General features: G+C 73.2%; 52 protein-coding genes and 1 pseudogene (2 of these 53 running past the window's edge). 29 read left to right on the top strand and 24 right to left on the bottom strand.

The genetic code is table 11. The annotated features are described in order from the left end of the window. On the top strand, positions 1-381 hold the final stretch of the coding sequence (locus CCO04_RS15740; protein WP_215815087.1) for a DUF3068 domain-containing protein. It extends 600 nt beyond the left edge of the window; 381 of the gene's 981 nt are visible here — the last part of the coding sequence; the start codon falls outside the window, past its left edge; its stop codon occupies positions 379-381. A gap of 25 nt (positions 382-406) precedes the next feature. Here CCO04_RS15740 and CCO04_RS15735 read toward each other — a convergent pair whose 3' ends face one another. Genes CCO04_RS15735 through CCO04_RS15725 form a run of 3 tightly spaced genes read right to left on the bottom strand, consistent with a single transcriptional unit; the run spans position 407 to position 2,979 of the window. Then, a complete protein-coding gene (locus CCO04_RS15735) occupies positions 407-1,444 on the bottom strand; it encodes a hypothetical protein (protein WP_215815086.1) in 1,038 nt (345 codons plus the stop codon). Further along, on the bottom strand, positions 1,441-2,139 hold the full coding sequence (locus tag CCO04_RS15730) for a class I SAM-dependent methyltransferase (protein WP_215815085.1): 699 nt from the start codon (positions 2,137-2,139) through the stop codon (positions 1,441-1,443). The genes CCO04_RS15735 and CCO04_RS15730 overlap by 4 nt, the downstream gene beginning before the upstream one ends. Before the next feature lie 9 nt (positions 2,140-2,148). Continuing rightward, the gene (locus CCO04_RS15725) at positions 2,149-2,979 is read right to left on the bottom strand and encodes a class I SAM-dependent methyltransferase (RefSeq protein ID WP_257750573.1); all 831 of its coding nucleotides are present in this window, start codon (positions 2,977-2,979) and stop codon (positions 2,149-2,151) included. Between the two features lie 146 nt (positions 2,980-3,125). Between CCO04_RS15725 and rpsA the strand changes: the two genes are divergently transcribed. Continuing rightward, on the top strand, positions 3,126-4,598 hold the full coding sequence (gene rpsA, locus CCO04_RS15720) for a 30S ribosomal protein S1 (RefSeq protein WP_215815083.1): 1,473 nt from the start codon (positions 3,126-3,128) through the stop codon (positions 4,596-4,598). Positions 4,599-4,924: 326 nt separating this feature from the next. Here the strand turns inward: rpsA and CCO04_RS15715 are convergent, their stop codons facing one another. After that, positions 4,925-5,248 carry a hypothetical protein gene (locus tag CCO04_RS15715; RefSeq protein ID WP_215815082.1) on the bottom strand — a complete coding sequence of 108 codons (324 nt, stop codon included), beginning with the start codon at positions 5,246-5,248 and terminating at the stop codon, positions 4,925-4,927. A 94-nt stretch (positions 5,249-5,342) separates the two neighbouring features. Here CCO04_RS15715 and CCO04_RS15710 point away from each other — a divergent pair, with 94 nt between their 5' ends. The 4 genes from CCO04_RS15710 to CCO04_RS15695 all read left to right on the top strand — a co-directional run bounded on the left by CCO04_RS15710 (position 5,343) and on the right by CCO04_RS15695 (position 10,096). Then, positions 5,343-6,287 carry a helix-turn-helix domain-containing protein gene (locus CCO04_RS15710; protein WP_308281258.1) on the top strand — a complete coding sequence of 315 codons (945 nt, stop codon included), beginning with the start codon at positions 5,343-5,345 and terminating at the stop codon, positions 6,285-6,287. A gap of 130 nt (positions 6,288-6,417) precedes the next feature. After that, positions 6,418-7,737, top strand: a complete 1,320-nt coding sequence (locus CCO04_RS15705) for an NAD(P)/FAD-dependent oxidoreductase (protein WP_215815081.1) — start codon at positions 6,418-6,420, stop codon at positions 7,735-7,737. Continuing rightward, on the top strand, positions 7,734-8,672 hold the full coding sequence (gene speB, locus CCO04_RS15700) for an agmatinase (RefSeq protein WP_215815080.1): 939 nt from the start codon (positions 7,734-7,736) through the stop codon (positions 8,670-8,672). Before CCO04_RS15705 ends, speB begins: the two co-directional genes overlap by 4 nt. After that, positions 8,672-10,096 (top strand): aminobutyraldehyde dehydrogenase, encoded by a 1,425-nt coding sequence (locus CCO04_RS15695; RefSeq protein WP_215815079.1) that lies wholly within the window; start codon positions 8,672-8,674, stop codon positions 10,094-10,096. Before speB ends, CCO04_RS15695 begins: the two co-directional genes overlap by 1 nt. A gap of 32 nt (positions 10,097-10,128) precedes the next feature. On the opposite strand, the gene CCO04_RS15690 is transcribed toward CCO04_RS15695, so the two are convergent. Continuing rightward, positions 10,129-10,743 carry a hypothetical protein gene (locus CCO04_RS15690; RefSeq protein WP_215815078.1) on the bottom strand — a complete coding sequence of 205 codons (615 nt, stop codon included), beginning with the start codon at positions 10,741-10,743 and terminating at the stop codon, positions 10,129-10,131. Next, positions 10,740-11,936 carry a phosphoglycerate dehydrogenase gene (serA, locus tag CCO04_RS15685; protein WP_215815077.1) on the bottom strand — a complete coding sequence of 399 codons (1,197 nt, stop codon included), beginning with the start codon at positions 11,934-11,936 and terminating at the stop codon, positions 10,740-10,742. Before serA ends, CCO04_RS15690 begins: the two co-directional genes overlap by 4 nt. Positions 11,937-12,385: 449 nt before the next feature. On the opposite strand from serA, the pseudogene CCO04_RS30090 reads away from it, so the two are divergent. After that, positions 12,386-12,475, top strand: a pseudogene (locus tag CCO04_RS30090) (sigma factor); the annotation flags it as partial. A gap of 153 nt (positions 12,476-12,628) precedes the next feature. Then, positions 12,629-13,018 (top strand): VOC family protein, encoded by a 390-nt coding sequence (locus tag CCO04_RS15675; protein ID WP_215815624.1) that lies wholly within the window; start codon positions 12,629-12,631, stop codon positions 13,016-13,018. A gap of 68 nt (positions 13,019-13,086) precedes the next feature. On the opposite strand, the gene CCO04_RS15670 is transcribed toward CCO04_RS15675, so the two are convergent. The 3 genes from CCO04_RS15670 to gabT are packed head-to-tail and all read right to left on the bottom strand — an operon-like array spanning position 13,087 to position 17,114. Beyond that, a complete protein-coding gene (locus CCO04_RS15670; RefSeq protein WP_215815076.1) occupies positions 13,087-14,472 on the bottom strand; it encodes an NAD-dependent succinate-semialdehyde dehydrogenase in 1,386 nt (461 codons plus the stop codon). A gap of 24 nt (positions 14,473-14,496) precedes the next feature. Then, positions 14,497-15,771: a Glu/Leu/Phe/Val dehydrogenase gene (locus tag CCO04_RS15665; protein WP_215815075.1), complete on the bottom strand. Its 1,275-nt coding sequence runs from the start codon at positions 15,769-15,771 to the stop codon at positions 14,497-14,499. Beyond that, entirely contained in the window at positions 15,771-17,114 is a 1,344-nt protein-coding gene (gabT, locus tag CCO04_RS15660; RefSeq protein ID WP_215815074.1) for a 4-aminobutyrate--2-oxoglutarate transaminase, read from the bottom strand. Before gabT ends, CCO04_RS15665 begins: the two co-directional genes overlap by 1 nt. Before the next feature lie 149 nt (positions 17,115-17,263). On the opposite strand from gabT, the gene CCO04_RS15655 reads away from it, so the two are divergent. Together CCO04_RS15655 and CCO04_RS15650 are read left to right on the top strand one after the other, a co-directional pair. Then, positions 17,264-18,745, top strand: a complete 1,482-nt coding sequence (locus CCO04_RS15655; RefSeq protein WP_215815073.1) for a PucR family transcriptional regulator — start codon at positions 17,264-17,266, stop codon at positions 18,743-18,745. A gap of 37 nt (positions 18,746-18,782) precedes the next feature. Further along, positions 18,783-20,147: a GDSL-type esterase/lipase family protein gene (locus CCO04_RS15650; protein ID WP_215815072.1), complete on the top strand. Its 1,365-nt coding sequence runs from the start codon at positions 18,783-18,785 to the stop codon at positions 20,145-20,147. Here the strand turns inward: CCO04_RS15650 and CCO04_RS15645 are convergent. Further along, positions 20,107-21,342, bottom strand: coding sequence for a class I adenylate-forming enzyme family protein (locus tag CCO04_RS15645; protein WP_308281257.1), 1,236 nt, complete (start codon positions 21,340-21,342; stop codon positions 20,107-20,109). The two genes, CCO04_RS15650 and CCO04_RS15645, sit on opposite strands and share 41 nt — an antisense overlap. A gap of 22 nt (positions 21,343-21,364) precedes the next feature. Here CCO04_RS15645 and coaE point away from each other — a divergent pair, with 22 nt between their 5' ends. Beyond that, complete coding sequence (gene coaE / locus CCO04_RS15640; RefSeq protein ID WP_215815070.1) at positions 21,365-21,958, top strand: dephospho-CoA kinase; 594 nt, start codon at positions 21,365-21,367, stop codon at positions 21,956-21,958. Between the two features lie 4 nt (positions 21,959-21,962). Here the strand turns inward: coaE and CCO04_RS15635 are convergent, their stop codons facing one another. The 3 genes from CCO04_RS15635 to CCO04_RS15625 all read right to left on the bottom strand — a co-directional run bounded on the left by CCO04_RS15635 (position 21,963) and on the right by CCO04_RS15625 (position 26,669). Continuing rightward, positions 21,963-22,952, bottom strand: coding sequence for an RNA polymerase sigma factor RpoD/SigA (locus CCO04_RS15635; RefSeq protein WP_252373347.1), 990 nt, complete (start codon positions 22,950-22,952; stop codon positions 21,963-21,965). 182 nt (positions 22,953-23,134) lie between these two features. Then, complete coding sequence (locus tag CCO04_RS15630; RefSeq protein WP_215815069.1) at positions 23,135-25,291, bottom strand: S9 family peptidase; 2,157 nt, start codon at positions 25,289-25,291, stop codon at positions 23,135-23,137. A gap of 10 nt (positions 25,292-25,301) precedes the next feature. After that, positions 25,302-26,669, bottom strand: coding sequence for a DNA polymerase IV (locus CCO04_RS15625; RefSeq protein WP_215815068.1), 1,368 nt, complete (start codon positions 26,667-26,669; stop codon positions 25,302-25,304). A 132-nt stretch (positions 26,670-26,801) separates the two neighbouring features. Here CCO04_RS15625 and CCO04_RS15620 point away from each other — a divergent pair, with 132 nt between their 5' ends. Both CCO04_RS15620 and CCO04_RS15615 read left to right on the top strand, forming a co-directional pair. Beyond that, entirely contained in the window at positions 26,802-27,827 is a 1,026-nt protein-coding gene (locus tag CCO04_RS15620) for a DUF4192 domain-containing protein (protein ID WP_215815067.1), read from the top strand. A gap of 212 nt (positions 27,828-28,039) precedes the next feature. Further along, positions 28,040-29,500 (top strand): glutamate-cysteine ligase family protein, encoded by a 1,461-nt coding sequence (locus CCO04_RS15615; RefSeq protein WP_215815066.1) that lies wholly within the window; start codon positions 28,040-28,042, stop codon positions 29,498-29,500. 18 nt (positions 29,501-29,518) lie between these two features. Here the strand turns inward: CCO04_RS15615 and CCO04_RS15610 are convergent, their stop codons facing one another. Next, a complete protein-coding gene (locus CCO04_RS15610) occupies positions 29,519-29,971 on the bottom strand; it encodes a hypothetical protein (protein WP_215815065.1) in 453 nt (150 codons plus the stop codon). 107 nt (positions 29,972-30,078) lie between these two features. Here CCO04_RS15610 and CCO04_RS15605 point away from each other — a divergent pair, with 107 nt between their 5' ends. After that, positions 30,079-30,990, top strand: coding sequence for a sulfurtransferase (locus tag CCO04_RS15605; RefSeq protein WP_215815064.1), 912 nt, complete (start codon positions 30,079-30,081; stop codon positions 30,988-30,990). 25 nt (positions 30,991-31,015) lie between these two features. On the opposite strand, the gene CCO04_RS15600 is transcribed toward CCO04_RS15605, so the two are convergent. From CCO04_RS15600 to CCO04_RS15580, 5 genes are all read right to left on the bottom strand, one after another. Then, a complete protein-coding gene (locus CCO04_RS15600) occupies positions 31,016-33,061 on the bottom strand; it encodes an SDR family oxidoreductase (protein WP_215815063.1) in 2,046 nt (681 codons plus the stop codon). A 46-nt stretch (positions 33,062-33,107) separates the two neighbouring features. Further along, positions 33,108-34,076 (bottom strand): septation protein SepH, encoded by a 969-nt coding sequence (gene sepH, locus CCO04_RS15595; RefSeq protein WP_215815062.1) that lies wholly within the window; start codon positions 34,074-34,076, stop codon positions 33,108-33,110. Between the two features lie 122 nt (positions 34,077-34,198). Beyond that, on the bottom strand, positions 34,199-34,630 hold the full coding sequence (locus CCO04_RS15590) for a YchJ family protein (RefSeq protein WP_215815061.1): 432 nt from the start codon (positions 34,628-34,630) through the stop codon (positions 34,199-34,201). Further along, on the bottom strand, positions 34,623-35,942 hold the full coding sequence (locus tag CCO04_RS15585) for a D-arabinono-1,4-lactone oxidase (RefSeq protein WP_215815060.1): 1,320 nt from the start codon (positions 35,940-35,942) through the stop codon (positions 34,623-34,625). The genes CCO04_RS15590 and CCO04_RS15585 overlap by 8 nt, the downstream gene beginning before the upstream one ends. Further along, positions 35,911-37,137, bottom strand: a complete 1,227-nt coding sequence (locus tag CCO04_RS15580; RefSeq protein ID WP_215815059.1) for an MFS transporter — start codon at positions 37,135-37,137, stop codon at positions 35,911-35,913. Before CCO04_RS15580 ends, CCO04_RS15585 begins: the two co-directional genes overlap by 32 nt. Before the next feature lie 32 nt (positions 37,138-37,169). Here CCO04_RS15580 and CCO04_RS15575 point away from each other — a divergent pair, with 32 nt between their 5' ends. The 3 genes from CCO04_RS15575 to CCO04_RS15565 all read left to right on the top strand — a co-directional run bounded on the left by CCO04_RS15575 (position 37,170) and on the right by CCO04_RS15565 (position 39,452). Beyond that, positions 37,170-38,237 (top strand): ferrochelatase, encoded by a 1,068-nt coding sequence (locus CCO04_RS15575; RefSeq protein ID WP_308281256.1) that lies wholly within the window; start codon positions 37,170-37,172, stop codon positions 38,235-38,237. Then, positions 38,234-39,025, top strand: coding sequence for an inositol monophosphatase family protein (locus tag CCO04_RS15570; protein ID WP_215815058.1), 792 nt, complete (start codon positions 38,234-38,236; stop codon positions 39,023-39,025). Before CCO04_RS15575 ends, CCO04_RS15570 begins: the two co-directional genes overlap by 4 nt. A gap of 136 nt (positions 39,026-39,161) precedes the next feature. After that, positions 39,162-39,452 carry a DUF4193 domain-containing protein gene (locus CCO04_RS15565; protein ID WP_215815057.1) on the top strand — a complete coding sequence of 97 codons (291 nt, stop codon included), beginning with the start codon at positions 39,162-39,164 and terminating at the stop codon, positions 39,450-39,452. A gap of 60 nt (positions 39,453-39,512) precedes the next feature. Here CCO04_RS15565 and CCO04_RS15560 read toward each other — a convergent pair whose 3' ends face one another. Beyond that, entirely contained in the window at positions 39,513-39,803 is a 291-nt protein-coding gene (locus CCO04_RS15560) for a DUF4235 domain-containing protein (RefSeq protein ID WP_215815056.1), read from the bottom strand. Positions 39,804-39,812: 9 nt separating this feature from the next. Then, positions 39,813-40,292: a DUF3093 domain-containing protein gene (locus CCO04_RS15555; protein ID WP_215815055.1), complete on the bottom strand. Its 480-nt coding sequence runs from the start codon at positions 40,290-40,292 to the stop codon at positions 39,813-39,815. 51 nt (positions 40,293-40,343) lie between these two features. On the opposite strand from CCO04_RS15555, the gene dut reads away from it, so the two are divergent. The 4 genes from dut to CCO04_RS15535 are packed head-to-tail and all read left to right on the top strand — an operon-like array spanning position 40,344 to position 42,626. Beyond that, the gene (gene dut / locus CCO04_RS15550; RefSeq protein WP_215815054.1) at positions 40,344-40,826 is read left to right on the top strand and encodes a dUTP diphosphatase; all 483 of its coding nucleotides are present in this window, start codon (positions 40,344-40,346) and stop codon (positions 40,824-40,826) included. Further along, complete coding sequence (locus CCO04_RS15545; RefSeq protein ID WP_257750598.1) at positions 40,823-41,473, top strand: DUF3710 domain-containing protein; 651 nt, start codon at positions 40,823-40,825, stop codon at positions 41,471-41,473. Before dut ends, CCO04_RS15545 begins: the two co-directional genes overlap by 4 nt. A 14-nt stretch (positions 41,474-41,487) precedes the next feature. Next, entirely contained in the window at positions 41,488-41,847 is a 360-nt protein-coding gene (locus CCO04_RS15540) for an OB-fold nucleic acid binding domain-containing protein (protein ID WP_038678514.1), read from the top strand. After that, entirely contained in the window at positions 41,844-42,626 is a 783-nt protein-coding gene (locus CCO04_RS15535) for a DUF3159 domain-containing protein (RefSeq protein ID WP_308281255.1), read from the top strand. The genes CCO04_RS15540 and CCO04_RS15535 overlap by 4 nt, the downstream gene beginning before the upstream one ends. Positions 42,627-42,646: 20 nt before the next feature. Here CCO04_RS15535 and CCO04_RS15530 read toward each other — a convergent pair whose 3' ends face one another. Then, entirely contained in the window at positions 42,647-43,348 is a 702-nt protein-coding gene (locus CCO04_RS15530) for a TrkA family potassium uptake protein (RefSeq protein WP_215815053.1), read from the bottom strand. Between the two features lie 11 nt (positions 43,349-43,359). Then, entirely contained in the window at positions 43,360-44,025 is a 666-nt protein-coding gene (locus tag CCO04_RS15525; RefSeq protein ID WP_215815619.1) for a TrkA family potassium uptake protein, read from the bottom strand. A gap of 44 nt (positions 44,026-44,069) precedes the next feature. Between CCO04_RS15525 and CCO04_RS15520 the strand changes: the two genes are divergently transcribed. The 5 genes from CCO04_RS15520 to CCO04_RS15500 all read left to right on the top strand — a co-directional run bounded on the left by CCO04_RS15520 (position 44,070) and on the right by CCO04_RS15500 (position 50,453). Then, the gene (locus CCO04_RS15520; protein WP_215815052.1) at positions 44,070-46,124 is read left to right on the top strand and encodes an APC family permease; all 2,055 of its coding nucleotides are present in this window, start codon (positions 44,070-44,072) and stop codon (positions 46,122-46,124) included. Between the two features lie 231 nt (positions 46,125-46,355). After that, positions 46,356-46,550, top strand: a complete 195-nt coding sequence (locus tag CCO04_RS15515) for a hypothetical protein (RefSeq protein ID WP_215815051.1) — start codon at positions 46,356-46,358, stop codon at positions 46,548-46,550. A gap of 43 nt (positions 46,551-46,593) precedes the next feature. Beyond that, a complete protein-coding gene (locus CCO04_RS15510; protein ID WP_215815050.1) occupies positions 46,594-47,715 on the top strand; it encodes a class I SAM-dependent RNA methyltransferase in 1,122 nt (373 codons plus the stop codon). Between the two features lie 75 nt (positions 47,716-47,790). Then, a complete protein-coding gene (locus tag CCO04_RS15505; RefSeq protein WP_215815049.1) occupies positions 47,791-48,519 on the top strand; it encodes a hypothetical protein in 729 nt (242 codons plus the stop codon). Continuing rightward, on the top strand, positions 48,516-50,453 hold the full coding sequence (locus tag CCO04_RS15500; RefSeq protein WP_215815048.1) for a YhgE/Pip domain-containing protein: 1,938 nt from the start codon (positions 48,516-48,518) through the stop codon (positions 50,451-50,453). Before CCO04_RS15505 ends, CCO04_RS15500 begins: the two co-directional genes overlap by 4 nt. A 19-nt stretch (positions 50,454-50,472) precedes the next feature. Here the strand turns inward: CCO04_RS15500 and CCO04_RS15495 are convergent, their stop codons facing one another. Further along, positions 50,473-51,048: a dihydrofolate reductase family protein gene (locus CCO04_RS15495; RefSeq protein ID WP_215815047.1), complete on the bottom strand. Its 576-nt coding sequence runs from the start codon at positions 51,046-51,048 to the stop codon at positions 50,473-50,475. 130 nt (positions 51,049-51,178) lie between these two features. On the opposite strand from CCO04_RS15495, the gene CCO04_RS15490 reads away from it, so the two are divergent. From CCO04_RS15490 to CCO04_RS15480, 3 genes are all read left to right on the top strand, one after another. After that, entirely contained in the window at positions 51,179-53,071 is a 1,893-nt protein-coding gene (locus CCO04_RS15490; protein ID WP_215815046.1) for an ABC transporter ATP-binding protein, read from the top strand. A gap of 131 nt (positions 53,072-53,202) precedes the next feature. After that, positions 53,203-55,950 carry an aconitate hydratase AcnA gene (gene acnA, locus CCO04_RS15485; RefSeq protein ID WP_215815045.1) on the top strand — a complete coding sequence of 916 codons (2,748 nt, stop codon included), beginning with the start codon at positions 53,203-53,205 and terminating at the stop codon, positions 55,948-55,950. Positions 55,951-56,039: 89 nt separating this feature from the next. Next, positions 56,040-56,417 carry the beginning of a nucleotidyltransferase domain-containing protein gene (locus tag CCO04_RS15480; RefSeq protein ID WP_215815044.1) on the top strand. 426 nt of this gene lie beyond the right edge of the window, so the window shows 378 of its 804 coding nt (coding positions 1-378); its start codon is at positions 56,040-56,042; its stop codon lies off the right edge, out of view.

Here is a 56,417-nt window from a genome sequence, read left to right as displayed (position 1 = left end):
GTGCCCGGCAAGGTCTTCGGCTCCACCGAGCCCAACGTCGAGGCCGAGATGTGGTACCAGATGACCCGCACCTTCTACGTCGAGCCGACCACCGGCTCGCCGGTCAACCGGGTCGAGAACCGGGTCCAGGAGCTGCGCTACGACGGCGTGGCGGTGCCCGCGTTCACCGGCACGGTCCAGTACACCAAGGCCCAGGTCGACGACCTGGTCAGCGACGCCAAGGGCAACGCCCGGCTGCTCGGCGGCATGAAGCTGCTCTTCCCCGGGCTGCTGCTCCTGCTGGGCCTCGGCCTGACCGCGGGCGGCGTGCTGCTCGGCCGCTCGGGCAAGGGCGGCGACAACGGAGCCAGCCACCGGGACAAGGCGATGGCGGGGGTCTGACCCGCACCGCCCCACCGGCTCCTCTCTAGAGGAGGGAGATGACGGCCTCGAGCAGCTGCTCGAGGCCGTTGTCGTTCCACGCCGCGGCGCGCCCGCGCAGGGTCAGCACGGTGTGCCCGTCGAGGCCGACCGCGCCGAGGGAGAGACCGGTGCCGCCCGCTGTGACCGGGTAGAACGCCAGGCCCTCGACCGCCGGGGCACGCACCTCGCCGAGGTGCGAGACCAGCAGCGTCGAGCCCAGCCGCGGCCCGAGCACCCGCAGGCCGGTCGTCATCGCGCGATCCACGACGGGACTCCAGGGGCGCGGCTCGGCCGGCGCGGGCGGCGTCTGCACGGGCGCGGTGCGCACGGCCTCGCGGATGCCGTCGAGGTCGAGGCGCTCGACGTCGCGCAGCCGCAGCAGGACGCTGCGGTCGGCGATCCGGCCGTCCTGGTCGCCGGCCGCGGGCTCGCGCGCCGCGCCGATCGCGATCGCCACGTGCCGCGCGCGCCGGCCCCGCTCCGCCTGGTGCCGGACGACGGCGCGGGTCGCCGCGTGGACCAGCTCGGCGGTGCGGTGGCTGCCCGGCACGGTCGCGCTGACGAGCGCGTCGCCGTGGTCGGGGACCGGCCGGTCCGGGGGGACGACGCCGGACGGCGGTCGCAGCGCGACCTCGCCGAGCCGGCGGGCCACGGTGCGCGCCGTCCCGCCGGTCGTCGTACGGGTGCCGACGCCGCGGGCCGACGAGGTCGCCGGGCCGAGACCGAGCCGGTCCAGGACGGTGAGCAGGCCGAGGCCGTCGACCGCGCTGTGGTGGGCCGACAGCACGACGTCGCGCCCGTCGACGCCGACCAGCAGCGGCGCGGGGGAGTCGGCGAGCAGGGCCCGGGCACCGGCCGCGGTGGGCGCGGCGTAGGTCCAGCCCTGGGCCGCGCAGAGCGTGGCCAGGGGAGTGGCGAGCGCGTCCGGCGCGGCCGGGGCGGGCAGGGTCGCGGTCAGCAGGATCCGCCAGCCGATCCGCGGATCGGCCACCCAGCGCTGCGGCTCGGGCTGCGGCTGCGGCTCGGGCACCTGGGCGCTCACGGCTTGTGCGCGAGGCAGACCAGGCTGACGCCGGGCAGTCGCTTGAGGGGGAGCACCCGCTCCATCCCGACGGCCGCGCGCAGGCCGGCGTTGAGCACCGGGTGGACGGCCTCCATCTCGCTCTGGGGCACATCCTTGTTGCGCCGCCGGGCGCGGACCACCGGGCGCAGGAGCACGTTCCACGACCAGAGGTCGTCGATGACCAGCCCGGACTCCGTCACCAGGTCGGCGAGCTGCTGGCGCTCGTAGCGCCGGACGTGGCCCAGGGCGACGTCGTGCCCGCTCCACAGCGCCATCCCGGCCGGGACGGCGACCAGGGCGCGTCCGCCGGGGCGCAGCACCCGGAAGGTCTCGCGGGCGACGGCGACGTCGTCGTCGATGTGCTCCCAGGCGTCGGTGGACATGACGAGGTCGACCGAGGCGTCGGCGACCGGGAGCCGGCGGCCGTCGCCGCGCAGCACCGGGATCCCGCGCGAGGCCGCGATCTCGGCGCCGGTGGCGGTGTACTCGACGCCGACCGCGCGCCAGCCGAGCTCACGCAGCACGGCGGTGTTGCCGCCCATCCCGCAGCCGACGTCAATCGCGCGCCCGGCCGGCCAGCCGCCGACGGTACGACGCACCAGGGCCCGGCGGGCGGCGTACCACCAGTGCCGGTGCTCGAGCGCGGCCGACTTGGCGATCTCCTCCGCATCCACAGGTGCAGCCTAGGAGAGGTCGGCGCCGAAGATGGCGGTGCCCGGCGTCAGCGTGCCGCGCACCCGCGACCAGCCGCCCCAGAGCCGCTCGTTCCCCTCGGGCCACTCCGGCTCCAGGAGCGTGGTCAGCCGGAAGCCGGCGCCCGCCAGCAGCCCGATCCAGTCACCGAGCGTGCGGTGGTGCTCGGCGTACGACGTCGCGCCGGTCTCGTCGTCGACCTCGACGTAGGGCGTGCGGTCCCAGTAGGACTGCGAGGCGACCAGCCCGTCCTCGGTGGGGTCGTCGGGGAACATCCACCGGGTCGGGTGGGTGATCGAGAAGGCGAAGCGCCCGCCCGGGCGCAGCACCCGGGCCGTCTCGGCGACCGCGAGGTCGATGTCGGCGACGAACTGGAGCGCGCCGAAGGAGGAGAAGACGACGTCGAAGGAGCCGTCGGCGAACGGCAGGTGGGTCGCCGTACCGCGCACGCAGGGCACGACCAGGCCGGTCGCGTCGTCGATGCGCAGCGAGTGCTGGAGCTGGCGGTGGGACAGGTCGAGCCCGACCGCGCGCCCGCCCTGGCTGCGCACCCAGCGCGAGCACTGCCCGGCGCCGGAGCCGACCTCGAGCACGTCGCGGTCGCGCACCTCGCCCAGGATCCGGGCCTCGGCCTCGGTCAGTCCCTCGGGTCCCCAGAGGAATCCGACGTCGCCGAGGTAGCCCCCGTGGGTGGCCTGGTACTCGTCGGCGTACCGGTCCCAGTCGGCGCCGTTGGCCAGCCGGGACTCCTCCTCGGAGACCGACCGCCGGTGGGCGGTGACAGGGGGATGGGGCCAATGAGCTTGAACAGCCTGCTCCACGGGGAGGAGTCTATCGCTCGCGAGTTGGACTCCGGCACCGCCTCGCGCGTACCCTGGAGTGTCTGTGCCTTCTTGATCCCTCCGGGATCGTTCGGCGCGGGACTCCATTCCGACTACTTCTGCCCACCCAAGGACCTATCCTCCACATGACGAGCACCCTCTCGACCCCGCTGTCCGGTCAGTACGATGACAACGCGCCCCAGGTGGCGATCAACGACATCGGCTCCGAGGCGGACTTCCTGGCCGCCATCGACCAGACCATCAAGTACTTCAACGACGGCGACATCGTCGACGGCACCATCGTGAAGGTCGACCGTGACGAGGTCCTCCTCGACATCGGTTACAAGACCGAGGGCGTCATCCCCTCGCGCGAGCTGTCGATCAAGCACGACGTCGACCCGTCCGAGGTCGTCCAGGTGGGCGACAAGGTCGAGGCTCTCGTCCTCCAGAAGGAGGACAAGGAGGGTCGCCTGATCCTGTCCAAGAAGCGCGCCCAGTACGAGCGCGCCTGGGGCACGATCGAGGAGATCAAGGAGGCCGACGGCGTCGTCGAGGGCACCGTCATCGAGGTCGTCAAGGGCGGCCTCATCATCGACATCGGCCTGCGCGGCTTCCTGCCCGCCTCGCTGGTCGAGATGCGCCGGGTCCGCGACCTGCAGCCCTATGTGGGTCAGACCCTCGAGGCCAAGATCATCGAGCTCGACAAGAACCGCAACAACGTGGTCCTGTCGCGCCGTGCCTGGCTCGAGCAGACCCAGTCCGAGGTCCGCCACGGCTTCCTCACCCAGCTCCAGAAGGGCCAGATCCGCAAGGGCGTCGTGTCCTCGATCGTCAACTTCGGTGCGTTCGTGGACCTCGGCGGCGTCGACGGTCTCGTCCACGTCTCGGAGCTGTCCTGGAAGCACATCGACCACCCGTCCGAGGTCGTCACCGTGGGCGACGAGGTCACCGTCGAGGTCCTCGACGTCGACATGGACCGCGAGCGCGTCTCCCTGTCGCTCAAGGCGACCCAGGAGGACCCGTGGCAGCACTTCGCCCGGACCCACCAGATCGGTCAGATCGTCCCGGGCAAGGTCACCAAGCTCGTCCCCTTCGGCTCGTTCGTGCGGGTCGAGGAGGGCATCGAGGGCCTGGTCCACATCTCCGAGCTGGCCGAGCGCCACGTCGAGATCCCCGAGCAGGTCGTCCAGGTCAACGACGACGTCATGGTCAAGATCATCGACATCGACCTCGAGCGTCGCCGGATCTCCCTCTCGCTCAAGCAGGCCAACGAGACCACCGCCGCCGCGGACGTCGAGGAGTTCGACCCGACGCTCTACGGCATGGAGGCCACCTACGACGAGCAGGGCAACTACATCTACCCCGAGGGCTTCGACCCCGAGACGGGTGAGTGGCTCGAGGGCTTCGACGAGCAGCGCGCGAAGTGGGAGGAGCAGTACGCCAAGGCGCACGCTCGCTGGGAGGCCCACGTCAAGCAGCAGGCCGAGGCCAAGCAGGCCGAGATCGAGGCCGGCGAGTCCAGCTCCTACTCCTCCGCTCCGGCCGAGGACAACGGCGGCTCGCTCGCTTCGGACGAGGCGCTCCAGGCGCTCCGCGAGAAGCTGACCGGCGGCAACTGATCCGTCGCCCCGTAGCACCACGAAGGCCCCGACCGACAGGTCGGGGCCTTCGGGCTTTTCGGGGCGGTCAGCAGTTCAGCTGTGACGGGGTGCGCTGCGCCCCGGCGGGCGGCTGATGTGGCGCCGGACGGGACCGGCGAGCGGCCGGAGATCGGGAGCTCGCGCCATGACGGCCGCCGGATCCTCCTGGCCTACGAGCCCGGACGGTGCTCAGGCAAAAACGATGCGGGCGGGTGGTGCCTGGCGCACCACCCGCCCGCTCCTGCGGCCGAGCCCGAAAACCCGTCCGGTACGCCGTCCTCCGGGGGAGCGGCGTACCGAGGGCGCTACTTCGTGGCCGGGCGCGAGGTGACCGGCGCGGTCATGGCCGGGGCGTGGCGCACCCGGCTCCGGGAGCCGCGCCGGGCGGTGTCGCCGCGGCGGGTGCGGGTGGTGGCCGTGCGCTCGGAAGCGTCGGAGGCGTCGGAGGCGTCGGAGGTGTCGCGGGCGACGAGCGTGCGGACGTCGGGCTTGCGCTCGCGGTGAGCCGGGCGCCGGTCGCCGTGCAGGTCGCGGCCGGTGCTGAGGTCGTCGCGGCGGACCCAGGTGAGCAGGGCCAGGACGATCATGGCGAGCAGGAGCAGGGACAGGAGGTTGTAGGCCAGGTTCATGGCAGTAATCCTCCTCTGGTAGGGATTACTGCCACCAGTGGCAGCATTGCCGCATTGCGTTGATTTCCTGCCAGTGCGGTGCGATGGTGGTCCGGTGAGCCTGACCAACGTCGCCGTCCTCGCCTTCGACGGGGTCGCGCCCTTCGAGCTCGGCATCCTCTGCGAGGCCTTCGGCATCGACCGCACCGGCGACGGGGTCCCGCCGATCGACTTCGCGGTGTGCGCCGAGGACGACCGGCCGATGTCCACCTCGGCCGGCTTCACGATGCAGGCCGCGCACGGGCTCGACCGGCTCGCGACGGCCGATCTCGTGGGGGTCCCGGCGATGAAGCAGGCCGAGCCGAGCGATGCGGTGATCGAGGCGATCCGGGCCGCGCACGACCGCGGCGCCCGGATCCTGTCGGTGTGCAGCGGGGCGTTCATGCTCGGCCAGGCGGGGCTGCTCGACGGGCGCGAGTGCACGACCCACTGGATGTACACCGAGCGGCTCCAGCGCGAGTTCCCGGCGGCCAAGGTCGTCCCCGAGGTCCTGTACGTCGACGCCGGCCAGGTCGTCACCGGTGCGGGCAGCGCGGCGGGCCTCGACGCGGCGCTGCACATCTGGCGCCAGGAGCACGGCGCCAGCGTCGCCAACATCATCGCCCGGCGCGCCGTCGTACCGCCCTACCGCGACGGGGGGCAGGCGCAGTACATCTCCCGGGCGGTGCCCGACTGCGATGCCGACACCCTCGGCCCGCTGCTCACCTGGATCCTGGAGAACCTCGGCGAGGACCACGGCGTCGAGGCGCTGGCCAAGCGGGCGCTGATGTCGCCGCGCACCTTCGCCCGGCGCTTCCGCGACGAGACCGGGACCACGCCGCACCACTGGGTCACCCGGCAGCGGGTGGCCGCGGCCGAGGAGCTGCTGGAGCGCACCGAGCAGCCGGTGGAGTGGATCGCCGGCGAGGTCGGCTTCGGCAACGCGGCCACGCTGCGCCACCACTTCGTGCGGGTGCGCGGGGTGAGCCCGCAGAGCTACCGGCGGCAGTTCGCCTGCTGAGCCGTACCCTGGGCGCTGGAGGATCATCCAATGGCCTTCGGAGACTTTGGAGGATCTGCCCCTGCCGACCCCCGGTGACCTGGGTCACCCTGAACGGGCAACCAGTTTCTCCGGTGACGAGGAGCCACCCATGGACCATCCGCACTACGACGCCATCGTGATCGGGGCCGGATTCTCCGGCCTGACCGCGGCCCGCGAGCTCGGCGAGGCGGGCAGGAGCGTCCTCGTGCTCGAGGCGCGCGACCGGATCGGCGGCTCGACCTGGTACCGCACCGACCTGCTCGGCGGCGTGGGCCTGGAGATGGGCGGCACCTGGATCGTCCCCCAGCAGACCCACGTCTGGGGCGAGGTCGAGCGCTACGGCGTCCCGATCGAGGACTCCGTGCTCCCGGACCGGATGACCTGGTCGGCGCACGGCAAGGTGCTCGACACCCTGCTGCCCTGCAGCCCCGCCGAGTACGGCGAGCTGGAGCACGCCGTGCGCCAGCTGCTCGCCGCCGGCGACCGCCTCGACTTCACCCGGCGCCTGTCCGAGCAGGACCTCGCCGACCTCGACGTCTCCATCGAGGAGTGGGCCGACAACGCCGGCCTGACCGGTAACGCCCGCGAGCTGCTCATCTCGTGGTTCTGCGGCTGCGCCAACGCCCACGAGTCCATCGGCTCCGCGCTCGACATCATCCGGTGGTGCGCGTCGATGGACAACTCGTTGTGGGGCATGGTCCAGGCCTCGGTGCTGGGCTACACGTTCACCGAGGGCACCAAGTCGCTGGCCGACGCGATCCGCGCCGACCTCGCCGGTGAGCTCCGCCTCTCCTCGCCCGTGCGCAGCGTCGTCCAGGACGACGCCGGCGTCACCGTGACCTACGACGGGGGAGTCGCCACCGCCGATCGGGTGCTCGTCACCGTGCCGATCGGCGTCCTCAAGGACATCACCTGGGAACCGGCGCTGCCCGCCGACAAGCTCGCCGCCTCGCACGAGAACCACGCCGGCCAGGGCCAGAAGGTCTGGGCGCTGGCGACCAACGTGCCCGAGGACATCAGCGGCTACGGCTGGGGCACCGCGTTCGACTACGTCGGCGCCATGCACGAGTCGCCCCAGGGCACCGTGCTCGTCTGCTTCGCCCCCGAGCACGACCGGGTCGACGCGAGCGACCTGGCCGACGTCCAGCGCGCGGTGCGCGAGTACGCGCCCGACGCCGTGGTCGTCGACGCCGCCACCCACGACTGGGTGCACGACGAGTTCTCCTACGGCACCTGGGCGACCTTCCGGGCCGGCCAGTTCGCCAAGTTCGAGCAGGCGCTCGCCCGCCCCGAGGGCCGGGTCCACTTCACCGGCTCGCACACCGCCACCCGCTGGCGCGCGTTCATCGACGGCGCCATCGAGTCCGGCAAGCGAGGAGCCGGCGAGCTCCTCGCCCAGCAGTCCCACACCCCCGGAGGAATCGCATGACCGTCGGACCCGTCGACGCCACCCAGGTCCCGCGCTACGCCGGCGACACCACGTTCGCCCGGCTGCCCCGCCTCACCGACGTCCAGGACGCCGACACCGTCATCTGGGGCGTCCCCTTCGACGGCGGCGTCTCCTACCGGCCCGGCGCGCGGTTCGGCCCGAACCACATCCGCCAGTCCTCGCGCCTGCTGCGCCCCTACAACCCGGCCCAGGACAGCGAGCCCTTCGCGCGCGCCCAGGTCGCCGACGCCGGTGACCTCGGCGTCAACCCGTTCTCGCTCGACGAGGCGATCGCGGCCATCGAGACCGGTGCCCGCGACCTGTCCGGCACCTCGCGCACGCTGCTCACCATCGGCGGCGACCACACGATCGCGCTGCCGCTGCTGCGCGTGCAGCACGAGCGGCACGGGCCCATCGCCGTCCTGCACTTCGACGCCCACCTCGACACCTGGGACACCTACTTCGGCGCGCCCTACACCCACGGGACGCCGTTCCGCCGGGCCTCGGAGGAGGGGCTGATCGACTTCTCCCACGCGATGCACATGGGCATCCGCGGGCCGCTCTACAGCAAGCTCGACCTCGACGAGTCCGAGGAGCTGGGCTTCTCCGCGGTCCACGCGCGCGACTTCGTCCGCTCGCCCATCGACGACATCATCAACCGGATGCGCGATCGCCTCGGCGACCGCCCGGTCTACGTCTCGCTCGACATCGACGTGCTCGACCCGGCGTTCGCCCCCGGCACCGGTACGCCGGAGGCCGGCGGCCTCTCCAGCGCCCAGCTGCTCGAGGTGCTCCGCGGCCTCGACGGGCTCAACGTCGTCGGCGCCGACATCGTCGAGGTCTCCCCGGCCTACGACCACGCCGAGATCACCGGCATCGCCGCGGCCCACGTGGCCTACGAGATGCTCTCCGTGCTGCCGGGCAAGCCCGCCTGATGCGCACGATCCACAACGTCATCGACGGCCAGGTCGTCCCCGCCGCCTCCGGCGCGACCACCGAGCTCGTCGACCCCGCCACCGGCAAGGTGTTCGCGCTGGCCGCGCTCAGCGCCCAGGCCGACGTCGACGCCGCCTGCACGGCCGCCGCCCGGGCCTTCCCGGCCTGGCGCCGGACCACGCCGCGCGAGCGCCAGCGCCTGCTGCTCGACCTCGCCGCCGCCCTCGAGGCGCGCGCCGACGACCTGCTCGCCGCCGAGGTCGAGAACACCGGCAAGCCGGTCGCGCTGTGCCGCACCGAGGAGATCGAGACCGGCATCGACCACCTGCGCTACTTCGCCGGCCTCGCCCGCTCGCTCGAGGGCTCCGGCGCGGCCGAGTTCGTCGAGGGGCACACGTCGTACGTGCGCCGGGAGCCGGTGGGCGTCGTCGGCCAGGTCGCGCCCTGGAACTACCCGTTCCTGATGGCGATCTGGAAGATCGCGCCCGCGCTCGCCGCCGGCAACACCGTCGTCCTCAAGCCCTCGGACACCACGCCCGTGACCGCCGCCCTGGTCGGCCAGATCGCCGCGTCGGTGCTGCCGGCCGGCGTCCTCAACGTCGTCTGCGGCGACCGGACCACCGGCGCTCTCGTGGTCGACCACCCGGCCGTCGCGATGGTGTCGATCACCGGGTCCACCGGCGCGGGCAAGGCCGTCGCTGCCGCGGCGGCCGCCGACGTCAAGCGCGTCCACCTCGAGCTGGGCGGCAAGGCCCCGGCCGTCGTCCTGGCCGACGCCGACCTCGACGCCGCCGTCGAGGGCATCGTGGGCGGCGCCTTCTTCAACGCCGGCCAGGACTGCACCGCCGTCACCCGCATCCTCGTCCACGCGTCGATCGCCGACGAGCTGACCGAGCGCCTCACCGCCGCCGTCGGCGCCCTGCGCGTCGGCCCTCCGGCCGACGAGAGCGCCGACCTCGGCCCGCTCAACAACGCCGACCAGCTCGCCCGGGTCAGCGCCATGGTCGCCGCCGTGCCGTCGTACGGGCGGGTGCTCACGGGCGGCCACCGGGTCGGGACCGACGGCTTCTTCTACGCCCCGACCCTCGTCGCCGGGCTGGGCCAGGACGACGACCTCGTCCAGCACGAGGTCTTCGGCCCCGTCGTCACCCTCCAGACGTTCACCACCGAGGACGAGGCCCTGGCGCTCGCCAACGGCGTCGACTTCGCCCTCGCCTCCAGCGTCTGGACCCGCGACCACGGGACTGCGCTGCGGTTCACCGCCGAGCTCGACTTCGGGTGCGTGTGGGTCAACACCCACATGATCCTGACCGCGGAGATGCCGCACGGCGGGTTCAAGCAGAGCGGCTACGGCAAGGACCTGTCGCACTACGGGTTCGAGGACTACACCCGCGTCAAGCACGTGATGCACGCGCACGGCTGACCCGCGCACCGTGCACACCGCTCCGGTGCGGGCTAGCGCTGAAGCGTCCAGCCCGCGCCGGAGCAGCTCAGCTCGAGCGTCTCGCCGCGGTTGACCGTGACGATCGCCGGCCCGTCGCCGAAGTGGTTGGCGATGATGTCGCCGCCCGCACCGCGGGTGCGCTCCCAGTAGCAGTCCGGCCCGCCCTTGGTCTTGTAGGTGCCGGCCTTGATGTCGACGCCGACCTCGTAGACCCCGTCGCGCAGCGTGCCGCGCTCGATGGTGTTCTCGGTCCGGGTGACGGCGCGCTCGCGCTTCTCGACGTTCTGCTCCAGCGCGGTGACCTCGGCCAGCCGCTCGTCGAGCTCGGCCTCGAAGTCGTCGAGCTCGCGCTTGCGCTCGGAGACCTCCGCGATCGGGCCGCGGACGGCGTCGAGCTCGATGCCGAGCTGCTTGTTCTCCGCGGCGAGGGTGCGGTACTCCGGGGACTGCTCGGGGTCGGCCGCGGGGGACGCGGCGACGCCGATGCCCGTGCCGAGACCGGCCCCCACCACCAGGCCCGCGATCGCGAGCACCCACGACCGGCGCCACCACACGGGCGGTTCGGCGTCCGGCGTGGCGTCCGGCGTGTACGGCGAGTAGCCGCCCGGCGGCGGGGTGGTGCTCACCAGGTGCGCACCCACATGCAGTACTCGGCCTTGCTCAGCGTCTCGATCGCCTCGGCCGAGAGCGGTGCGGCGGCGTCGGTGACGACGTAGCCGAGGCCGTCCTTGGTGGCCAGGTGCTGGTCGACGACGTTGTCGCCGGCCGTGGCGAAGGTGGCGTTGAGCTCGGCGAGGACGCCGGGCAGGTTGCGGTGGAGGAGGCCGATGCGGTGGCCGGCCGGCAGCTCCGGCGGCAGGACGGCGGGCAGGTTGACCGAGAGGGCGGTGCTGCCCTCGAGGGCGAAGCGGGCGAGCTTCTCGGCGACGAACCAGCCGATCTCCTCCTGCGCCTCCTGGGTGGAACCACCGATGTGGGGGGTCAGGATGACGTTGTCGAGGCCGCGCAGGACGGAGTCGAAGGCGTCGCCCTGGGCCTTGGGCTCGGCAGGGAAGACGTCGACGGCGGCACCGGCGATGTGCCCGGAGATCAGGTTGTCGCGCAGGGCCTCGTAGTCGACGACCATGCCGCGCGAGGCGTTGAGGAACAGCGCGCGGGGCTTCATCGCGGCGAACTCGGCGGCGCCGAAGAAGCCGGCGTTGCCGGGGCGTCCGTCGACGTGGAGGCTGACGACGTCGGCGACCGCGAGGAGGTCCTTGAGCGAGCGCATCCGGCGGGCGGTGCCGTGGGCCGGGCGGTCGGCGGTGTCGTAGAAGACGACGTTGAGGCCGAGGGCCTCGGCGACGGTGGAGAGCTGGGTGCCGATGTTGCCGTAGCCGACGATGCCGAGGGTGCGCCCGCGGACCTCGTGGCTGCCCTTGGCGGACTTGTCCCAGGTGCCCTCGTGCATGCGCTGGGTCTTCTCCGGCAGGCGGCGCGCGAGCGCGATGAGCTCAGCGATGACCAGCTCGACCACGCTGCGCGTGTTGGAGTACGGCGCGTTGAACACGCCGACGCCCTTCTCGGCCGCGGTCACGAGGTCGACCTGGTTGGTGCCGATGCAGAAGCAGCCGATCGCCAGCAGGCCGGGGGACTCGTCGAGCACCCGCTTCGTCACGGTCGTGTTGGACCGGATGCCGAGCAGCTGGACGCCCTCGGAGAGGGCCGCGATCAGCTCGTCCTCGGAGAGGGAGCCGGCACGCAGCTCCACGTCGTAGCCGCGAGCCTCGAGGGTCTCGACGGCGGCCGGGTGGATGTTCTCGAGCAGCAGGGCCTTCACATCGGAATCCTACCGGCGCAGCCGGGTCGGGCTCGCCGGGCCCCGCTCTGGTGGACACACCGTGGAGGGAGGTGCTCGACCGCGGCGAGGAGTCGCGCCGGGGCCGGTGAGTGCCGTCTCCGCCGCGAGTAGGTATCGGTGAGTCCGTCCACCGGCCGGGCCTTGGCCGACCACGACGCCGACGCCTTCGTCCGGCACTACGCCGAGGACGCGCCCGCCGTCCTGCCCGGCTCCTTGCGCGCCGGCCGGACCGCCGTCCGGGACGCGATGGGGGCATCCTGCGTGCGGGTGAACGCGAGGTTCCGGAGGACCGGAAGGTCGTCGCCACCTGGGTGCTCGTGCGGCGCGACGGCAGGTGGGTGATCGCGGGGCACCACGACCGCCCGGCCTGAGGAGGCGCGAGAAGGACGGCGCCGACGACCTGCGACGACGCCGGGTTCGCCGCCGCGGTGGAGCCCTTCCGCGGCGACCTGACGGCGCACTGCCAGCGGCTGCTCGGCTCGGTCCACGACGCCGAGGACGTGGTCCAGGAGACCTACCTGCGGGCCTGGCTCTACCGCATCGCCACCCAGGCCGGCCTCACCGCGCTCACGAGCAGGGGGAAGCGTCCTCTGCCCTCGGGACCCGCGCAGCTCGGTCTTCATCGAGGCCGAGGTGCTCGACGCGTTCGGGCTGCCGTCTACCGTGGCGGGATGACGACCGTGCGACAGATCCAGATCACCTTCGACTGCGCGGCACCCGGCCGCGTCGCCCGCTTCTGGTGCGAGGTGCTCGGCTACGTCCCGGGGCCCGGGACCGAGGGCGAGACCGCCTGGTCCGCCTGCGTCGACCCGACGGGCGCGGGACCGCGGTTCTACTTCCAGCGCGTCCCCGAGGGCAAGGTGGCCAAGAACCGGGTGCACGTCGACGTGCGGGCCGGGACGGGACTCGTGGGCGCCGAGCGGCTCGCCGTACTACTGGGGGAGCGGGACCGGCTGGTGGCGCTCGGCGCGACCTGCCTGCAGGTGCTCGAGGCCGACGAGGAGAACGAGTCCTGCATCGTCATGCAGGACGTCGAGGGCAACGAGTTCTGCCTGGACTGAACGCAGAACCGCCCCCCACCGAGGACGAAGGTGGGGGGCGGCTGCCTGAGCTGGGTCTCGTGACTGACTCAGCTCCAGTCGACGCTGTAGTAGCGCGTCTCCTGGTACTCGCGGATGCCCTCGTGGGCACCCTCGCGGCCGATGCCGCTCTGCTTGACCCCGCCGAACGGCGCGGAGGGGTCGGACACGATGCCGCGGTTGATGCCGACCATGCCGGCCTCGACCTGCTCGCCGAGGCGCAGGGCGTCCTGCAGCCGGCCCGCGTAGACGTACGCCGCCAGGCCGAACTCGGTGTCGTTGACCGACGCGATCATCTCGGCCTCGTCGGTCCAGGTCACGATCGGCGCGACCGGCCCGAAGATCTCCTCGGACAGGATCGGGGCGCCGAAGGGCACGTCGACCAGGATCGTCGGCGGGAAGAACCAGCCGGCCTCGGGCACCGCGCCCTGGACGGCGACCCGGGCGCCGTCGGCGACGGCGGCGTCGACCAGCTTGGTGATGCCGGTCAGGGCCTTCTCGCTGATGACCGGGCCGATCTGGTTGCTCGCGTCGGCGGACGGGCCGACCTTGAGCGCCGCGACGGCCGCGCCGAACTTCTCGACGAACTCGGCCGCGACGTCGGCGTGCACGTAGAAGCGGTTGGCCGCGGTGCAGGCCTGGCCGCCGCCGCGGAACTTGGCGATCATCGCGCCGGCCACGGCGGCGTCGATGTCGGCGTCGGCGGTGATCACGAAGGGTGCGTTGCCGCCGAGCTCCATGCTCGTGTTGAGGACCCGGTCCGCGGCCTGGCGCAGCAGGGTGCGGCCGACGCCGGTGGAGCCGGTGAAGCTGACCTTGCGGACCCGCGGGTCCTCCAGCCAGGCGGTGACGACCGACGCGGCGTCCGTCGTCGGGACGACATTGACGACGCCCTCGGGAACGCCGGCCTCGAGCAGGATCTTCGCCACCGCGAGCGCGGTCAGCGGGGTCTCCGCGGCCGGCTTGAGGACGACGGTGCACCCGGCGGCCAGCGCCGGGGCGATCTTGCGGGTCGCCATCGCGGCCGGGAAGTTCCACGGCGTGACGAGGGCGGCCACGCCGACGGGCGCGTGGGTGACCAGCGTGCGGGCGCCGCCGTTGGGCGCGTCGCTGTAGGTGCCCTCGCCGCGCACGGCCTCCTCGGAGAACCAGCGGAAGAACTCCGCGGCGTAGGTGACCTCGGCGCGCGCGTCGGCGACGGACTTGCCGTTCTCGGCGGCGATGAGGCCGGTGAGCAGGTCCGCGTCGCGGATCATCAGGTCGTAGCAGCGGCGCAGGATCTCCGCACGGGCCCGGGTCGGGGTCGCGGCCCAGGCCGGGAAGGCGGCGGCGGCCGCGTCGACGGCGCGGGTCGCGTCCTCGACGGTGCCGTCGGCGATGTTCTCGATGACCAGGCCGGTCGCCGGGTCGTGGACCTCGAAGGTGGTGTCACTCATGGTCGTCTCCAGTCGGTGGGAGGGTCACGGGTAGAGGCCGCGCAGCTGGTGCGCCTGGGCCACGCGCTCGACGGCGAGGCAGGTCGCCGCCGTGCGCAGGGGGACGTCGAGCCGGGTGGCGGCCGCGTTGACCGAGTCCCAGGCGGCGAGCATCCGCTCGGCCAGCCGGGCCTCGACCTCGGTCTCGCTCCACCAGTAGGCCTGGTTGGCCTGGACCCACTCGAAGTAGGACACGATCACGCCGCCGGCGTTGGCCAGGATGTCCGGTACGACGAGCCGCCCGGCCTCCTGCAGGATCCGGTCCGCCTCGGGCGTGGTCGGGCCGTTGGCGCCCTCGACGATCACCTGGGCGCGCACCCGGCCGGCGTTGTCGCCGCGCAGGACGCCCTCGACGGCAGCGGGGACGAGCAGGTCGACCTCGGCCTCCAGGACCGCCTCGGCGGGGACCTCCTCGCCGCCGGCGAAGCCGACGACCGAGCCGGTCGCGTCGACGTGGCGCTCCAGGCCGGGGATGTCGAGGCCGGCCTCGGCCGACACGGCGCCGTACTGGTCGGACACGACGAGGACCCGGGTGCCGGCCTCGGCGAGGAAGCGGGCGGCGTACCGGCCGACCTTGCCGAAGCCCTGGACGGACGCGGTGGCGCCGGCCGGGTCGATGCCGCGCGAGCGCAGCGCGGCGAGCGCCACGTGCACCACGCCCCGCGAGGTCGCGGTGGCCCGGCCGCGGGAGCCGCCGAGGCTGATCGGCTTGCCGGTGGTGACGCCGAGGACGGTGTGACCCTGCTGGACGGAGTAGGTGTCCGTCAGCCACGCCATCGTCTTCTCGTCGGTGCCGATGTCGGGCGCCGGGATGTCCCGCTCGGGACCGATGAGGGGGCTGATCTCGCTGGTGTAGCGGCGCGTGACCCGCTCCAGCTCGGCCTGCGAGTAGTTGCGCGGGTCGATCCGGACCCCGCCCTTGGCGCCGCCGTAGGGGACGTCGAGGAGCGCGCACTTCCAGGTCATCCACATCGCCAGCGCGCGGACCTCGTCGAGGTCGACGTCGGGGGAGTAGCGCAGGCCGCCCTTGGCCGGGCCGCGCGAGAAGTTGTGCTGGACGCGGTGGCCCACGAACAGCTCGGTCGTCCCGTCGTCGCGGCGCAGGGGGATGCTGACCGTCACCTCGCGGCGCGGGGTGGCGAGCATCTGGTGCAGGCCCTCGTCGTACCCGAGGAGGGTGGTGGCCTCGCGCAGCTGCGTGCGGGCGTCGGCCAGCGGCCCGGTCGCCGTGGGGGCGACGGGCTCGTGGAGCGCGGTCATCAGTTCTCCTGGAAGATCTCGGCGAGGAGGTCGAGGGCCTCGGCGAGCAGGTGGTCGGGCATCGACAGCGGCGGCAGGAAGCGCAGCACGTTGCCGTAGGTGCCGCAGGTCAGCACGACCATGCCCTGGGCGTTGGCGGCGGCGGCGACCTTCTTGGTCAGGTCGGCGTCGGGCTCGGTGGTGCCGGCCTTGACCAGCTCGACCGCGATCATCGCGCCGCGGCCGCGGACCTCGCCGATGCGCGGGTCGTTCTCCTGGAGCGCGGAGAGCCGCTCGGTCATCGTCTTGCCGATGGTGCGGGCGCGGTCGACCAGGCCCTCGGCCTCGATCGTCTCGATGACGGCGAGGGCGGCGGCGCAGGCGAGCGGGTTGCCGCCGTACGTGCCGCCGAGGCCGCCGGCGTGTGCGGCGTCCATCAGCTCGGCGCGGCCGGTGACCGCGGCGAGGGGGAGACCGCCGGCGATGCCCTTGGCGGTGACGATCAGGTCGGGGACGACGCCCTCGTGGTCGACCGCGAACAGCTCGCCGGTGCGGGCGAAGCCGGTCTGCACCTCGTCGGCGACGAAGACGACGCCGTTCTCGCGGCACCAGGCGACCAGCGCCGGCAGGAAGCCGTCGGCGGGGACGATGAAGCCGCCCTCGCCCTGGATGGGCTCGATCACGATGGCGGCGAGGTTGTCGGCGCCGACCTGCTTCTCGATGACGTCGATCGCCTTGCGGGCCGCCTCGGCGCCGTCGAGGCCGCCGTCGCGGAAGGGGTAGGACAGCGGGGCGCGGTAGACCTCGGAGGCGAACGGGCCGAAGCCCTTCTTGTACGGCATGTTCTTCGCCGTCATCGCCATCGTGAGGTTGGTCCGGCCGTGGTAGGCGTGGTCGAAGACGACGACCGACTGCTTGCCGGTGGCCGTGCGGGCGATCTTGACCGCGTTCTCGACGGCCTCGGCGCCGGAGTTGAACAGCGCGGAGCGCTTCTCGTGGGAGCCGGGGGTGAGCTCGTTGAGCTTCTCCGCCACGGCGACGTAGCCCTCGTACGGGGTGACCATGAAGCAGGTGTGGGTGAACTCGGCGACCTGGCGGGTGACCGCCTCGACCACGCGCGGGGCGCTGTTGCCGACGGTGGTCACGGCGATGCCGGAGCCGAGGTCGATGAGCTGGTTGCCGTCGGCGTCCACGAGGATGCCGCCGCCGGCCGCCACGACCTGCACCGGCAGGCCGACCGCGACGCCGGAGGCGACGGCCTTGGCCTTGCGCTCGGCGAGCTCGAGCGAGCGCGGGCCGGGGATGGCCGTGACGAGGCGTCGCTCCTGGGTGATGCTGGGGCCGCCGGTGGGCTGCTGGCTCATGGGGTGTCCTCCGTGGGATCCGTGGAAGCGGGGTACCCGGGATCGCCGGGTGCGTCTCTGATGACGGTAGGTCCGCGGCGCGCCGCCCGCCATGACCGTGCTGCACAATCTGGACTTCGTCGTTGTGCAAGTTGTGCGACACTGGCGGCATGGTGACGGTGGCGGACCTGGTCGCGGTCCCCGGACTCGGTCTGCGCCCGGTGCACGAGGCCGGCGGTCCGGCCCTGCGCTGGGTCGCGACGAGCGAGCTGGCCGACCCGACGCCCTTCCTCGAGGGCGGCGAGCTGCTGCTCACCACGGGCCTGGGCACCCGCGGGTGGAGCGACGAGTGGGAGCCGTACGTCGAGCGCCTGGCCGGCGCCGGCGCCGCCGCGCTCGGCATGGGCGTGGGCCTGACCCACGACCGGCTGCCCGACCGCCTCGTCGACGCCTGCCGGGCCCGCGGCCTGACCCTGCTGGAGGTCCCGGCGGCGACCACCTTCGTCGCCGTCTCCCGCGCCGCCGCGGAGCTGCTCCAGGACCAGGAGGCGACCGCGACCCGGCTCGCCCTCGACCTGCAGCGCCGGCTGACCCAGGCCGCGCTCGGTCTCGACCTGCGCCCCCTCCTGGAGCGCCTGGCCCAGCTGCTCGACGGCTCCGTCGCGCTCGTGCACCGCGACGGCGAGCCCGAGGAGGGTCCCTTCGGTGCCCACCCGGACCGGCTCGACCTGGCCCTGGTCCGTACCGAGGTGGCCGGCATCCGCGGCCAGGGCCTGGGCGCGGTCTCCAGCACCGTGTCCACCACCGCCCACGGCCCGGTCGCCACGGTGGTCCGCCCGATCGGCCTGGCCGGACGCCCCGAGCACTACCTCGCGGTCGCCGCCCCGAGCAGCCTCGGCGACCCGCTCCGGGCCGCGATCAGCACGGCCGCCGTCCTGCTCAGCCTCGCCGTCGAGCGCCGCGCCGAGCGCCGGGCCGCCGAGCGGCGGCTCCGGGGCCGCGCACTCGAGCTCCTGGTCGCCGGCGACCGCCGCTCGGCCGACGTACTGCTGGCGGTGGCGGAGGGCGCGCCCCCGGTGCCCGAGCGCCTGCGCGTGCTGCGCGTGGCCGCCCCCGACGAGGTCCGCGACGACGTCCTCGAACGGCTCGAGGACGACGGCCTGCTCGCCGGCCGCGTCGCCGGCGAGCTCACCGCGGCCCTCCCGCCCGGTCAGGTCGCCGCCGTCGTCACCATCCTCACCCAGCACGCCGACGCAGGCCTGCGCGCCGGCATCGGCCGCCTGGTCCCCGCCGCCGACGCCGGCCGCAGCGCCGAGACCGCCGGCCACGCCCTCGACCGCACCACGACCGCCACCCCCGTCCGCCGCTGGGAGGACGTCGCCGACGCCGGCCCCCTCGCCCTCATCCCACCCGCCCTCGGCCACGAGTACGCGGCCTCCCTCCTCGCCCCCCTCGACGCCGACCTCCGCACGACCCTCGCGGCCTTCCTCCGCCACCACGGCTCCCGCGGCGCCGTCGCCGACGACCTCGGCATCCACCGCAACACCGTCCGCAACCGCCTCGCCGAGGTCGAGCGCCTGCTCGGGGTCGACCTGGACGACCCGGCGGCGCGGGTGAGCACGTGGTTGGCGCTCGAATTGATCAACCCGTAGCCCCGATCTGCCCTAGGCTCGCCGCCGGAGGGACGGCATGCACCGATGGGCGCGTGCGGTGCTCGGGGCTGCGCTGGTGGTGGCGTCGCTGGCGATGATGCCGGCGACGGCTTCCGGCGCGCCCTCCGGCGACCCGGTACGCATCATGCTGCTGGGCGACTCGGTGACCCAAGGCTCGTCGGGGGACTGGACGTGGCGCTACCGCCTCTGGCGGCGGCTCGTCACCGCCGGCGTCTCGGCCGACCTGGTCGGCCCGCGCGCCGACCTCTGGGACGCACGCACGGACGGTCCCGGTGCGATCTCGTACGCCGACCCTGCCTTCGACCGCGACCACGCCGCACAGTGGGGGATGTTCGCGGCCCTGCCGGACACAGCGGTGACGTCGCTCGTGTCGACCCACCAGCCGGACGTGCTGGTCGTGATGCTCGGCATCAACGACCTGATCTGGACCACCGAGACTCCGGCGCAGGTCGCGGCCAGCGTCGGCCGTCTCGTCGCCGCGGCCCGCTCGGTGCGACCGGACATCGACGTCGTCGTGAGCGAGGTGACCCAGCACTGGTTCCCGGAGGCGCCCGAGCTCAACGCGGAGCTCGCCGGCCTCGTGTCCTCCCTGACCACCGAGCTGTCGCACGTCGTCCTCGCCGCGACGGCCGCGGGCTACGACCTCGTCCGTGACACCTACGACACCTCGCACCCCAACGCGCGCGGCGAGGTCCGGATCGCGACCGCGGTCGCCGACGCGCTCCACCGCCTCGGGATCGGCCCGGCGGCGCTCCTGCCGGACACGATGCCCGAGGTCGGGCCCCGGACGCCGGCGACGTTGACGGTCGACACGACCGGCGCCCTGTCCTGGACGGCCGGTCCGGGAGCCACGGGTCAGCTGCTCTGGCGCCGCGACGTGACTGCGCGCGAGGCATGGAACCGGCTGCCCGACCTGCTCCCCGCGGACGGACGGCTCGTCCCGGTCGGGCTCCTCCGGCACCACCGCTACGAGTTCCGGCTGCAGCCGGTGCGCGGCGACGACCTGCCCGAGGGCGAGGTCCGCTCGGGGGTGGCCAGCCTGCAACCGGGAGGTCCGCCTCCGGTCGTGGTTCCTCCGGTCGTGGTTCCTCCGGTCGTGGTTCCGTCCGCACCGACCCGGCTGCGGGTGGCCGGCGCCGGTCGTCGCTGTGTGCGCCTGGCCTGGGCGCCGGTCGCCGGGGCGACGTCCTACGCCGTGCAGCGGCGGACGGGGGTCGGCTGGACGGCTCCGGTCCGGACCACCCTTCCCCGCTGGCGGGGCACCCGCCTGCCGCTCGCCCCGCGCTGGCGGTTCCGGGTGCGTGCTGAGCGCCACGGCACCCCGGGCGCACCGACGGCGATCACCGTGGCCCGAGCTCGCTCCGCCGCACCTTGCCGGTGAGCGTCCGCGGCAGCTCGCCCACGAACACGTAGTCCTTGGGCCGCTTCGGCGGCGCCAGGTGCCCCCGCGCGTACGCCGCCAGGTCGGCCGCGCTGACCGAGCCGACCACCGCCGCGCACACCCGCTGCCCCCACGCGGGGTCCGCGACGCCGTACACGGCGATGTCGGTGACACCCGGGCAGGTCCCCAGGACCTGCTCGACCTCGGTCGGGTAGACGTTGACGCCGCCGCTGATGATGAGGTCCTCGCGGCGCCCGTCGAGGTAGAGGTAGCCGTCGGCGTCGATCCGCCCGAGGTCCCCGACCGAGAACGCCGGTCCCTCGGGCGTCTCGCGCCAGGCGGCCGCGGTCTTGTCCGGCGCGCCGAAGTAGCTGAACCGGGCGAACGACGGCACCGTGCACCAGATCGTCCCGTCGGGATCGGTGCTCAGCGTCCGGCCGGGGCGGGCCCGGCCGACGGTGCCGGGGCGGGCGAGCCACTCCTCGCTGCGGCAGGCGGTGAACTGGCCCTCGGTCGAGCCGTAGAACTCCCACGTCGAGCCGTCCGGGAACGCCTCGACCAGGCGGTGCTTGAGGTCGGTCGGACAGGGCGCACCCGCGTGCGCGACGAGCCGGAACGACGACAGGTCGGGCATCCCGTGCTCGTCCCAGTGCGCGAAGAGCCGCTGCAGGTGGGTCGGGACGCAGAACACCGTGGTCGGCCGCTCGGCCTCGATCGCCGCGGTGACCGCGGCCGGGTCGAACGGTCCGGGGATGACGATCCGGCCGCCCGCGAGGATCGTGCCCATCGCGAACCGCAGCGGCGCGGAGTGGTACAGCGGGCTCAGCACGAGGTTGACGTCGTCGGGGGAGAAGCCCCACAGGTCGCGCTCCTCGGCGACCAGCGCCGCGGCGTCGGCAGGCGCCAGAAGACCTGAGAACACCCCCTTCGGTACGCCGGTCGTCCCGCTCGTGCAGTGCATCGGCCGCCCCCGGGGCAGCCCGGCGGGCGGCAGCGTCGCGACGAGCGCCCGCAGCTCGTCGTCGGTGCGCACGACCGCGGTCGGGTCGAGCCCGGCCAGGATCCGCTCCTGCTCGGTCGCGGTCAGCCGCGGGTCGAGGGGGATCGGGAAGACGCCGGCGGTGAGCATGCGCAGCACCGCGTCGACGTAGGCGTGCGAGCCGGGCAGCAGCAGGGCGACCCGGTCGTTCTCCACGGGGCCACAGTAGGGTCCGCATGTGCGCGTCGGACTGACCGGGGGGATCGCCTCGGGGAAGAGCACTGTCTCGTCGATCCTCAGCGAGCTGGGGGCGGTCGTCATCGACGCCGACCTCATCGCCCGCGAGGTCGTGGCCCGGGGAACACCGGGCCTCGCGGCCGTGGTCGAGGCCTTCGGCCCCGAGATGCTGACCGCCGACGGCGACCTGGACCGGCCCCGCATGGGCGCGCTGGTCTTCGCCGACGAGGCGCGCCGCCGGGTGCTCGAGGGCATCGTGCACCCCCTCGTCTTCGAGCGCTACGCCGAGCTCGAGGCGGCCGCCCCCGCCGACGGCATCGTCGTCCACGACATCCCGCTGCTGGTCGAGTCGGGTCGCGCGGGGGAGTTCGACGCGGTCATCGTGGTCGACGCCCCCGAGGAGGTCCAGGTCGAGCGGATGGTCCGCGACCGGGGCTGGACCGAGGAGGACGCGCGGGCCCGGATGGCCGCTCAGGCGACCCGGGAGCAGCGGCGGGCGGTGGCGACGTACCTGATCGAGAACACGGGGACGCGCGAAGGCCTCCGCCAGCGTGTGACGGAGGTCTTCGAGGCGCTGCTCGCGCAGCCGGCCTAGGCGCTCAGGCGGCCGAGCCGGACGCCAGGTCCGGGTCGCCGAGGCGGCGCAGCTTCTGCAGCGCCTCGCGCTCGAGCTGGCGTACCCGCTCGGCGGAGATGCCGTGCTTGACGCCGATGTCGGCGAGCTTGTGCTGGCGGCCGTCGGTGAGGCCGTAGCGGGAGCGGATGATGTCGGCCGCGCGCGGGTCGAGCTGGTCGACGAGGCTGTTGAGCCGGTCGCGGGACTCGACGTCGAGGACGGTCAGGTCGGGGCCCGGCGCGGTCTCCTGGGCCATCAGGTCACCGAGGGAGGTGTCGCCGTCCTCGTCGACCGGGGTGTCGAGGCTCACGTGCTCGCGGCCCCAGGCCATCAGGTCGAGCACCCGCTCGACCTCCATGCCGAGCTCCTGGGCGATCTCGGCGGGCTCGGGGTCGCGGCCCAGCTGGCGCTCGAGGGTACGACGGGCGCCGCCGACCTGGTTGAGCTCCTCGACCACGTGCACCGGCAGCCGTACGACGCGCGCCTGCTGCGCGATGCCGCGGGTGATCGCCTGGCGCACCCACCAGGTGGCGTAGGTGGAGAACTTGTAGCCCTTGGCGTAGTCGAACTTCTCGACCGCGCGGATCAGGCCCGTGTTGCCCTCCTGGATCAGGTCCAGCATCGGCATCTGGGCCCGGCCGTACTTGCGGGCGATGGAGACCACGAGGCGCAGGTTGGCGTTGATGAACTCCGTGACGGCCTTGCGGCCCTCCTCGGCGATCCACTCCAGCTCGGCCTCGGAGGCCTGCTTGGGGGCGCCGCCCTTCTTGCGGCCGACGCGGCCCTGGGCGAGGAGGTGCTCGGCGAACAGGCCGGCCTCGATCGTCTTCGCGAGCTCGACCTCGCGAGCCGCGTCGAGCAGCGGGGTGCGGGCGATCTCGTCGAGGTAGAGACCGACGCTGTCGCGTCCCTCGATCTCGCGTCCGGTGTTCCGCTTGGTGCTCGTCGGCCGAGTCATCGTCGTGGTGGCCATCGCGTCCCTCCTTCGCCCGTGCGGGTGGAGCCCAGCCGCACATGTGGTTCCAACACTGGGGAGGTACCCGGGATTCCCGGGATCCTCCGGTGTTGCTCTCACAGGCAATGACGTCCGACGGTTCCTGGAAGTTGCGCCCTGAGCCGAATCTCAGGGAGTTCTCAAGTTCGGCCGCCCGACGCTCAGGAACCGAGCAGGGGACGCTCGGCCAGGCCCAGCCGGTCGAGGATCCACGCGAGGGTGAACGCCCGCTCCTCCCACGCCCGGTAGCGCCCGGAGACGCCGCCGTGCCCGGCCGCCATCTCGGTGCGCAGCAGGACGTCGGCCTGGGGTGCGCGCTCGCGCAGGCGGGCGACCCACTTGGCGGCCTCGACGTAGAGCACGCGGGTGTCGTTGAGCGAGGTCTCGGCGAGGATCGCGGGGTAGGGCAGGTCCGCGACGTTCTCGTACGGCGCGTAGCCGGCGATCCGCGCGTAGGCGACGGGGTCGTCGGACGGGTTGCCCCACTCGTCGTACTCGGGGATGGTCAGGGGGAGCGTGGCGTCGAGCATCGTGGTCAGGGTGTCGACGAAGGGGACGCCGGCGACGAGTCCGCCGAAGGCCTCGGGGGCCTGGTTGGCGACGGCGCCGATGAGCAGGCCGCCGGCGCTCGCGCCCTCGCCGACGATCTGGCCGGCCGTGGTCCAGCCGGTCTCGACCAGGTGGCGGGCGCTGGCGATGAAGTCGTCGAACGTGTGCTGCTTGTGCTCGAGCTTGCCGTCGTCGTACCAGTGCCGGCCCATCTCGCCGCCGCCGCGGATGTGGGCGATCGCGAACGCGGCGCCCCGGTCGAGCGTGGAGAGCCGGGCGACCGAGAAGTAGGGGTCGATCGAGGCCTCGTAGGCGCCGTAGCCGTAGAGGTGGACGGGGATCGGGTCGGTCCCGGCGGCGCCGCGGACGCCCTTGCGGACGACGAGCGAGATCGGCACCTGGACGCCGTCGACCGAGGTCGCCCAGAGGCGGTGCTCCTCGTACTCGTCGGCGTCGTAGCCGCCGAGGACGGGGGCCTGCTTGCGCAGCACGAGCTCGCCGGTGCGCAGGTCGTGGTCGTAGACCGCCGACGGGCGGCTCAGGCTGGTCATGCCGACCCGGATGGTGGGCTGCTCGAAGGCGGGGTTGCTGCCTGCGCCGACGGTGGCGAGCTCACCCGGGAACTCCACGAAGCGGTCGGCGGTCACCGGGGCGGCGGGGTCGCTGCCGAGGTCGAGGATCCGCACCTGGCTGCTGCCGTTGCTGCGCTGCTGGACCACGAGGTGGTCGGCGAACGCGTCGACGTCCTCGAGCCGGACCGCGAGGTCGTGGGGGAGCAGCGGCTGCCAGTCGGCGGGCGCGGTGGGGCTGGCCGGGGCGTGGCCGAGCTCGAACTCCGGTCCGGTGGCGTTGTGCAGGACCAGGAAGCGGTCCTGACCGCCGACGACCGCGTGCTCCAGGGAGTACTCGACGCCGTCGGTGCGCTCGGCGAAGCAGAAGGGCGTCGCGGTCGGGTCGGTGGCGTCGATGACGTGGAACTCGGAGGTCGTCTTCGAGCTCGCGGCGATCATCACGTAGCGCCTGCTCCGGGTCCGGCCGACGCCGACGAAGTAGCGGCCGTCGGGCTCGTGGAAGACCAGCTCGTCGTCGGCCTGGGCGGTGCCGAGGCGGTGCCGCCAGACCTTGTCGGGACGCCAGGCGTCGTCGACGGTCGTGTAGTAGAAGTGGTCGGTCGAGGCGCCCCAGGTGACGCCGCCGAGGACGTCGGTGAGCACGTCGTCGTGCAGCGCGCGGGTGGCCAGGTCGAGCACCCGCACGGTGTAGCGCTCGTCGCCGACCGTGTCGACGGCGTACGCCAGCAGGCGGTCGTCGGGGCTCACCGAGGAGCCGCCGAGGGAGAAGAAGTCGTGGCCCTCGGCGAGGCTGTCGAGGTCGAGGAGCACCTCCTCGCCGGGCAGCGCGGGCTGGTCGGGGGTCGCATCGGCCGCGGGCTGCGGGGGCGTCCAGTCGTCGGGGTCGGCGACGGGGACGCGGCAGCTGGCGCCGTACTGGCGGCCCTCGAAGGAGCGCCCGTAGTACCAGAACCCGCGCACCCGGGTCGGGACCGACAGGTCGGTCTCGAGGGTGCGGGCCTTGATCTCGTCGTAGATCGCGCCGCGCAGGTCGGCGAGGTGGTCCGTGCGCTCCTGGGTGTAGGCGTTCTCGGCCTCCAGGTGGGCGATGACCGCCGGGTCCTCCTTGGCGCGCAGCCACTCGTACTCGTCGGTGCGGGTGTGGCCGTGCAGCGTCGTGGTGACGGGGTGGCGCGGAGCGCTCGGAGGGACGGGCATGCGCCGAACGCTACTGCGGGTCCGGTTGCTCCGGCTGCGGCGGTCGCCACCGGCTCAGCCCGGGGTCGTCGGCGCGGAAGGAGCGGACCGGTCCGGGCGGCGTCTCGGCGGTCTCGAAGCGGACCGTCACCACCCCCTTGCCGGCGCCCCAGACCCAGCCCCGGCCGTGCTCGGTGTGGACGACGTCCATCCCGGGGGACCACGACGAGCCGGTCCACCGGGCGCCGGCCTGGTCGGGCTCCGGCTCGGGCGTGGCGGCCTCGTCGGCGGTGGGCTCCTCGGTCTCCGCGTCCTCCTCGGGGCCGGCCGCCGCGAAGAGGTCCTCCTGGATCCAGTCGGCCAGCCCGGAGACGCCGACGCCGAGCAGGCGGACGCCGCCGGAGGTGTCGAGGTCGTCGAGCAGGGTCCGCGCCAGCCGGGCGATGGTCGCGGGGTCGTCGGTCGGCGCGGGCAGCGTCGAGGAGCGGCTGAGCGTGGTGAAGTCGTAGAGCCGGACCTTGAGCGTGATGGTCCGGCCCGAGACGCCGCCGCCCCGCATCCGGCGGGCGACCTCGCCGGACTGGCGGGTCACGATCGCGGCCATCTGCTGGCGGTCGGTGAGGTCGTTCTCGTAGGTGCCCTCGACGCTGACCGACTTGGCCTCGCGGTCGGCGACCACGGGCCGGTCGTCCTCCGCGCGGGCCAGGTGGAACAGGCCCTGGCCCAGCGCCTTGCCGACCAGCCGGACGAGCTCGTCCTGGCTGATCCGCTCCAGCTCGGCGACCGTGTGGATGCCGGCGCGCCGCAGCCGCTCCACGGTCGCCGGGCCGACGCCCGGGATCACCGAGACGTGCATCGGACGCAGCATCGCCAGCTCGGTACCGGGCTCGACCACGACCAGCCCGTCGGGCTTGCGCAGGTCGCTGGCGATCTTGGCCAGGAACTTCGACGAGGCGACCCCCACCGAGGCGGTCAGCCCGCCGGTCACCTCGTGGACCCGGGCGCGCAGCTCCTCGGCCTGGGCGGTCACCGTCGGCAGCTCCAGGTCGGGCAGCCCCGCCTCGGCCAGGTCGACGAACGCCTCGTCCAGCGAGAGCGGCTCGACCAGGGGAGAGCAGGCCCGCAGCACCGCCATCACCGCGGCGCTGGTCGCGCGGTAGGCCTCGAAGCGGCCGGTGAGGTACGCCGCGTGCGGGCACCGGGCGCGGGCCTCGCGGGTGGACATGGCCGACCGGACGCCGTACGCGCGGGCCTCGTAGGACGCCGTCGACACCACGCCCCGCCCGCCGGTCCCACCCACGACCACCGGCTTGCCCCGCAACGACGGCTTGTCGCGCTGCTCCACCGCCGCGAAGAACGCGTCGAGGTCCAGGTGGAGGACCGAAGCGTGGGCGCGCACGGCGTCACGTTAGTCGTCTCCCACCCCACCACCGACCCCGGAACCTCCCCAACCCCCTCCGCCACCCCCACTCCCTCCACAGCCCCCACCACGCCCACCCCACCCCTCGCCCTCCCACCCGACCCTTCTCCCATGACCACCGCCCCGCTCTCCCTGACCGCCCACGACGCCGACGACCTCCTCGCCGTCGCGCCGGTGCTCCTCGGGTTCTGGCCCGAGCGCTCGATCGTGATGCTCACCCTCGGCGCGCGCCGGCCCTTCCACGCCCGCATCGACCTGCCACCGCTCGACGTGCAGACGCCCCGCGTGCGCCGCCTGCTCGACACCCGCCTCCTCGAACCCGCCCGGCGCCACGGCGCGGCCCGGGTGGTCCTCCTCTACTTCACCGACGAGCCCGTCGCGGCCGCCGCCGTCCACCGCGCGCTGCGCCGGTGCTGCGCCCACCGAGGCCTCGGCATCGTCACCGCCCTGCTCGCCGACGGCACCCACTACCGCGAGCTCGAGCACCCCGATCCCGTCCAGCGCCGCCGCCGGCATCCCTACGACCTCACCGGCCACCCCTTCGTCCGCGACGCCCTCGCCTCGGGCCGCCTGGCCCACCCGACCCGCGACGCGATGGTCGGCTCGCTCGCCCAGCAGCCCGCCGCCGCAGCCGCGGTGGCCGCGGCCCTCGTCGCCCAAGGCCACGCCGACCGCGGCATCCCCACCACCGGCCGGGCGATCCGCGACGCCGGCCGCTGGGCGCTGGCCACCGTGGCCGACCTGGTCGCCGGCTCCGTACCGCCCACCGACGCCGACCTGGCCCGGCTCCTCTGGGTGATGCAGGCGCCCCGGGTCCGCGACGCGGCCTGGTCCCACCTGGTCGCCGCCACCGCGGGCGCGCACGTCCGGCTCTGGTCCGACGCCCTGCGCCGCGCGCCCGAGGCCCTCGTCCCGGCCCCCGCCGCACTGCTCGGCTGGGCCGCCTGGCAGTCCGGCGACGGCGCCCTCGCCTGGGCCGCCGTCGACCGCTGCCGCCAGGTCGACCCGGACTACCGGCTCGCCGACTACCTCGCCGTGCTCCTCGACCACGCGGTCTCGCCGGACCAGTGGAGCGGCGACTTCGACTGGGCCGCGGGCCTGCCCCCGGCCGCCCAGCCCGCGGACGCGCCGCCCTAGGGCGAGTCTCGCGAGTCCGCGCCTGCTGCGCGGCGTTTGCGACCGACCTGGCGGCGTTGTCGAGCACTCGACCCACTTTCGGCCCCGCCGTCGGCCCGCCCTCGTCCCTCCGCCTGGCCCGATCGGCCGCAAACACCGCCCGCGGCGGCGCGGACTTCACAGACACGCCCTAGGGCCTCGCTCCCAGCGTCGGTTCTGTCTAGTGTCGGTCCATGGGAGATGACGTCGCGGCCCAGGAGTTCACCCCCGCCGACCGGACCCGCTACCGGGACAAGGTGCGCCGCTGCCTCGACGTGTTCGAGCGGATGCTGCGCGAGTCGGCCTTCGACACCGACGACCCGTGGACCGGCATCGAGGTCGAGCTCAACCTCGTCGACGCCGCGGGCGACCCAGTGCTGCGCAACGCCGAGGTGCTCGACGCCATCGCGGACCCGGACTTCCAGACCGAGCTCGGCCAGTTCAACATCGAGCTCAACCTGCCGCCCGGGCCGCTCGCCCGCGGGGGACTGGAGCAGTACGAGACCCAGCTGCGCGCCAGCCTCAACAACGCCGAGAAGCGCGCGGCCGAGCTCGAGGCCCACCTGGTGATGATCGGGATCCTCCCGACCCTCGCGCCCGAGCACCTCGCCGCCGACGCGCTCAGCGCCAACCCGCGCTACCGGCTGCTCAGCGAGCAGATCCTCCAGGCGCGCGGCGAGGACATCCAGATCGACATCCAGGGCGTGGAGCGGCTGCGGGCCACGGTCGACACGATCATGCCCGAGGCGGCGTGCACGAGCACCCAGTTCCACGTCCAGGTGAGCCCGGAGCGCTTCGCGTCGTACTGGAACGCGTCCCAGGCGATCGCCGGTGTGCAGATCGCGGTGGGCGCCAATGCGCCGTACCTGCTGGGCAAGCACCTGTGGGCCGAGACCCGGATCCCGCTCTTCGAGCAGGCCACCGACACCCGCGCCGAGGAGCTCAAGGTCCAGGGCGTGCGGCCACGGGTGTGGTTCGGCGAGCGCTGGATCACCTCGGTCTTCGACCTCTTCGAGGAGAACGTGCGCTACTTCCCGGCGCTGCTGCCGGTCATCGACGACGAGGACCCGCTCACCGTCCTCGAGGCCGGCGGTACGCCGAACCTCTCCGAGCTGCGCCTGCACAACGGGACCATCTACCGCTGGAATCGCCCCGTCTACGACATCACCGGCGGCCTGCCCCACCTGCGCGTGGAGAACCGGATCCTCGCCGCCGGCCCGACCGTCGTCGACACCGTGGCCAACGCCGCCTTCTACTTCGGCCTGGTCCGCGCCATCGCCGAGAACGACCGGCCGCTGTGGTCCCAGATGTCCTTCAGCGCGGCTGAGGAGAACTTCCACGCCGCCGCCCGCGACGGCATCAACGCCGAGATCTACTGGCCCGGCCTGGGCCGGGTGCGCGCCACCGAGCTCGTCGTACGGCGTCTGCTGCCGCTGGCCCGCGAGGGCCTCGCCCTGTGGGGCGTCGAGGAGGCTGAGGCCAACCGCTACCTCGACATCATCGAGCAGCGCTGCCTGGCCGGGACCAACGGCGCCGACTGGTTCGTCCGCCGCGTCGACGACTTCCGCGACCTCGACCGCTACGACGCACTCCGCGCGGTCCTCGCCGACTACCGCGCCCGCATGCACGACAACGCGCCGGTCCACACCTGGTGAGGCGCCGGCGTCCTGCCGTCACGGCTCGGTCGGCCGGATCCGGCTCCAGGTCCGCCCGACCCCCGAGCGCGGGTCCCGCCACGACCGCCGGGTCACCACGACCAGGTCGAGGCTGACCCCCAGCTCCGGGCCGGCGCAGCCGACCGCCGCCGCCCAGGCGAGGTCCTCCAGGTCCGGACCGTCGACCGGACGCGTCAGCCACAGCAGCGGTACGACGCCCCGGGCCAGGTGGTCGCGGCACAGCGCCTCGACCACCTCGATCCGCAGCGCGAGGTCGAGCGGCTCGCCCCGCCGTACCTCGAAGCGGCGCAGGCCCGCCGCACCACCGCCCGGCAGTCCCGCCTGGAGCACGGCCGGGTAGCGCCGCCGCGGCTCCTGTGCCGCGTGCTCCCGGACCGCCCGCCGCAGCACCCGCTGGAGCAGCAGCGGCACCGGTGCCTGGATCCCGGCGGACGTCGTGGGCGTGGACATGCCTGGAGCCTGCCCGATCCGGAGCCCGGCCGGGCGCCTCCTCCACAGGCCCGCCCGGAGCCCGAGCCGGGAGCCCGAATCCCGGATCCGCCGCCTAGGCTGGCGCCATGACCGCCACGACGAGGTCCGGGAGGTCCGGGCTGATCGGTGCCGACGAGCTGGTCCGCGAGCTGGGCGCGGGACGGGTCCCGGTCACCGTCCTCGACGTCCGCTACCGCGCCGGCGACCGCGCGCCGGGAGCCGGAGCGGCGGAGTTCGCCGCGGGCCACGTCCCCGGCGCGGTCTACGTCGACCTCGACGACGCCCTCGCCGCGCCTCCCGGCGACGGCAGCCGCGGCCGGCACCCACTGCCCGCGACCGCGGACTTCGAGGCGGCGATGCGGCGCGCCGGAGTCCGCGACGACCGCCCCGTCATCGTGTACGACGACTGGGCCGGCCACGCCGCGGCCCGGTGCTGGTGGCTGCTGCGGTACCACGGGCACCCGGACGTCCGTGTCCTCGACGGCGGCTGGTCGGCCTGGCTGGCCGACGGCGGCCCGACCGAGACCGGCCCCGGGGCCCCGACGCGGGCGCCGGGTGCCGACCCGAGCCCGGCCGAGCCGCCCGGCACCGCCACGTTCACCGCCCGCCCCGGCCGGATGCCGGTCGTCGACGTCACCACCGTCCAGCAGGCCGGGGTGGTGATCGACGCGCGCGCGGCGGAGCGCTACCGCGGCGAGGTGGAGCCGATCGACCCGGTGGCGGGCCACGTACCGGGCGCGGTCAACGTCCCGACCAGCCGCAACCTCGACGACCAGGGCCGGTTCCGCGACCCGGCCGCGCTGGCCGCGACCTATGCCGAGGTCGGCGCGGTGCCCGGGGGAGACGTGGCGGTGGCCGTCTACTGCGGCTCTGGCGTCACCGCCGCCCACGACGTCCTGGCGCTGGAGCTCGCCGGGGTCCGGGCCGCGCTCTACCCGGGCAGCTGGAGCGAGTGGGTCGCGGATCCGTCCCGGCCCGTCGCCACCACCGACGCCTGAGCCTGCCGGGCACGCACGCCCGACGTCACCAGTGCACGCCCCGGAACAGCTGGGCGAGCAGCATCTGCTCGGTCTCCCGGTGGTTCGAGGCAGGCGCCTCCTCGGCCGCGGCGGCCGCCGACGAGGCGGGCTTCTGGCCCTTGGCGGCGGCCGAGTCCGGGAACACCTGGTAGGCCAGGTTGAGCACCCGGAAGGCCGTGCGTGGGGCGATCGTGTGGGCGAGCTCGCCGGCGGTGCCGAGGGCGGTGTTGATCTCGTGCGGCTTGTCGACCATCGCCTTGATCACCACGTCCGCGGCCTGGGCCGGGGAGATGGTGGGGAACTTGTCGTAGATCTTGGTCGGGGCGATCATCGGCGTCCGCACGAGCGGCATGTGCACGTTGGTGAAGGTGATGCCGTGGCCGACGACCTCGGAGGAGACGACATTGCTCCAGGCGTCGAGGGCCGCCTTCGAGGCCACGTACGCCGAGAAGCGCGGCGGGTTGGTCTGCACGCCGATCGAGGAGATGTTGACGATGTGGCCCGAGCGCTGGCTGTGCAGCTGGGGCATGAGGCCCATGACGAGGCGGATCGCGCCGAAGTAGTTGAGCTGCATGGTGCGCTCGAAGTCGTGGAAGCGGTCCTGGGAGAGCTTCAGGGAGCGGCGGATGGAGCGGCCGGCGTTGTTGATGACGTAGTCGACGCTCGGCAGGTCGGTGCTGAGCTGCTCGCAGAGGCGGTCGATGGCCTCGAGGTCGGACAGGTCGCAGGGGAAGACCTCGGCGCGGCCGCCGCGCATCTCGATGATGGCCTTGGTGGCCTCGAGCTTCTCCTTGCCGCGGGCGACGAGGACGGGGATGCCGCCGGCCTGGGCGACCTTGAGGGCGACGACCTGGCCGATGCCCGAGGAGGCGCCGGTGATGACGACGTACTTGTCCTTGAGGGCGGCGACGGCCTTGGGGTCGCGGCCGGTGGCGTCGTCGAGGTTCTCCTCCCAGTAGCCCCACAGGGCGCGGGCGTAGGTCTCCAGGGGCGGCACGCTGATGCCGGAACCGGTGAGGGCGCGCTCGGTGGCGCGGGAGTCGAAGACCGAGGGGAACGAGGTGTGGGCGAGGACCTCGGCCGGGATCCCGAGCCGGCCGACGGTCTGGTCGAGGACGAGCTGGGCCGGGGTGCTGCGCAGGACGGCGTTCATCAGGTTGATGGGGCGCAGGGCGCGGGGGAGCAGGGCGAGCGGTCCGGCGGTTGTGACCGAGCGGTCGACGGGGGTCGCGAAGCGCGGGGCGCCGGCGGCACCGCAGAAGGCGTTGATCATCTCGATCACCGGCTGCGGCTCGGGGTTGACCAGGTGGAAGGCCTCGCCGTCGTGGTCGGGGACGTGGGCGAGGTGGTCCATCGCCTTGGCGACGTAGTCGACCGGCACCAGGTTGGTGTCGCCGAGGTCGAGCCCGACGAGGGGGAGCCAGGCCGGCAGGGCGTCGCGGAGGCGCTTGATGACGGGGAAGAAGTAGTACGGACCGTCGATCTTGTCCATCGCGCCGGTCTCGGAGTGGCCGACCACGATCGCCGGGCGGTAGACCCGCCAGGGGATGGTGGCCTCGTCGCGGACGATCTTCTCGGACTCGTACTTCGTCCGGTGGTACGGCGACGGGAGCGGCTGGCCCTCCTCGAACATCGTCTCGTCGAAGCGGCCGTGGTGGTCCCCGGCCGCGGCGACCGAGGACACCTGGTGGAACACCCCGGCCCGGAGCGACTCGGCCAGGGTGAGGGCGTTGCGGGTGCCGTCGATGTTCATCGCGTCGTTGGTCGCGTCGTCGGCCGTGATGTCGTAGATGGCCGCGAGGTGGAAGAAGTGGTCGATCGTGCCGGCGTGCTCGGCGACCCAGTCCGGGTCGACGCCGAGGCCGGGCTGGGTGAGGTCGCCGACCACGGGCTGGACCCGGTCGGAGCCCCACTGCCGCACGAGCGCCTCCATGCGCGGGAGCGACGACGCGCGCACGAGCACGAAGACCGGACCCTCGCGGTGGTCGACGAGCTCGGCGATGAGGTGGCGCCCGATGAAGCCGGTGGCGCCGGTCACGAAGTAGGCCATGCGCGCACGCTACGCGCTTTTGCCCGGTCGCGGACCGGGCTGCGGCCTACTGGTCGCCGCCGCCGAACATGATCTCGTCCCAGCTCGGGACGGACGCGCGGCCGCGCTTCTTCTGCACCGGCCGGCGGTGCCGGGCGCGCTCGGCTTCCGCCTCCGCTTCCGCCTCGGCGTCGGACGCGGCGTCCGGCGTGGCCAGGGTGTCGGGCTCGGCCTCGATCGCGGCCTCGGGTGCCGTGGCGCGGAGCGGCTCGTCGGCGGGTGCGGCCGGCGCGGGGGCGGCGGGCACCTCGTCGAAGGCGTCGCCCAGGGGCAGCGCGGCGTCGCCGAGCGGCAGCTCCTCGGCCGGTACGGCGGCCAGCCGCCGCTCGCGCACCTGCTGGAGGTCGTCGCGGGCCGGCGGGGCGGTGACGGGCAGCACGTCGCCGATCAGCCAGCGGGCGTCGTCGTTGTCGGAGAGCACGTAGTTGCCCGGGGCGTCGTAGGTGAACCGGGCGATGCCACCGCGCTCGTCGGTGTCGAAGGTGCCGGTGAGCACCCAGCGGCCGGTGTCGCGGCGGTAGGCGTCCCACACGACGGTCGTCGGGTCGGCGCCGCGCCCACGCAGGTGGGCGGCGACGGCGTCGCCGAGGACCCGGCTCTGGGCCTGGCCGGTGCCCTCGCCGGGGGTGCGGCGCACGGAGGCCTTCTGGGCGCGTCCGGCGACGTGCTCGCGCTCGGCGAGGACCGGTCCGACATAGGGCATGATCGCCTCGACCGTGGTGCCGGCGGCCTCGGCGACCGTCTCGGCGGACTCGCCGGCGCGGATCCGGGTCTGGATCTCGCGGGGCCGGATGCTGCTGCTCATCGGGGTCTCCAATCGACGCGGTGAGTCACCACGCACCGCGGTGCGGAGCTCAGGCGTGATGTCGAGGGTGTAGGTGGTGCCCTGCTCGTCCACCAGCTGCAGGCGGCGCGGGGTGGTGCCCGCGGCGAGGGTGAGGCGCACGGGGCGGTCCGTGCCGCCCTGGTCCGCCATGTCGCTCATCATTCCCTCGGGTCGTCTGCAGTTCTTGAAGGTGCTGAAAGGTGCTGGTCGCCTGCTCGGACGAGCCTACGCCGCGCGGCTCCCCGGAGCGGGACCCACGCCGGGCGCGCCGGTCATTTGTCGACAATGGGCGCGGCCGCGCGCGACCAGCGGGCCTTGCCGCGCACGTAGAGCCACGCCTCGCCCTGGCGCCGGAACCGGCTGACCTCGTGCAGCGCCCCGGGGACGCCGTCGATCTCGTGGCGGGCGAGGAACTCCACGACGCCGCGCTTCTCGCCGATCCCGCCACCGTCGGCGCCGAGCACCTCGAGGCCGGTCCAGCGGATCCGGTCGTCCAGGTCGAGGGACGGCGGCCGGGTGGCGGGGTGCCAGGTGTGCAGCAGGTACGACGCGAGCCCCTTGGTGAACGCCGAGTACCGCGAGCGCATCAGCTCCTCGGCCGTCGGCGCCGAGCCCGGCGCGCGGTGGAAGGGCCGGCAGCAGTCGTCGTAGGTCCGCCCGGAGTCGCAGGGGCAGGCCGGCCGGCCGCCGGCGGCCTCAGGCACCGAGCACCCGGTCGAGGTAGGCGTTGGTGAACACCCGGTCGGGGTCGAGCCGGTCGCGCAGCACGAGGAAGTCGGCGAAGCGCGGGTAGAGCGGCGCCAGCCCCTCGACCCCGCGGGTGTGCAGCTTGCCCCAGTGCGGACGGCCCTCGTGGGCGCGCATGATCGGCTCGAGCAGCCCGAAGTAGGCCGTGTGGTCGGCGCGGTGGTGGGTGTGGAAGGCCAGGTAGAACGAGTCGCGCTGGTACGACGTCGACAGCGCCACGTCGTCGGGCGGCGCGACCCGGATCTCGACCGGGAACGACACCTTCAGGCCCGAGCGCTCGAAGGCGGTGCGGCACTCGCGCAGCACGTCGAGGCCGACCTCGCGCGGGACGGCGTACTCCATCTCGCGGAAGACGACATTGCGCTCGGTGGTGAACACCCGGTGCGCGATGTCGGCGTAGGTGCGCGGGCCGAGCAGCCGCGACGCGAACCGGTTGGCCGCCGGGATCGCCCGCGGGGCCAGGTTGAGCGCGGCGGTCTGGGCGCCGAAGACCTTGTTGGAGAGCAGCTCGTCGTCGAGCCAGGCCCGCCAGCGGGGGAGCGGCTCGGCCGCGGAGAGGTCGGTGCCGACCCGGGTGTTGCGCTTGGTCAGCATCCGGTCGGAGTGGGGGAACCAGTACATGTCGACGTGGTCGTGGGCCGCGGTGAGGTCGTCGAAGGAGGCCATCGCGTCGTCCCACGACATCGGCTGCTCCTCGGCCCGCAGCAGGAAGAGCGGCTCGACCGCGAAGGTGAGCGTGACGAGCACGCCGAGCGCGCCGAGGCCGACCCGGCCGAGCGCGAGGACGTCGGGGTTCTCGGTGGCCGAGGCGCGCAGCACCTCGCCGGTGCCGGTGACCAGCTCGAAGCCGACGACCTGGGCGGCCAGGCCGGCGGCGCGGCCGCCGGTGCCGTGGGTACCGGTGGAGATCGCCCCGGCCAGGGTCTGCTCGGCGATGTCGCCCATGTTGTGCAGGCTCAGGCCGAGGCGCGCGAGCTCGGCGTTGAACACCTTGAGCTGGGTGCCGGCGAGCGCGGTGACGGTCATCGCCTCGCGGTCGACGGCGACGATGCCGCGCATCCGGTCGGGGCGCAGGTGGATGTCGTCGGGCACCGCGATGCCGGTGAAGCTGTGCCCGGTGCCGGCGGCCTTCACGGTGCGTCCGGCGGCGCGGGCCCGGGTCACCAGGTCGGCGACCTCGGTCGCGTCGGCCGGTGCCGCGACCTGGAGCCCGGTCGCGGACTCCAGGCCGGACCAGTTACGCCAGGTGCTCGGCTGGGGGGTGCTCATGGGGACGCACGCTATCCGGCACGGCCACGACCTTGACCAGCAGCGCGCCGATCAGGGCCAGGGTCCCGCCCACCAGGCACACGAGGTACGCCGGGGAGGCGCCCGCGTGGTCGATCACGACGCCGGCGACCGCGGCGCCGGGCGCCAGACCGACGGCGAGGCCGGTCTGGATGAAGGCCATGCCCTCGGTGAGCCGGGCCGGCGGCAGCACCTTCTCGGCCAGCGACATCGCCGCGATGAGCGTGGGGGAGACCGCGACGCCGCCGAGCAGCAGCACCACGGCCATCAGCCCGATGTTGGGGACCAGGGCGAGGGGCGCGGCGGCGAGCATCATGCCGAAGGCGCCGATCCGCAGCCGGGTCAGCGGCCCGCGGCGCCAGGTGATCGCGCCGGAGACGACCCCGGCGAGCAGGCTGCCGAAGGCCCAGATGCCCAGCAGGACGCCCGCCAGCGACTTGTGCCCCTGCTCGTCGGCGAACGCGACGGTGACCACCTCGGCGGCGCCGAAGACGATGCCGAGCGCGGCCGCGACCAGCGTGAGCGGCGCGATCGCCCGCCACGGCATCGGCGGCCGGGTCGTGCCGGTGGAGGTCCGCGGGTGCGCGGGCGGCTCGGTGCCGCGCTGGGCGGCGAAGACGTAGGTGCCGATCAGGCCGCAGGCCAGCGCGGTCCACAGCCCGGCGGCCGGGTGCACGCTCGTCGCGAGCACGGTCACCGCGATCGGACCGAACAGGAAGACGGTCTCGTCGCCGACCGCCTCGTAGGAGAACGCCGTGTGCAGCCGCTCGGGCCGGTCGGCGAGGTGGTGCGACCAGCGGGCGCGTACGCAGCTGCCGACCGAGGGGAGCGAGGCTCCGGTCAGCGCGGCGAAGGCGTACGTCGTCCAGCGCGGCCAGTCCCACTCCAGGGTGCCCATCGCGAGCGCGAGCCCGGCGCCCCACACGGTGATGACGACCGGCAGCACCCGGCTCTGGCCGAGCCGGTCGATGAGGCGTCCCTGGACGATCGCGAAGCACGCGTTGGCGACCAGCGCGACGGCCGAGACCGAGCCCGCGAACGCGTAGGAGCCGGTCTGGTGCTCGGCCAGGAGGACGATGCCCAGGCCCACCATCGAGATGGGCAGCCGGGCCACCAGACCGGTCAGGCTGAACAGCGCCGTCGCGGGCGTGAAGATCTGGCGATAGGTCTGCAACATCGTGGCGTCATCGTCCTCCGTAGGCTGGTGCCGTGCCGAATCCGGACCCGACTCCCTCAGTGACCGACCCCTACGACGCGCTGCTCCTGGTCTCCTTCGGCGGACCCGAGCGGCCCGAGGACGTCGTGCCGTTCCTCGAGAACGTGACCCGAGGCCGGGGGATTCCACGTGCCCGGCTCGAGGAGGTCGGCCAGCACTACTTCCTGTTCGGGGGCCGCTCGCCGATCAACGACCAGAACAAGGCGCTCATCGCCGCGATCGAGCAGGACCTCGCCGAGCACGGCCTCGACCTGCCGGTCTACTGGGGCAACCGCAACTGGGCGCCCTACCTCGACGACACGGTGGCGCAGATGGCCGCCGACGGGGTGCGCCGGGCGATCTGCGTCACCACGTCGGCGTACTCGTCGTGGTCGAGCTGCCGGCAATACCTCGACAACCTCGAGGGCGCGCTCGCCGCGCTGCCCGAGGGCGTCGCCGCGCCGCGGCTCGACAAGGTCCGCGCCTACTACGACCACCCGGGCTTCGTGAGCGCCAACACCGACGGCGTGCTGGCCGCGCTGGCGGACCTGCCCGACGAGGTGCGCGACGCGGCCCGGCTGGTGTTCGTCACCCACTCGATCCCGATCTCGATGAGCGAGAGCAGCGGACCCGAGGGCGGCGCGTACGTCGCGCAGCACCTCGACGTCGCCGCCACGGTCGCCGCCCGGGTCGCGGCCGCCACCGGCGTCGAGCGGCCCCACGAGCTCGTCTACTGCTCGCGCTCGGGCGCCCCGCACGTCCCGTGGCTCGAGCCCGACGTCAACGACCGGCTCGAGGAGCTGGCCGGTGAGGGGGCGGAGGCGGTCGTGCTGATCCCGGTCGGCTTCGTCTCCGACCACATGGAGGTCGTCTACGACCTCGACACCGAGGCGCTCGCCACCGCCGAGCGGCTCGGCATCCCGGCCCGCCGGGCCGCCTCGGCCGGGACCCACCCGGCGTTCGTCAGCGCGATCCGCGAGCTCGTCCTGGAGCGCGCGGCCGCCGAGCGCACCGCGCCGCAGGCCTGCGTCGACCGCTGCCCGCCGGGCTGCTGCCTCGGCGCCCGGACGGCGCCGGCGTGACCGGTCCGGCCGCGCTGCGCGGGCTCGCCGAGGACGTCGCCCGCGAGGCCGCCGTCCTGGTCCGCGAGCACGCCGCCCAGGGCGTCTCGGTGGCGGCCACCAAGTCCAGCGAGGTCGACGTGGTCACCGCCGCGGACCGGGCCAGCGAGGAGCTCATCCGGCGGCTGATCCTGGAGGCCCGTCCTGGTGACGGCTTCCTGGGTGAGGAGGGCGACGACGTCGTGGGCACCTCCGGGGTGCGCTGGATCGTCGACCCGATCGACGGCACCGTGAACTTCCTCTACGGCCTCCCCGAGTACGCCGTCTCGGTCGCCGCCGAGGTCGACGGCGAGGTCGTCGCGGGCGTGGTCGTCGACGTGGCCAAGCAGGTGGTCTATGCCGGTCACCGCGGCGGCGAGGCCACCCGGGACGGCCGCCCGATCGCCGTCCGGGGCCCGGCGCCGCTGGCCCACCGGCTGGTCGCGACGGGGTTCAACTACACCCGCCCGGTGCGCACGGTGCAGGCCGCCGCGGCGGCCCGGCTGCTGCCCGAGATCCGCGACCTGCGGCGGACCGGCTCCTGCGCGCTGGACCTGTGCCGGGTCGCCGAGGGAGCGCTCGACGGCTACGTCGAGGAGGGTGTCCACCTCTGGGACCACGCCGCCGGAGGGCTCATCGCCGGGCTCGCCGGAGCCCGCCTCCTGGTCACCGTCGGGGCCGCCGGGACCGAGGCCGTGGTGTGTGCTCCGGCACACGGTTTCGAGGAGCTGCTGTCCGCCGTTCGGACCGCCGGGTTCCTCCGGGAATAGGCGGCGTCCGGTCGCTGTTCTGCCGACTCGCATCGCCCCGGGTGGTCACACCTTGGATCGATGGTGCACAATCTGCCGCGCCGATCCGCACGCCGTGCGGACGGCCGGCAAGCCGAGGGGAGAGAGCACACACGTCATGGCGACTGACTACGACGCACCGCGCAAGAACGAGGACGAGCAGTCCGAGGAGAGCATCGAAGAGCTCAAGGCGCGCCGCCACGACAAGAACTCCGGCAAGGTCGACGAGGACGAGACGGAGGCCGCGGAAGCCTTCGAGCTCCCCGGCGCCGACCTGTCGCACGAGGAGCTCGCCGTCGAGGTGAAGCCCAAGCAGGACGACGAGTTCACCTGCATGAGCTGCTTCCTGGTCCACCACCGCAGTCAGCTGGCGGACCCGAAGAAGATGATCTGCAGGGACTGCGCCTGACAGACGACAACGGCCGTGGCGGTCTGACCGCCACGGCCGTCTCGTTGTCCCCTGGCGCGCTCAGGCGCCGTCCTTGCGCAGCCCCGGCGGCAGCTGGCCGGTCGAGCGCAGGTAGTAGCCGGCGGCCCGGCGCTGGGCCAGCATCTTGGCGAGCGCGACGAAGGTGCCGCTGACCGCGGCCCACGCGACCGCCTCCCAGACGTCGACGTCGGGGTCGGCGGGGTTCACCGGCGGCTGCTTGCCGGTCGCGGCCCGCCAGCCGGTGTCGAGACCCTTCTTCGCCACGGCCGCCGCGCCGAGCGCGGCGACGAGGGAGAACGCCGACCAGACCTTGGAGCTGTCGTTTGCCATGCCCGGAGCCTATCGGCCGGGACTGCGCGCCTCGTTGAGTGCACCGGCCAGCGCCTTCGGGTGCCGCGAGCTCACCAGCCAGTAGGGCGCGGGGTCGGCCGGGTCGGTGATCTCGACCTTGACCGACTGCTTGAGGTAGGGCCGCAGCAGCAGGAACGCGCGGACGTCGGCCTCGGGCCCGGACACCCGGCGCGTCTGGTCGGCGTCGAGGGGCTGGGCCGTGCCGACGTACGAGGTCTCGATGCGGGCGCGCCCGGCGCGGAACCAGCCGTCGCCCACGACCACCCGTGCGCCGCCGTAGGAGCGCAGCGCGGCGCCCAGGCCCGCCATCGCCAGGCCGGTGATCAGCCAGGCCAGCCACGGCGCCTTCTCGTCGAGCGCCACGATCAGGACCAGCCACAGGCTGGCGATGAGCATGGTGCCCTGGGCCCACCAGCGCAGCGGGACGCGCAGGCGCTCCTGGTAGGCGGTCGCCGCACTCTCACTCACGGTGAGGATGATCCCATCCCCCTGGTCACGCTCCGTCGCTAGGGTCTCCCCGTGCCTGATGATCTGGTGATCTCCGTCCAACAGCTCGACCCCGAGCTGCCGCTGCCCGCCTACGCCCACCCCGGCGACGCCGGCGCCGACCTCGTGGCTGGTGTGGACGTGACGCTGGCGCCGGGGGAGCGGGCCCTGATCCCGACCGGGATCGCGATCGCGCTGCCCGAGGGCTATGTCGCCCTGGTGCACCCACGCTCGGGCCTGGCGGCCCGGCACGGCCTCTCGATCGTCAACACCCCCGGCACCGTGGACGCGGGTTACCGTGGAGAGATCAAGGTGCTGCTGATCAACCACGACCCGGTGGAGCCGATCGCGCTGCGGCGCGGCGACCGGATGGCGCAGCTCGTCGTCCAGCGGGTCGAGCGGGCGCGGTTCGTGGCGGTCGACGCCCTTCCCGAGAGCGTGCGTGGTGAAGGCGGCTACGGTTCTACCGGGGGGTTCGCTGCGAACCCGGCGAACCCGACGAGGAGGACACAGTGAGGCTGCGGCGCAAGGCCGGAGACCCGGTCGACGAGACGACCGAGGCGACGACGGCGGACGAGACGGCGGACGTCTTGGCCGACGACGCCCACGACGGCCCCTACGACGTCGACGAGCTGCCCGACGACGGGCTCGACCGGCTCGACCTCGGCTCGCTGCTCGTCGCGCCCCTGGCCGACCGCGAGCTCCGGGTCCAGGTCGACGAGCAGTCCGGCGCGGTCCGCGCCGTCCTCCTGGCCACCGACGACGGCGCCCTCGAGCTGCGCGCCTTCGCCGCCCCGCGCAACGGCGACCTGTGGAGCGAGGTCCGTCCCCAGATCGCCGCCGACGCCGCGCGCCGTGGCGGCACCGCCACCGAGCGCGAGGGCCGGTTCGGCACCGAGCTGGTCTGCGAGGTGCGGATGACCCGCCCCGACGGCGCCACCGGCACCCAGACCTCGCGCGTGATCGGCGTCAACGGCCCCCGCTGGCTGCTCCGGGCGACCTTCCTCGGCGAGCCGGCCCGCGATCCCGAGACCGCCGCCGAGTGGGAGTCCGCGATCGCCCGGGTGGCGGTGCGCCGCGGCAACCACGCGATGCCCGTGGGCGAGCAGCTCCCGCTGAACCTGCCCGACGGCGCCGAGCCCAGGGCCGTCCCGGCGACCTGAGCCGGAGACCCCCCATGCGCACCAAGAGCCGTCTGCGGCGCACCATCAGCCGCTGGGCGAATCCCGACGAGGCCGAGGCGCGCGACCTCCGCAAGGAGTTCGAGCGTGAGGGCGTCGTCTGCATCGGCGAGGCGCCCGACCGCGAGCCGGTCCGGCTGCGCGGCACGCTGCGCACCGTGACGCTGCGCCCGCGCGGCGGCGTACCGGCGCTCGAGGCCGAGCTGTACGACGGCACCGGCGTGGTCACCGTCATCTGGCTGGGCCGGCGCCGGATCGCCGGCATCGGCCCCGGGCGCGCCATCGAGGTGCGCGGCCGGGTCAGCACCAGCGACGGCACCCGCGTCCTCTACAACCCCCACTACGAGCTGCTGTGAGCCGTGAGCCTGTGAGCACCGACGACACCACGCCGACCTCCGACAAGCCCGGCGAGCCCGACCAGCCGGCCGAGCACCCCCACCTCGGCGTCGACACCGTCGAGGCGCTCGTGCGGATGCAGCTGGCCACCGCACTGGGCGGCCGGCGCGGCATGCTCGAGGCGGCCGTGCCCGGAATCGTGTTCACCGTGCTCTGGCTCAGCACCAAGGAGCTCCAGTGGGCCCTGGTCGCCAGCCTCGTGGTCGCCGGCGCGGCGCTCCTGCTGCGGCTGGTCCAGCGCAGCAGCACCCAGTTCGTGCTCAACGCGATCTTCGGCATCGGCATCGGCTGGGTCTTCGTGCGCTGGGCCGAGAGCTCGGGCGGCTCGGAGTCCGACCAGGCGCTCGCGTTCTTCCTGCCCGGCATCCTGATCAGCCTGGGCTACACCGTCGTGCTCGGCTTCACCTGCCTGATCGGCTGGCCGATGCTCGGGTTCATGCTCGGCAGCGTCACCGGGGACGCGACCGCCTGGCACGAGGACAAGCAGATCGTGCGGCTGTGCAGCCGGCTCACCTGGGTGATGCTGCTGCCCGGCGCGATCGGCGTCCTGCTCCAGGGGCCGGTGTGGCTGCTCGGCCACCAGGGCACGATGGACCCCGACCGGGCCGTCGTCCTGATCCTGATCCTGCGCACCGGCCTCGGCTGGGTGCTGCGGATCGGCTCCTGGTCGGCGATGATCTGGCTCCTGGCCCGCAACGCGACCCCGCTGGAGCAGCAGGCGCGCGTCGCGGAGGTCTGAGCCGGCTCAGCCGGCCCGGCTCAGGTCCGCTTCGGCTCCTCCGGCGTACGCCGCTCCGGGTGCGAGGACGGCGCGAGCAGCCGCTCGAGCTCGTCCTCGGCCTCGCTGGGCACCACGAACAGCAGCTCGTCGCCCGACTCCAGCGGCTGCTCCGGCGTCGGCACGTAGACCTGGCTGTCGCGCAGGATCGTGACGAGCGCGCAGTTCTCGGGCAGCGGGATGAGCCCCGAGGCCTTGCCGACGTACGGCGAGTCGGCGGGCAGCGTCATCTCGACCAGGTTGGCGTTGCCCTGGCGGAAGGTGAACAGCCGGACCAGGTCGCCGACGGTCACGGCCTCCTCGACCAGCGCGGACATGATCCGCGGCGTCGACACGTTGACGTCCACGCCCCAGGCCTCGGTGAAGAGCCACTCGTTGTTGGGGTGGTTGACCCGGCCGACCGTGCGCGGGACGCCGAACTCGGTCTTGGCCAGCAGCGAGGTGACCAGGTTGGCCTTGTCGTCGCCGGTGGCGGCGATGACCACGTCGCACTTGTCCAGGCGCGCCTCCTCGAGCGAGGAGAGCTCGCAGGAGTCGGCCAGCAGCCACTCGGCGTCCGGCACCCGCTCGGGGCGGATGGACGCGGGGGACTTGTCGATGAGCAGGACCTCGTGGCCGTTCTCGATCAGCTCGCGGGCGATCGAGCGCCCGACGGCGCCCGCTCCGGCAATCGCGACTCGCATCGTCGGTCTCCTCAGCCCTCGTGCTCGGGCCCGCGGCCGAGCACCTCGTAGGTCAGCTCGGCGGTCTGCTCGTGGGTGACCAGGTGCAGCATGTCGCCCTCCTGGACGACGGTCTCGCGGTCGGGCAGCATGCCCTCACCGAGCCGGTCGATCCACGCCACCCGGCAGCGGCCCTGCTGCTGGAGCTGGCCCACGCGGGCGCCGACCCAGACCTCGGGCGCGGCCAGGTGGTCGACCCGGATCGAGCCGGACGGGTCGCGGAAGTCGGGCTCGGCGCCGGCCGGCAGGATCCGGCGCAGCACCTGGTCCGCGGTCCACCGCACGGTCGCGACCGTGGTGATGCCGAGCCGCTGGTAGACCTCGGCCCGGCCCGGGTCGTAGATCCGGGCGACGACCTGCTGGATGCCGAACGACTCGCGGGCGACCCGCGCGGCGATGATGTTCGAGTTGTCACCGCTCGACACCGCAGCGAAGGCGTCGGCGCGGCGGATACCCGCCTTCTCCAGGACCTCCTGGTCGAACCCGACGCCCGGGATCTTGTCGCCGTTGAACCCCGGCCCCAGGCGCCGGAACGCGTCCGGCTCGGAGTCGATGATCGAGACGGTGTGGTTGCGGTCCTCGAGACTGCGCGCCAGCGTCGAGCCGACGCGGCCGCATCCCATGATCACGACGTGCACGGTGAGCACGCTATCCCACGTCCGATGCCCTACCGTTGTCGCTCGTGGGTGTCGGTGATGTCTCGAAGCGCATCCTCCTCGGTCGCAAGCTGAGGAGCGCTCAGCTGGGGGAGACGCTGCTCCCCAAGCGGATCGCGCTCCCCGTGTTCGCCAGCGACGCCCTCTCGTCGGTGGCCTACGCCCCTGACGAGATCTTCATCATGCTCGCGATCGCCGGTGCGTCGCAGTACATCTGGTCGTGGAAGATCGGCATCGCGGTGGCCATCGTGATGGCCGCGGTCATCGCGTCGTACCGGCAGACGGTGCACGCCTACCCGTCCGGTGGCGGCGACTACGAGGTCGCCACCGTCAACCTCGGGCGGACCGCCGGCATGACCGTGGCCAGCGCACTCCTGGTCGACTACGTCCTGACCGTCGCGGTGTCGATCTCCTCGGGCGCCAACTACGCCTCCGCGGCGATACCCGCCTTCCAGGACCACGAGGCGACCATCGCCGTGGTCATGGTGGTGCTGCTGACCGCGATGAACCTGCGCGGCATCCGCGAGTCGGGCACCTTCTTCGCCGTCCCGACCTACCTGTTCATGTTCGCGATCCTCGGGATGTGCGCCTACGGCTTCCTCGAGATGACCCTCGGGACGCTCCCGATGGCCGAGAGCGCGGGCCTCGACATCACGCCCAAGGAGGGCTGGGAGGACCCGCTGACGACGTTCGGCCTGGTCGTCCTGCTGGCCCGCGCCTTCTCGTCGGGCTGTGCGGCGCTGACCGGTGTCGAGGCGATCTCGAACGGCGTACCGGCGTTCAAGCGGCCCAAGAGCAAGAACGCCGCGACCACGCTGCTGCTGCTCGGGCTGATCGCGATCACGATGATGATCAGCGTCATCACGCTGGCCAAGCAGATGGGCCTCAAGTACGTCGACCCGCACCCCGCGGACCTCGCCCGGCTGACCAAGGACGGCCAGCCGCTGCCCGAGGGCTACGACCAGCACGCGGTGATCGCCCAGATCGCGCGGGCGATCTTCCACGACTTCAGCCCCGGCTTCTACTTCGTGGTCACCGTCACCGGCGTGATCCTGGTGCTCGCCGCCAACACTGCCTTCAACGGCTTCCCGGTGCTCGGCTCGATCCTGGCCAAGGACGGCCTCGCGCCCCGCGCCCTCGGCGCCCGCGGCGACCGGCTGGCCTACAGCAACGGCATCGTCTTCCTGGCGCTCATGGCGATCGTCCTCATCGTCGCCTTCGACGCCGAGACCACCAAGCTGATCCAGCTCTACATCGTCGGCGTCTTCGTCTCGTTCAACCTCAGCCAGCTCGGCATGATCCGGCACTGGACCCGCGCGCTCACCATCGAACGAGATCCCGCCGAACGACGGCGGATGTACCGCTCGCGCGTCATCAACGCCGTCGGCCTCTCGTTCACCGCCGTCGTGCTCGTCGTCGTGCTGCTGACCAAGTTCCTGGCCGGTGCCTGGATCACCATCTTGGCGATGGGCTTCTTCTTCGCCGTGATGAAGGGCATCAAGAAGCACTACGACAACGTCGAGCGCGAGCTCGCCGCCGACGAGACCGACAAGGCGCTGCCCACCCGCGTGCACGCCATTGTCCTGGTCTCCAAGCTCCACAAGCCGACCCTGCGCGCCCTGGCGTTCGCCAAGGCGACCCGGCCCAACTCGCTCGAGGGCGTCTACGTCTCGGTCGACGAGAAGGAGACCGCGCGGCTGCTGGAGGAGTGGGACGAGCGCAACACCGGCATCCCGCTCAAGGTGCTCCACTCGCCGTACCGTGAGGTGGTCAAGCCGATCATCGAGTACGCCTCGGCCATCCGCCGGGCCAACCCGCGCGGCGTCGTCGCCGTCTACATCCCCGAGTACGTCGTGGGCCGCTGGTGGGAGCAGCTCCTGCACAACCAGACCGCCCTGCGCCTCAAGGGCCGGCTGCTGTTCACGCCCGGCGTCATGGTCACCTCGGTGCCCTACCAGCTGCACTCGTCGCAGATCGCGCGCGAGCGCGAGGAGCGCGAGGAGCAGCGCGTGCGGCCCGGCGACCTGCGCCGGGGCCGGGTCACGCCGGGCGACCGCGACGACCGCCAGCTCCGCCGCTGACCGTGGTGGTCCCGCTCCGCCGAGCGCATGCTGAGGGTCCGCAACCTCGCCCCGGACGATGGAGTGGACGGGGGATCTCGGCGCTCTCCCGCAGGCGTCGGCGGTCCCGGTGACCTCCGCGGCCGCCGCGGCGCCCGGCGCGGCCGGCTACCTGAACATGTGGGTGGACGACAACGACGAGACGTGCGCGTGGAGCCGGCTCAGCTACGACAGCAATCTCGGCAACGACTGGTGCGGTTCGGGCGCGACTGGTGGGTGCTCTACGAGGACAAGGACTACGGCGGCGCGCGGGTCTGCGTCCGGCCGAACTCCCACGACGCCAACATCGGCAACGACACCTCCTACGAGGACGACATCTCCAGCGTCGAGCGACGCGGCACCACCAAGCCGGCCAACTGCACGGACACCACCGGCACGGCGAACTGACCGCCGGTGCGGTGATCCCCGCCGGGACGGCTAGGTTTCCGGCATGACCCGACAGCGGACCGGCCGCCCCCGTACCAAGAAGGCCCGTGGGGCCTCGGCCGTCGGCCGCCGCCTCGAGGTCGAGATCGGTCCGGTCGCGCACGGCGGGCACTTGGTCGCGCGCGCCGAGGACCGGGTGGTCTTCGTGCGGCACGCGCTGCCCGGGGAGCGGGTCGTCCTGGAGATCACCGAGGGGACCGAGGGCGACAAGTTCTGGCGCGGGGACGCCGTCGAGGTGCTCGCCGCGGCTCCCGAGCGCGTCGCCGCCCCCTGCCCGTACGCCGGGCCGGGCCTCTGCGGTGGGTGCGACTTCCAGCACGTCGCGCTCGACGCGCAGCGCCGGCTCAAGGCCGACGTGGTCGCCGAGCAGCTGCGCCGGGTCGCCAGGCTCGACGTGAGTGTCGAGGTCGAGGCGGTGCCCGGGGACGACGAGGGGCTGCACTGGCGGACCCGGCAGCGGTACGTCAGCCTGCCGGGCGGTGCCCGCGGGATGCGCAAGCACCGCTCCCACGACGTGCTGCCGGTCGAGCAGTGCCTCCTGGAGGCGCCCGCCGGGCCGTCGTACGAGGTGCGGGGGCGGACGTTCGAGGTCGCCGACGGCGGCTTCTGGCAGGTCCACCCCGGGGCGCCCGAGGCGCTGGTCGGTGCGGTGCTCGACGCGCTCGCGCCGCGGGCGGGGGAGTCCGCCCTCGACTTGTACGCCGGCGTCGGGCTGTTCAGCCGGTTCCTCCTCGACGCGGTCGGGCCCACCGGGCGCGTCGCCGCCGTCGAGGGCGACCACACCGCCGTCCAGCTCTCCGAGCGCAACTGCCCCGGGCTGCTGGCCCGCGCGGGCGATGTCGGCGGCGTGCTGGCCGGCGAGCTCCCGCCCGAGTGGGACCAGGCGGACCTGGTCGTGCTCGACCCGCCGCGGGTGGGCGCGAAGCGGGCGGTCGTCGAGCAGGTCGTACGGCGCGCGCCGCGGGCGGTCGCCTACGTGGCCTGCGATCCCGCGGCGCTGGCCCGGGACGTGGCGATCTTCGCCGAGCACGGCTACCGGCTGAGCGGGCTGCGCGCCTTCGACCTGTTCCCGATGACCCACCACGTCGAGTGCGTCGCGCTGCTGGAGCCTGTCACCTCCGCGTGAGCCCCGCCACCCGTGGCGGGGGTGCCCGGGCTCGTCGCGCGCTGCGGCCGGTCCGGAGCAGGCAGACTGGCGCCCATGACGACGCCTGAGCCGGACCCGACCCCGGAGCCGCCCGAGGACCTCGTGACCGAGCCCGCGCCGGAGCCCGAGCCCGAGCCGGTCCCGGAGGACCTGGTACTCACCGGCGGCGCGGTCGACGGCCTGCTGGAGGCGACGACCCTCACGCTGGTCCCCGGCGAGGTCGTGGTCGCGGTCGGGCGTCCCGGTCACGGCAACGTCGCCCTGGCGCTCGCGCTGGCCGGCCGGCTGCCGCTGAGCAGCGGCACGGTCACCCTGGCCGGCGATGCCGAGCCGAAGCGCCGGCAGCGCGCGGTCGTGCTGGTCGACGTCCCGGGCGTCACCGAGCCGGACGACGCCGTACCGTTCCGGGTCATCGTGGGCGAGGAGCTGGCCCTGGCCGGGCTGCCCGCGAGCCGCGGTGCCGCCTCGGCCTGGCTGCGCGAGCACCACCTGGAGGCGTGCGCCCGGTCCCGGACCGAGGACGTCGCCGCCGCCGACCGGCTCCGCACACTGGCCGAGCTGGGTGCCGAGCGCCCGGGGGCGGCGTTCCTGGTGCTCGTCTCGCCCGACCGGCACGGCCTGCACCACCGCGACTGGTGGCCGATCGCCGAGGCCGCCGCCGAGCGCGGGCTCGGCGTCCTGGTCACCGTCAGCGACGCCGTCGACCTGTCCGGCCACCACGTGGCCGCCGGGCACACCGCCACGATCGGTCCCGCCCACCGTGCCGAGGAGGCCACCGCATGAACGCCCTACGCATCGCCTGGACCGAGCTGTCCCGGCTGCTGAGCATCCGGATGGGCCGGATCACGGTGCTGGCCCTGGTCACCGTGCCGACGATCTACGCCGGCCTCTACCTGTACGCCAACCACGACCCCTACGCCGCGCTCAACCGGGTGCCGACCGCACTCGTCGTCGAGGACGCCGGCTCCACCAGCGCCGACGGGTCCACGCTCGAGGCCGGCCGCGAGGTCGCCGACGAGCTGGTGGACTCCGGGGACTTCGGCTGGCACGAGGTCGACCGGGCCGAGGCCCAGGCGGGGGTCGACGACGGTACCTACGACTTCGCGCTCATCATCCCGCGCGACTTCTCCGCAGCGCTGACCAGCAGCGCCGGCTCGGACCCCGAGCAGGCCAAGCTGACGATGCTCACCAACGACGCGAACTCCTACCTGTCCACGACGATCGCCAACACGGTGGCCACCAAGGTCCGTGACGCGATCTCCGAGCGGGTCTCCAAGGAGGCGGTGAGCACCTTCCTGCTCGGCATCGCCGACGTCCGCACCGGTCTGGTGCAGGGCGCCGACGGCGCCGGCCAGCTGTACGACGGCCTGCGCGACGCGCGCCGCGGCTCCCAGCAGCTCGTCGGCGGCAGCGAGCAGCTCGCCACCGGCGTGGGCGACCTCCAGACCGGCGCGACCAAGCTCCGCGACGGACTCGGCACCCTGTCGACCAAGACCGCGGCGCTGCCCGCGCAGGCCCGCAAGCTCGCCGACGGCGCGCGCCAGGTGGCGGCGGGGGACAAGAAGGTCGCCGACGCCGGTGACCGGGTGGCCGGCGCCGTCCACGACGCGCGGCTGGCCTACGACCGCGGTCGCGGCGACCTCGCCGACCGGATGGACCAGCTCGGTCTCGACCCGGCCGCGCAGCGCCAGCTGCTCGCGATCTACGACCGGGTCGGCGGCGACGTCCACGACGTCGACGCCAAGGCCGGTCAGGTCAAGCGCCAGCTCGACAAGCTGTCCTCGGGCGCGGCCCAGGTCGCGGCCGGTGCCGACCAGCTCGCCGCGTCCGCCCCGGCGCTCGTCGACGGGATCGACCAGGCCCACGCCGGCTCGAAGCAGCTCGTCACCGGTGCCGGCAAGCTGCACACGGGCGCCGGCACCCTGCACGACGGGACGGTGGAGCTCCGAGCCGGTCTCGGCAAGCTGACCAGCGGCGCCAAGGGGCTGCGCGACGGTCTCACCTCGGGTCTCGACAAGGTGCCCGACACGACCGAGAAGTCCCGGCAGCGCATCGCCGAGACGGTGGCGAGCCCGATCGACGTACGGTCGGCCAACAACGCCCAGGCCCGCAACTACGGTGCCGGCCTGGCGCCGTTCTTCCTCGCGCTGGCTGCGTGGATCGGCGGCTACGTGCTCTTCCTGCTGGTCCGCCCGCTCTCGTCGCGGGCCCTGGCGGCCAACCAGAACTCGCTGCGGATCGCCGTGGGCGGCTGGCTGCCGCCGGCCCTGATCGGAGCCACGCAGATGACGCTCGCGTTCGTCGTGGTGGCCTCGGTGCTCGACGTGGGGGTCGTCGAGGGCATGCGCACCTGGCTGTTCATGATGCTGATCTCGGCCACGTTCGTCGCGATCGTGCACCTGATGAACGCCCTGCTCGGCACTCCCGGCCAGTTCCTGGCGCTGGTGCTGATGGTGGTCCAGCTCGTCACCGCGGGCGGCACCTTCCCGTGGCAGACGATCCCGCAACCCCTGCACTGGCTCCACGACATCCTGCCGATGAGCTATGCGGTCGACGGCCTGCGCCAGCTCATGTACGGCGGCGACCCGGCGCGGGCGACCACGGCGGTCCTGGTGCTCGCGGCGTACCTCGTCGGCTCGCTCGCGCTGACCAGCCTGGTCGCCCGCCGGCAGCGGGTGTGGTCGACGACCCGGGTGAAGCCGACCGTCGTCCTCTAGCGGGGACGGACGGGCCGGCTCAGCGCACCACGTCGTAGCAGAGCTTCTGGATGCCGTTGGCGTAGGTCTCGCTCTCGACCAGGCGCAGCTGCTGCTTGTCCTTGTCGGTCTCGCTCCACATCCGCTTGCCGGCGCCGAGCACGACCGGGAACACCAGCAGGTGGTAGCGGTCGATGAGGCCGGCGTCGGCCAGCCCGCGCGCCAGCGTGGCGCTGCCGTGGACGCTGATCGGCCCGCCCTCGGTCTGCTTGAGCGCGGCGACGTCGTCCAGGGAGCGCAGGATGGTGGTCTCGCCCCAGTTGTCGACGAGGTCGTCCTCGCCGAGGGTGGTGGAGACGACGTACTTGGGCATCGCATTGTACTTCGGGAACTCCTCGGTCATCGAGGGCCACACCGGGCTGAATCCCTGGTAGCTCACCCGGCCGAGCATGAGCGCCCCGGCCTCCTCCTGCTCGCGCCCCTTGAGCTCGTAGGCCTCGGGACGGAACTCGATGTCCTGGAAGGTCCAGCCGTCGTTGCGGTAGTCCTCGCCGCCGCCGGGGCCCTCGACGACGCCGTCGATCGAGACGAACGCGGTGTAGATCAGGGTGCGCATGGTGACCTCCTGGGTCGGGTTGGGGGCGCTTCCATCCTCTCCACGAACGGAGGGCGGGCGGTACGACAGGTCGGAGTGGATTCTTTTTGCGGCTTGTCCTCAAGTCGGCTTGAGGTTCTACGGTCGGCTCATGAGCATGGAGTCGATCGCCTGGAACCAGGTGTACCGGAGCATGAACACTCCGGACGAGAAGCGGGCGTTCAACAAGGAGACGGCGGGCAGGATCCTGCGCTTCGCCCGGCCGCACCGGCGCCGGCTGGTCGGGTTCATCGTGCTCAGCGTGGTCAGCGCGGCCCTGGCGGTGGCCACGCCGGTGCTGGCCGGTCGGGTCGTCAACGCGATCGTCGCGGGCGACCAGCGCGACGTCGTGGTCGGGCTGGCGCTGCTCATCGCGGGGCTCGCCGTCCTCGACGCCGGGTTCGGGCTGCTGGGGCGCTGGCTGTCCTCGCGGATCGGTGAGGGGCTGATCCTCGACCTGCGCACGGCGGTCTTCGACCACGTGCAGCGGATGCCGGTCGCCTTCTTCAGCCGGACCCGCACCGGTGCGCTCGTGAGCCGGCTCAACAACGACGTGATCGGCGCGCAGCGCGCGTTCAGCCAGACCCTGTCGGGCGTCGTGGGCAACCTGGTCACGCTCGCGCTGACCGTCGTGGTGATGCTGGGGATCTCCTGGCAGGTGACGCTGCTGGCGCTCGTGCTGCTGCCCGTGTTCGTCGTACCGGCACGGCGGATGGGGCACCGGCTGGCCGGCGTCCAGCGCGAGGCCGCCGACCACAACGCGGCGATGGGCAACCAGATGACCGAGCGCTTCTCCGCGCCGGGCGCGACGCTGGTCAAGCTGTTCGGGCGCCCCGAGCAGGAGTCGGCCGAGTTCGCCGCCCGTGCGCGCCGGGTCGCCCAGATCGGCGTGCGGACGGCGATGGTGCAGACGACCTTCGTCACCGCGCTCACGCTCGTCTCGGCCCTGGCCATCGCCGTCGTGTACGGCGTGGGCGGCTCGCTCGCCCTCAGCGGCTCCCTCGACGCGGGCGACGTGGTGGCGCTGTCGCTGCTGCTGACCCGGCTCTACGCCCCGCTGACCGCGCTCGCGAGTGCGCGCGTCGAGGTGATGAGCGCGCTCGTGAGCTTCGAGCGGGTCTTCGAGGTGCTCGACCTGGAGCCGCTCATCCAGGACCGGCCCGGCGCCGGCCAGGTCCCGGAGGGGCCGGTCGCGGTCGAGCTCGACGACGTCCGGTTCGCCTACCCGGCCGCCGACAAGGTCTCGCTGGCCTCGCTCGAGTCGGTCGCCACGCTCGACACGCGCGGCGGCGAGGAGGTGCTGCACGGCATCACGCTGCGCGCGGAGCCCGGCCAGGTCGTCGCGCTCGTCGGCTCCTCGGGCGCGGGGAAGTCGACCATCGCCCAGCTCGTCTCGCGGCTCTACGACGTCGACGCGGGCGCCGTACGGCTGGCGGGGGTGGACGTGCGCGACCTGACCGCCGAGGCGATCCGCGGGGCGGTCGGCATGGTGACCCAGGACGGGCACCTGTTCCACGACTCGATCCGCGGCAACCTGCTGCTGGCCCGGCCCGAGGCCCGTGAGGAGGACCTGTGGGACGCGCTGACCCGGGCCCGGCTCGCCGACCTCGTGCACGCGCTGCCCGACGGCCTCGACACGGTGGTGGGGGAGCGCGGCTACCGGCTCTCCGGAGGTGAGCGGCAGCGGCTCACGATCGCCCGGCTGCTCCTCAAGCAGCCGCGGGTGGTGATCCTGGACGAGGCGACGGCGTCCCTGGACTCGACCTCGGAGGCCGCCGTCCAGGCCGCGCTGGGCGAGGCGCTGGTCGGGCGGACCGCGCTGGTCATCGCCCACCGGCTCTCGACGATCCGTGCGGCGGACCTGATCGCGGTGGTCGAGGACGGCCGGATCGTGGAGCAGGGGACCCATGCGGAGCTGCTCGCCGCGGGCGGGCGCTACGAGGAGCTGTACGTCACCCAGTTCGCCGAGGACGGTGGAGATCTACCTCGGTCTCGTGTATCTTGATATCAAGAGATTCCCCTTCCCCGGGGTCCCTGCGAACTTAGGTCAGCCTCACTATCCCGACGCCGTCTCGCGGCGGCAGGATGAACGAGAGACCTACCGACAACGATTCAGTCGACGAGGACGGAGACGCGATGGCCAGCAAGAACAGCTTCGGCGCCAAGAGCACCCTGGACGTGGACGGCAAGTCCTACGAGATCTTCCGCCTCGACGCGGTCAAGGGAGAGGGCCTCGACGTCGAGAGCCTGCCCTTCTCGCTGAAGGTGCTGCTCGAGAACCTGCTCCGCACCGAGGACGGCGCGGACATCACGGCCGAGGACATCAAGGCCCTCGCCGGCTGGGACGAGAACGCCCAGCCCGACAAGGAGATCCAGTTCACGCCGGCCCGCGTGATCATGCAGGACTTCACCGGCGTCCCCTGCGTCGTCGACCTCGCCACCATGCGTGAGGCGATGGCCGACCTCGGCGGCGACGCCACCAAGATCAACCCGCTCGCGCCCGCCGAGATGGTCATCGACCACTCGGTGATGGCCGACGTCTTCGGCACCCCCGAGGCGTTCCAGCGCAACGTCGAGATCGAGTACGAGCGCAACCGCGAGCGCTACCAGTTCCTGCGCTGGGGCCAGGGCGCCTTCGACGACTTCAAGGTCGTCCCCCCGGGCACCGGCATCGTCCACCAGGTCAACATCGAGCACCTCGCCCGCACCGTCTTCACCCGCGAGGTCGACGGCGAGCTGCTGGCCTACCCCGACACCTGCGTCGGCACCGACTCGCACACCACCATGGTCAACGGCATCGGCGTCGTCGGCTGGGGCGTGGGCGGCATCGAGGCCGAGGCCGCGATGCTCGGCCAGCCGGTCTCCATGCTCATCCCGCGCGTGGTCGGCTTCAAGCTCTCGGGCGAGCTGCCCGCCGGCTCGACCGCGACCGACCTCGTGCTCACCATCACCGAGATGGTCCGCAAGCACGGTGTGGTCGGCAAGTTCGTCGAGTTCTACGGTCCCGGTGTCGCGGCGCTGCCGCTGGCCAACCGCGCCACCATCGGCAACATGTCGCCGGAGTTCGGCTCCACGATCGCGGTCTTCCCGATCGACGACGAGACCACGACGTACCTGCGCCTGACCGGTCGCTCCGAGGAGCAGATCGCGCTCGTCGAGAAGTACGCCAAGGAGCAGGGCCTCTGGCTCGACCCGGCCGCCGAGCCGCGCTACTCCGAGAAGCTCGAGCTCGACCTCGCGACCGTCGTCCCCTCGATCGCCGGCCCCAAGCGCCCGCAGGACCGGGTCCAGGTCACCGACGCCAAGACGTCGTGGCGCGAGTCCGTCCTCGACTACGTCGCCAACGGCGACGCCGACGAGGCCGGCAAGGAGTCCTTCCCGGCCTCCGACGCCCCGGCGACCACGGTCGGCCGCCCGTCGCACCCGGTCGAGGTCACCCTCGAGGACGGCACGACGTTCACGCTGGACCACGGTGCGGTGACGATCGCCTCGATCACCTCCTGCACCAACACGTCCAACCCGTCGGTCATGATCGGCGCCGCGCTGCTGGCCAAGAAGGCCGTCGAGAAGGGCCTGACCCGCAAGCCGTGGGTCAAGACCACCCTCGCGCCCGGCTCGCAGGTCGTCAGCGACTACTACGACAAGGCCGGCCTCACGCCGTACCTCGACAAGCTGGGGTTCAACCTCGTCGGCTACGGCTGTGTCACCTGCATCGGCAACTCGGGCCCGCTCATCCCCGAGGTCTCCGCCGCGGTCAACGAGCACGACCTCGCCGTCGTCTCGGTGCTCTCGGGCAACCGGAACTTCGAGGGCCGGATCAGCCCCGACATCAAGATGAACTACCTGGCCTCCCCGCCGCTGGTCGTCGCGTACGCGCTGGCCGGCTCGATGGACGTCGACCTGTTCAACGACCCGCTGGGCACCGACGCCGACGGCAACGCGGTCTACCTCAAGGACATCTGGCCGACCCCGGCCGAGGTGGAGTCGACGATCGCCGGCGCGATCAACTCCGACATGTTCGCCTCGTCCTACGCCGACGTCTTCAAGGGCGACGAGCGCTGGCGCTCGCTGCCCACCCCGGAGGGCAACACCTTCACGTGGGACGAGGCGTCGACGTACGTCCGCAAGGCGCCCTACTTCGACGGCATGCCCGACGAGCCGGCCCCGGTCACCGACATCTCCGGTGCCCGCGTCCTGCTCAAGCTCGGCGACTCGGTCACCACCGACCACATCTCGCCGGCCGGCTCGATCAAGGCCGACTCGCCCGCGGGCAAGTACCTCACCGAGAACGGCGTCACCCCGCGCGACTTCAACTCCTACGGCTCGCGCCGGGGCAACCACGAGGTCATGATCCGCGGCACCTTCGCCAACATCCGCCTGCGCAACCAGATCGCGCCCGGCACCGAGGGTGGCTTCACCCGCGACTTCACCGTCGCGGACGGCCCGGTCACCACCGTCTACGACGCCTCCGTCAACTACCAGGCCGCCGGCATCCCGCTCGTCGTCCTGGCCGGCAAGGAGTACGGCTCCGGCTCCTCGCGCGACTGGGCCGCCAAGGGCACCTCGCTCCTGGGCGTCAAGGCCGTCATCGCCGAGTCGTACGAGCGCATCCACCGCTCGAACCTGATCGGCATGGGCGTCATCCCGCTGCAGTTCCCGGCCGGCCAGAGCGCCGCGTCGCTCGGCCTGACCGGCGAGGAGACCTTCTCCTTCTCGGGCATCACCGAGCTCAACGAGGGCACCACGCCCTCGACCGTGAAGGTCACCACCGACACGGGCGTGGAGTTCGACGCGGTCGTCCGCATCGACACCCCCGGTGAGGCGAACTACTACCGCAACGGCGGCATCATGCAGTACGTCCTGCGCAACCTGCTGCGCGGCTGACCTGCTCGCACCACCTGCTCGAACCCGACGGCCCGTTCCTCCTGAAAAGGAGGGGCGGGCCGTTCGGCCTCTGCCGTACGGTGCCGCGCATGCGCACGATCCCGGACACCTTCGACCCCGCCGCCGTCGCCGCGATCGACGCGCGCCTCGCGGGCGTGGCCGCGGAGCACGGCGTCCGCGTCCCGTGGGCGATCGAGAGCGGCAGCCGGGCCTGGGGCTTCGCCTCGCCGGACAGCGACTACGACTGCCGCTTCCTGTTCGTGCGGCCGGTCTCGGCGTACCTGGCACTGTGGCCGGCCCGCGACGTGATCGAGACGCCGCTCGACGCCGTCCTCGACGTCAACGGCTGGGACCTGGCCAAGGCCGTGCGGCTAGCGACCGCGGGCAACGCGACCGTCGGCGAGTGGCTCCGCTCGCCTCTCGTGTACGACGGCGACTCGGCCTTCCGTGACGACCTCCTTGCCCTC

It is taken from the genome of Pimelobacter sp. 30-1 (assembly GCF_018831735.1).
GTDB lineage: Bacteria > Actinomycetota > Actinomycetes > Propionibacteriales > Nocardioidaceae > Nocardioides.
The sequence above is the reverse complement of the archived record's forward strand: the minus strand, read 5'-3'. Positions and strand labels throughout refer to the sequence as shown.

Excerpts from the sequence above, each read along its gene's own strand:
- rpsA (WP_215815083.1), top strand. The coding sequence starts at position 3,126 with ATGACGAGCACCCTCTCGACCCCGCTGTCCGGTCAGTACGATGACAAC.
- CCO04_RS15495 (WP_215815047.1), bottom strand. The coding sequence starts at position 51,048 with ATGCGCACCCTGATCTACACCGCGTTCGTCTCGATCGACGGCGTCGTC.
- CCO04_RS15510 (WP_215815050.1), top strand. The coding sequence starts at position 46,594 with ATGACCCGACAGCGGACCGGCCGCCCCCGTACCAAGAAGGCCCGTGGG.
- CCO04_RS15665 (WP_215815075.1), bottom strand. The coding sequence starts at position 15,771 with ATGACCGCGCTCCACGAGCCCGTCGCCCCCACGGCGACCGGGCCGCTG.
- CCO04_RS15635 (WP_252373347.1), bottom strand. The coding sequence starts at position 22,952 with ATGGCCACCACGACGATGACTCGGCCGACGAGCACCAAGCGGAACACC.
- CCO04_RS15505 (WP_215815049.1), top strand. The coding sequence starts at position 47,791 with ATGACGACGCCTGAGCCGGACCCGACCCCGGAGCCGCCCGAGGACCTC.
- CCO04_RS15715 (WP_215815082.1), bottom strand. The coding sequence starts at position 5,248 with ATGAACCTGGCCTACAACCTCCTGTCCCTGCTCCTGCTCGCCATGATC.
- CCO04_RS15695 (WP_215815079.1), top strand. The coding sequence starts at position 8,672 with ATGCGCACGATCCACAACGTCATCGACGGCCAGGTCGTCCCCGCCGCC.
- acnA (WP_215815045.1), top strand. The coding sequence starts at position 53,203 with ATGGCCAGCAAGAACAGCTTCGGCGCCAAGAGCACCCTGGACGTGGAC.
- CCO04_RS15580 (WP_215815059.1), bottom strand. The coding sequence starts at position 37,137 with ATGTTGCAGACCTATCGCCAGATCTTCACGCCCGCGACGGCGCTGTTC.
- CCO04_RS15490 (WP_215815046.1), top strand. The coding sequence starts at position 51,179 with ATGAGCATGGAGTCGATCGCCTGGAACCAGGTGTACCGGAGCATGAAC.
- CCO04_RS15615 (WP_215815066.1), top strand. The coding sequence starts at position 28,040 with ATGGGAGATGACGTCGCGGCCCAGGAGTTCACCCCCGCCGACCGGACC.
- CCO04_RS15630 (WP_215815069.1), bottom strand. The coding sequence starts at position 25,291 with ATGCCCGTCCCTCCGAGCGCTCCGCGCCACCCCGTCACCACGACGCTG.
- CCO04_RS15650 (WP_215815072.1), top strand. The coding sequence starts at position 18,783 with ATGCACCGATGGGCGCGTGCGGTGCTCGGGGCTGCGCTGGTGGTGGCG.
- CCO04_RS15675 (WP_215815624.1), top strand. The coding sequence starts at position 12,629 with ATGACGACCGTGCGACAGATCCAGATCACCTTCGACTGCGCGGCACCC.
- speB (WP_215815080.1), top strand. The coding sequence starts at position 7,734 with ATGACCGTCGGACCCGTCGACGCCACCCAGGTCCCGCGCTACGCCGGC.
- CCO04_RS15530 (WP_215815053.1), bottom strand. The coding sequence starts at position 43,348 with ATGCGAGTCGCGATTGCCGGAGCGGGCGCCGTCGGGCGCTCGATCGCC.
- CCO04_RS15620 (WP_215815067.1), top strand. The coding sequence starts at position 26,802 with ATGACCACCGCCCCGCTCTCCCTGACCGCCCACGACGCCGACGACCTC.
- CCO04_RS15705 (WP_215815081.1), top strand. The coding sequence starts at position 6,418 with ATGGACCATCCGCACTACGACGCCATCGTGATCGGGGCCGGATTCTCC.
- CCO04_RS15605 (WP_215815064.1), top strand. The coding sequence starts at position 30,079 with ATGACCGCCACGACGAGGTCCGGGAGGTCCGGGCTGATCGGTGCCGAC.
- CCO04_RS15670 (WP_215815076.1), bottom strand. The coding sequence starts at position 14,472 with ATGAGTGACACCACCTTCGAGGTCCACGACCCGGCGACCGGCCTGGTC.
- CCO04_RS15560 (WP_215815056.1), bottom strand. The coding sequence starts at position 39,803 with ATGGCAAACGACAGCTCCAAGGTCTGGTCGGCGTTCTCCCTCGTCGCC.
- CCO04_RS15500 (WP_215815048.1), top strand. The coding sequence starts at position 48,516 with ATGAACGCCCTACGCATCGCCTGGACCGAGCTGTCCCGGCTGCTGAGC.
- CCO04_RS15565 (WP_215815057.1), top strand. The coding sequence starts at position 39,162 with ATGGCGACTGACTACGACGCACCGCGCAAGAACGAGGACGAGCAGTCC.
- CCO04_RS15610 (WP_215815065.1), bottom strand. The coding sequence starts at position 29,971 with ATGTCCACGCCCACGACGTCCGCCGGGATCCAGGCACCGGTGCCGCTG.
- CCO04_RS15585 (WP_215815060.1), bottom strand. The coding sequence starts at position 35,942 with ATGAGCACCCCCCAGCCGAGCACCTGGCGTAACTGGTCCGGCCTGGAG.
- gabT (WP_215815074.1), bottom strand. The coding sequence starts at position 17,114 with ATGAGCCAGCAGCCCACCGGCGGCCCCAGCATCACCCAGGAGCGACGC.
- sepH (WP_215815062.1), bottom strand. The coding sequence starts at position 34,076 with ATGGCGGACCAGGGCGGCACGGACCGCCCCGTGCGCCTCACCCTCGCC.
- CCO04_RS15540 (WP_038678514.1), top strand. The coding sequence starts at position 41,488 with ATGCGCACCAAGAGCCGTCTGCGGCGCACCATCAGCCGCTGGGCGAAT.
- CCO04_RS15655 (WP_215815073.1), top strand. The coding sequence starts at position 17,264 with ATGGTGACGGTGGCGGACCTGGTCGCGGTCCCCGGACTCGGTCTGCGC.
- CCO04_RS15600 (WP_215815063.1), bottom strand. The coding sequence starts at position 33,061 with ATGGCCTACTTCGTGACCGGCGCCACCGGCTTCATCGGGCGCCACCTC.